Annotated in this window: 39 protein-coding genes and 1 pseudogene (1 of these 40 running past the window's edge); 25 read left to right on the forward strand and 15 right to left on the reverse strand. The window is 69.0% G+C overall.

All coding sequences use genetic code 11. The features are described 5' to 3' along the window. Positions 1-213 (reverse strand): helix-turn-helix domain-containing protein (locus ACSVC7_RS25810; RefSeq protein WP_483508810.1); only part of this gene is annotated, 213 nt, incomplete at its 3' end. A gap of 473 nt (positions 214-686) precedes the next feature. Here ACSVC7_RS25810 and ACSVC7_RS25815 point away from each other — a divergent pair. After that, positions 687-1193 carry a hypothetical protein gene (locus ACSVC7_RS25815; RefSeq protein ID WP_483508811.1) on the forward strand — a complete coding sequence of 169 codons (507 nt, stop codon included), beginning with the start codon at positions 687-689 and terminating at the stop codon, positions 1191-1193. 171 nt (positions 1194-1364) lie between these two features. Here ACSVC7_RS25815 and ACSVC7_RS25820 read toward each other — a convergent pair whose 3' ends face one another. The 5 genes from ACSVC7_RS25820 to ACSVC7_RS25840 all read right to left on the reverse strand — a co-directional run bounded on the left by ACSVC7_RS25820 (position 1365) and on the right by ACSVC7_RS25840 (position 11521). Further along, the gene (locus tag ACSVC7_RS25820; RefSeq protein WP_483508813.1) at positions 1365-3899 is read right to left on the reverse strand and encodes a GAF domain-containing hybrid sensor histidine kinase/response regulator; all 2535 of its coding nucleotides are present in this window, start codon (positions 3897-3899) and stop codon (positions 1365-1367) included. 362 nt (positions 3900-4261) lie between these two features. Continuing rightward, positions 4262-6022 carry an ABC transporter ATP-binding protein gene (locus tag ACSVC7_RS25825; protein WP_448208059.1) on the reverse strand — a complete coding sequence of 587 codons (1761 nt, stop codon included), beginning with the start codon at positions 6020-6022 and terminating at the stop codon, positions 4262-4264. 59 nt (positions 6023-6081) lie between these two features. Next, entirely contained in the window at positions 6082-7239 is a 1158-nt protein-coding gene (locus ACSVC7_RS25830) for a glycoside hydrolase family 1 protein (RefSeq protein ID WP_448208058.1), read from the reverse strand. Between the two features lie 88 nt (positions 7240-7327). Continuing rightward, positions 7328-9658 (reverse strand): UDP-galactopyranose mutase, encoded by a 2331-nt coding sequence (gene glf / locus ACSVC7_RS25835; RefSeq protein ID WP_448208057.1) that lies wholly within the window; start codon positions 9656-9658, stop codon positions 7328-7330. 936 nt (positions 9659-10594) lie between these two features. Beyond that, entirely contained in the window at positions 10595-11521 is a 927-nt protein-coding gene (locus ACSVC7_RS25840; RefSeq protein WP_448208056.1) for a LysR family transcriptional regulator, read from the reverse strand. A 187-nt stretch (positions 11522-11708) separates the two neighbouring features. On the opposite strand from ACSVC7_RS25840, the gene ACSVC7_RS25845 reads away from it, so the two are divergent. The 5 genes from ACSVC7_RS25845 (at position 11709) to speB (ending at position 16901) form a co-directional block, all read left to right on the forward strand. Further along, positions 11709-12848 carry an ABC transporter substrate-binding protein gene (locus ACSVC7_RS25845; protein ID WP_448208055.1) on the forward strand — a complete coding sequence of 380 codons (1140 nt, stop codon included), beginning with the start codon at positions 11709-11711 and terminating at the stop codon, positions 12846-12848. A 161-nt stretch (positions 12849-13009) separates the two neighbouring features. Further along, the gene (locus ACSVC7_RS25850) at positions 13010-14071 is read left to right on the forward strand and encodes an ABC transporter ATP-binding protein (RefSeq protein WP_448208054.1); all 1062 of its coding nucleotides are present in this window, start codon (positions 13010-13012) and stop codon (positions 14069-14071) included. Then, positions 14068-14922 (forward strand): ABC transporter permease, encoded by an 855-nt coding sequence (locus tag ACSVC7_RS25855; RefSeq protein WP_448208053.1) that lies wholly within the window; start codon positions 14068-14070, stop codon positions 14920-14922. The genes ACSVC7_RS25850 and ACSVC7_RS25855 overlap by 4 nt, the downstream gene beginning before the upstream one ends. Beyond that, positions 14922-15722 (forward strand): ABC transporter permease, encoded by an 801-nt coding sequence (locus ACSVC7_RS25860; protein WP_448208052.1) that lies wholly within the window; start codon positions 14922-14924, stop codon positions 15720-15722. The genes ACSVC7_RS25855 and ACSVC7_RS25860 overlap by 1 nt, the downstream gene beginning before the upstream one ends. Before the next feature lie 156 nt (positions 15723-15878). Then, the gene (speB, locus tag ACSVC7_RS25865; RefSeq protein WP_483508817.1) at positions 15879-16901 is read left to right on the forward strand and encodes an agmatinase; all 1023 of its coding nucleotides are present in this window, start codon (positions 15879-15881) and stop codon (positions 16899-16901) included. 205 nt (positions 16902-17106) lie between these two features. Here speB and ACSVC7_RS25870 read toward each other — a convergent pair whose 3' ends face one another. From ACSVC7_RS25870 to ACSVC7_RS25880, 3 genes are read right to left on the reverse strand one after another with little or no spacing between them, the layout of a single operon-like run. Next, the gene (locus tag ACSVC7_RS25870) at positions 17107-18273 is read right to left on the reverse strand and encodes an osmoprotectant NAGGN system M42 family peptidase (protein ID WP_448208050.1); all 1167 of its coding nucleotides are present in this window, start codon (positions 18271-18273) and stop codon (positions 17107-17109) included. A gap of 29 nt (positions 18274-18302) precedes the next feature. Further along, positions 18303-20051 (reverse strand): N-acetylglutaminylglutamine synthetase, encoded by a 1749-nt coding sequence (gene ngg / locus ACSVC7_RS25875; protein ID WP_448208049.1) that lies wholly within the window; start codon positions 20049-20051, stop codon positions 18303-18305. An 8-nt stretch (positions 20052-20059) separates the two neighbouring features. Then, a complete protein-coding gene (locus tag ACSVC7_RS25880; protein WP_448208048.1) occupies positions 20060-21835 on the reverse strand; it encodes an N-acetylglutaminylglutamine amidotransferase in 1776 nt (591 codons plus the stop codon). 218 nt (positions 21836-22053) lie between these two features. Here ACSVC7_RS25880 and ACSVC7_RS25885 point away from each other — a divergent pair, with 218 nt between their 5' ends. Further along, positions 22054-22551 carry a YciE/YciF ferroxidase family protein gene (locus ACSVC7_RS25885; protein WP_448208047.1) on the forward strand — a complete coding sequence of 166 codons (498 nt, stop codon included), beginning with the start codon at positions 22054-22056 and terminating at the stop codon, positions 22549-22551. Between the two features lie 160 nt (positions 22552-22711). Here ACSVC7_RS25885 and ACSVC7_RS25890 read toward each other — a convergent pair whose 3' ends face one another. The 3 genes from ACSVC7_RS25890 to ACSVC7_RS25900 all read right to left on the reverse strand — a co-directional run bounded on the left by ACSVC7_RS25890 (position 22712) and on the right by ACSVC7_RS25900 (position 25946). Then, the gene (locus ACSVC7_RS25890; RefSeq protein WP_448208046.1) at positions 22712-23473 is read right to left on the reverse strand and encodes a ZIP family metal transporter; all 762 of its coding nucleotides are present in this window, start codon (positions 23471-23473) and stop codon (positions 22712-22714) included. Between the two features lie 77 nt (positions 23474-23550). Next, positions 23551-24429: an efflux RND transporter periplasmic adaptor subunit gene (locus tag ACSVC7_RS25895; RefSeq protein WP_483508827.1), complete on the reverse strand. Its 879-nt coding sequence runs from the start codon at positions 24427-24429 to the stop codon at positions 23551-23553. Beyond that, positions 24339-25946: a TolC family protein gene (locus tag ACSVC7_RS25900; protein WP_448208045.1), complete on the reverse strand. Its 1608-nt coding sequence runs from the start codon at positions 25944-25946 to the stop codon at positions 24339-24341. Before ACSVC7_RS25900 ends, ACSVC7_RS25895 begins: the two co-directional genes overlap by 91 nt. Before the next feature lie 444 nt (positions 25947-26390). On the opposite strand from ACSVC7_RS25900, the pseudogene ACSVC7_RS25905 reads away from it, so the two are divergent. The 10 genes and pseudogenes from ACSVC7_RS25905 to ACSVC7_RS25950 all read left to right on the forward strand — a co-directional run. Next, a pseudogene (locus ACSVC7_RS25905) lies at positions 26391-33887 on the forward strand (DUF4347 domain-containing protein); the annotation flags it as partial. Between the two features lie 55 nt (positions 33888-33942). Next, entirely contained in the window at positions 33943-36861 is a 2919-nt protein-coding gene (locus ACSVC7_RS25910) for a VCBS domain-containing protein (RefSeq protein ID WP_483508820.1), read from the forward strand. 124 nt (positions 36862-36985) lie between these two features. Then, a complete protein-coding gene (locus ACSVC7_RS25915; RefSeq protein WP_448208323.1) occupies positions 36986-38377 on the forward strand; it encodes an efflux RND transporter periplasmic adaptor subunit in 1392 nt (463 codons plus the stop codon). Further along, the gene (locus tag ACSVC7_RS25920; protein WP_448208322.1) at positions 38374-40512 is read left to right on the forward strand and encodes a site-2 protease family protein; all 2139 of its coding nucleotides are present in this window, start codon (positions 38374-38376) and stop codon (positions 40510-40512) included. The genes ACSVC7_RS25915 and ACSVC7_RS25920 overlap by 4 nt, the downstream gene beginning before the upstream one ends. A 120-nt stretch (positions 40513-40632) precedes the next feature. Further along, entirely contained in the window at positions 40633-40809 is a 177-nt protein-coding gene (locus ACSVC7_RS25925; protein WP_448208321.1) for a periplasmic nitrate reductase, NapE protein, read from the forward strand. 7 nt (positions 40810-40816) lie between these two features. After that, positions 40817-41131, forward strand: coding sequence for a chaperone NapD (locus ACSVC7_RS25930; protein ID WP_448208320.1), 315 nt, complete (start codon positions 40817-40819; stop codon positions 41129-41131). A gap of 21 nt (positions 41132-41152) precedes the next feature. Then, positions 41153-43651 (forward strand): nitrate reductase catalytic subunit NapA, encoded by a 2499-nt coding sequence (napA, locus tag ACSVC7_RS25935; protein ID WP_448208319.1) that lies wholly within the window; start codon positions 41153-41155, stop codon positions 43649-43651. 11 nt (positions 43652-43662) lie between these two features. Beyond that, on the forward strand, positions 43663-44136 hold the full coding sequence (locus ACSVC7_RS25940) for a nitrate reductase cytochrome c-type subunit (protein ID WP_448208318.1): 474 nt from the start codon (positions 43663-43665) through the stop codon (positions 44134-44136). Beyond that, entirely contained in the window at positions 44133-44756 is a 624-nt protein-coding gene (locus tag ACSVC7_RS25945; protein WP_448208317.1) for a NapC/NirT family cytochrome c, read from the forward strand. The genes ACSVC7_RS25940 and ACSVC7_RS25945 overlap by 4 nt, the downstream gene beginning before the upstream one ends. A 207-nt stretch (positions 44757-44963) precedes the next feature. Then, complete coding sequence (locus ACSVC7_RS25950) at positions 44964-45788, forward strand: coiled-coil domain-containing protein (RefSeq protein WP_448208316.1); 825 nt, start codon at positions 44964-44966, stop codon at positions 45786-45788. Positions 45789-45862: 74 nt separating this feature from the next. On the opposite strand, the gene ACSVC7_RS25955 is transcribed toward ACSVC7_RS25950, so the two are convergent. Continuing rightward, complete coding sequence (locus tag ACSVC7_RS25955; protein ID WP_448208315.1) at positions 45863-46288, reverse strand: OsmC family protein; 426 nt, start codon at positions 46286-46288, stop codon at positions 45863-45865. A gap of 282 nt (positions 46289-46570) precedes the next feature. On the opposite strand from ACSVC7_RS25955, the gene ACSVC7_RS25960 reads away from it, so the two are divergent. The 7 genes from ACSVC7_RS25960 (at position 46571) to ACSVC7_RS25990 (ending at position 55039) form a co-directional block, all read left to right on the forward strand. Beyond that, positions 46571-46912, forward strand: coding sequence for an acyl carrier protein (locus ACSVC7_RS25960; protein WP_483508823.1), 342 nt, complete (start codon positions 46571-46573; stop codon positions 46910-46912). Further along, a complete protein-coding gene (locus ACSVC7_RS25965) occupies positions 46909-48069 on the forward strand; it encodes an acyl-CoA dehydrogenase family protein (protein ID WP_448208313.1) in 1161 nt (386 codons plus the stop codon). Before ACSVC7_RS25960 ends, ACSVC7_RS25965 begins: the two co-directional genes overlap by 4 nt. A 9-nt stretch (positions 48070-48078) precedes the next feature. Then, the gene (locus ACSVC7_RS25970; RefSeq protein ID WP_448208312.1) at positions 48079-48996 is read left to right on the forward strand and encodes an amino acid--[acyl-carrier-protein] ligase; all 918 of its coding nucleotides are present in this window, start codon (positions 48079-48081) and stop codon (positions 48994-48996) included. 5 nt (positions 48997-49001) lie between these two features. Beyond that, positions 49002-49904, forward strand: a complete 903-nt coding sequence (locus ACSVC7_RS25975) for a DUF1839 family protein (protein WP_448208311.1) — start codon at positions 49002-49004, stop codon at positions 49902-49904. A 210-nt stretch (positions 49905-50114) separates the two neighbouring features. Beyond that, on the forward strand, positions 50115-52523 hold the full coding sequence (locus tag ACSVC7_RS25980) for a glycoside hydrolase family 2 protein (protein ID WP_448208310.1): 2409 nt from the start codon (positions 50115-50117) through the stop codon (positions 52521-52523). Continuing rightward, positions 52520-54337, forward strand: a complete 1818-nt coding sequence (locus tag ACSVC7_RS25985; protein WP_448208309.1) for an alpha/beta fold hydrolase — start codon at positions 52520-52522, stop codon at positions 54335-54337. The genes ACSVC7_RS25980 and ACSVC7_RS25985 overlap by 4 nt, the downstream gene beginning before the upstream one ends. A 192-nt stretch (positions 54338-54529) precedes the next feature. Continuing rightward, a complete protein-coding gene (locus tag ACSVC7_RS25990; RefSeq protein ID WP_448208308.1) occupies positions 54530-55039 on the forward strand; it encodes a GNAT family N-acetyltransferase in 510 nt (169 codons plus the stop codon). 71 nt (positions 55040-55110) lie between these two features. Here the strand turns inward: ACSVC7_RS25990 and ACSVC7_RS25995 are convergent, their stop codons facing one another. Then, positions 55111-55428: a DUF6916 family protein gene (locus ACSVC7_RS25995; protein WP_448208307.1), complete on the reverse strand. Its 318-nt coding sequence runs from the start codon at positions 55426-55428 to the stop codon at positions 55111-55113. A 104-nt stretch (positions 55429-55532) separates the two neighbouring features. Beyond that, complete coding sequence (locus tag ACSVC7_RS26000; protein WP_448208306.1) at positions 55533-56198, reverse strand: phage tail protein; 666 nt, start codon at positions 56196-56198, stop codon at positions 55533-55535. Positions 56199-56932: 734 nt separating this feature from the next. Between ACSVC7_RS26000 and ACSVC7_RS26005 the strand changes: the two genes are divergently transcribed. Further along, on the forward strand, positions 56933-57671 hold part of the coding region annotated (locus ACSVC7_RS26005) for a DUF4347 domain-containing protein (protein WP_483508826.1) (this coding region is incomplete at its 3' end). The annotated region continues 2706 nt past the right edge of the window; 739 of 3445 annotated nt are visible.

The following is a 57671-nucleotide window of genomic DNA, read 5'->3' on the forward strand; positions in this document are numbered from 1 at the left end:
GCCCTGTTCGTTGAACCGCTTGAGCCAGAACCGCACGCATTTGCGGCCCAGCCCCAGGCGGGTGGCGATCTCCGGCGCGCCTAGGCCCTCCTCTACACCATGCAGAACGATCTGGGCGCGCCGAACCAAACCCGCGCCACGGGTGCGGGAACGCGCCAACTGCGTCAAAGCATTCAACTCTTCGGCACTGACGGAACGGGCATGAAGGGTCATGGCAGGCCACCTTTGACGGGGATTTCCCCCCTTCAACCCGCTCGCGCCGCTAAAATTCCCGCAATTTGCCGGATGCACCAGTAAAGCGGATCGCAATCCGCTTTACGGCATAGCGTCCAAACCAGATGGGGACGGGGAGGCCGGGAGGCCCACCGTTTTCCGGAAAATCCGTTCCGCCACTGACGCTGTAGCTTCGCAAGGCAAGCGCGCCATTGAAGGGATGATCGCACAGTGGAGCGCATTTGCGAGTGCTTTCTAAAGAAAGCCTTCGTTATTGCGTCGATGTCGGCAGGCGACCCTAGGCATATTAGAAATTATTCATAAAGAACGTATCGCGGCAGGGCGTTATCAGTTTCGCGAAAGATGAGTGTATATTTGTTAACCCTTCCGTCAAGCGGAGCGGCACCGAGCATTCATCCCAGTCACAACAGAAATCCTGATCGATGAATGCAGAAGGCAGGATGGAGGTCAAAATGTGGCTTCTTACTTCCTCGCTAATGGCCTGTGTGATGGTTTTCCCTCAATCCGCCCTAGCTCAGAATAGCACGGAGAGGATTGGGAATTGGATATACATAACAAACGCAGGCGATAACGCGCATGGCGCAAGGTATGTAGCGGAAAGTGGCGATAAAGCTGGCAATATACTTGCTGTTATGTGTGACAGAAAAGGCTTGAAAACAATTTACGTGAAACTAATGACGCAGGATAAGCTTGCTGATGGTGACGGTGTCGTCATGAGGCCATTTAAATATAGAGTTGATGGGGGTGCGGTTCTGGAACAATATTGGCAGTACGAAAAAAATCACGCGATATCGATTGACTATGGCGGCGCGATGGTGCTGATATCGAATCTTATTAACGCCAGGAATATCCAAGTTCGCTTGATGACCCATCAGCTTCATGCTGTTGATGGGCTTTTTGACCTCGACGGGAGTGAGCAGATCATTCCACGTGTGATCCGCGATTGCTCTGGACCGTAGAACAACACCTCATCAGCGGCCATTGGCCAAGCCCCACTGCAACTGCCACCCCTCAATCGAGGGGATGATGCTTTCTCGCGCTTTGGTAGGCGCTGACCGCCCCATCTTGCGCAAGCGAAATGCCATGGCATTCGCTGAGAACCGGAGGCGGGCGAGGGGGCGTGCACCGCATCATTGGGCGCGTTCAGCCTCCAGGGCGGCGTCGAGGCGGCGGACGAGGTCGTCGATGCGGTAGGGCTTGGACAGGACCTGGATGCCGTCGGCGCGGGCGATGTCCTCGCTGTAGCCGGTCGCCAGGATGACCGGCAGGCCGGGGAAGCGGCGTTGCGCCTCGCGCGCAAGATCGACGCCGCTCATGCTGCCGGGCATCACCACGTCGCTGAACAGCACGTCCACGTCGCCCGCCGCCAGGATCGGCAGAGCCTCGTCCGCGGTGGTCACGCAGGTGACGGCGAAGCCGACATCCTCCAGCGCGGTGCTGACCGTCATGGCGACGATGGGGTCGTCCTCCACCACCAGCACGCGCCCACCTCGGGTGGCGCCCTCGGCCGGGGCGGCAAATCCGGGGGCGAGCGCTGCGGCCGGCACCGCGCGGGAGCGGCGGAGCAGAAGGTTCACCGTCGTGCCCCGGCCCGGCGCGCTGTCGATCCAGGCGGTGCCGCCCGCCTGCCGCGCCAGCCCGTAGACCTGCGCGAGGCCGAGGCCGGTGCCCTTGCCCGTCTCCTTGGTGGTGAAGAAGGGCTCGAAGGCGCGCGCCGCCACGTCGGACGGCATGCCGGAACCGGTGTCGGTGACCGACAGCCGCAGGAAGTCGCCGATGACTCCCCTGGGGTTTCCGGGAGGCAGGGTGACGTTCTCCGCCTCGATGGCGAGGCGCCCGCCGGTGGGCATGGCGTCGCGGGCGTTGACGGCGAGGTTGATGACCGCCAGCTCGAACTGCGTCGGGTCGGCCTCCACCGGCCACAGCCCGGCGCCGAAGCGCGTCTCCAGCCGGATGTCGGCGCGCAGCGCCCGTTCCAGCAGGGCGGACATGCCGAGCAGCCGGTCGCGCACGTCGATGGGCTCCGGCCGCAGGCTGTCGCGCCGGGCGAAGGCCATCAACTGCTGCACCAGCTTGGCGCCGCGCCCCACCGCCTGCTGCCCGGCGTCGAGCAGGGGCTTCACCTTCGGCTCGTCGGTGCGCCGGGCGATCATGGCGAGGCAGCCGCCCATGGCCTGCAGCAGGTTGTTGAAGTCGTGCGCCATCCCGCCGGTGAGCTGGCCCATTGCCTCCATCTTCTGCGCCTGCCGAAGCTGGTCCTCGGCCTGGCGCAGGGCGGAGTCGGCCTCCTTCTGGGCGGAGATGTCGCGCCCGACCGCGTGGATGAAGCGCTCGTCCGGCACCGCGATCCAGGAAATCCAGCGGTAGGAGCCGTCCTTGTGCCGGTAGCGGTTCTCGAACCGCAGCGTGGTCAGGCCGGAGGCGAGGCGGCCGGCCTCCGCCGCCGTGACCTCGCGGTCGTCGGGGTGGACGAGGTCGAGGAAGGAGGTGCCCACCAGCTCCTCCTCCGTCCAGCCCAGCAGGTTGGTCCAGGCGGGGTTCACGGCGGTCATCGTCGCGTCGAAGCGGGCCACCAGCATGACGTCGGTGGACAGGCGCCACATGCGGTCGCGGTCGGCCGTGCGCTCGGCGACGCGCTTCTCCAGCGTGGCGGCGAAGTCGCGCAGGGAGGCCTCGGCGCGGGCGCGCTCGACGGCGGACCAAGTGCGCGCCGCCACCTCCTCGACCAGCTGGACCTCATCGGGGCGCCAGCGGCGCGGGCGCCGGTCGTGGACGTAGAGGGCCGCGACCATCCGCCCGTTCTTCACGAGGCTGGCCGTGACGACGGAGGTGAACTCCAGCGCCGCGAAGGCGGCGAGCCGGTCGGGGGTGTTGGTGCGCGGATCGGCCGCCGCGTCGTCCACCACCAGCGGCTCGCCCCGGCGCAGGGTCGCCAGGATCGCCGGCCCGAAGGCCGCGAGGTCGTGGGTGCCGACATGGCCGGCGACCGTGCCGTCGGTCCAGTTGCGGTCGGTGGTGAAGTAGCGTTCCGTCTCGTCCATCACGCCGTAGCCGACGCGGCTGGCGCCGAGGTGGCGGCCCAGCGCCTCCTCGGCCGCCATCGCGACCTCCAGCGGGTCGGACAGGGTGCGCAGCCGGCTTTCCAGTTCCAGATGGAAGGCGGTACGGTGCTTGGCCTGCACATGCTCCGTGGTTTCCGAAGCCGCGCAGAACATGCCGGCGATGCGCCCCTGGTCGTCCTGCACCGGCGTGTAGGAGAAGGTGAACCACGCCTGCTCCCGGTAGCCGCGCCGCTCCATCGGGATCAGCAGGTCCTCGTGCCAGGACGCCTCGCCGGCCAGCGTGCGGTCGACCAGCGGCTGGATCTGCTCCCAGATGTCGGCCCAGACCGCGGCGAAGGGGCGGCCGAGCGCGCCCGGATGCTTGGCGCCGAAGATGGGCGCGTAGACGTCGTTGTAGAGGAAGGTCAGCTCCGGCCCCCAAGCCACGAACATGGCCTGTTTGGAGGTCAGCATCAGATTGACCAGCGTGCGCAGGCTTTGCGGCCATCCCTCCGGCCGGCCGAGTGGCGTTGCCGACCAGTCGTGGGCGCGCATCCGCGCCCCCATCTCACCACCCCCGGCCAGGAAATCGAGGCTGTCGCGGGCCACGAGCCCACCCATCATCGGGCGGCTCCGGCGTGGCCGGGCGCGGGCGTGGTGCGAAGTCCGTGACGCTGGGTGCTGTGGGTCGAGGTCATTGGCAATAGTCGTAGCGTTCCTGGAATGGCCAGTGTCTTAACACATGCTGGCGCGGAAAATAGTCAACTTAAGGGCAGCCTGCTCGGCTGCCTTTCCTAGCGCTTACGGGTGGTGAGGTGAATGCGTTCCCTCTGTAAGACACTCGTCATCCCCGCGAAGGCGGGGATCCAGGGCCGCGCGGAAACGTCTCGGGATGCCCTGGATCCCCGCCTTCGCGGGGATGACGGTGATCCTATGAATGGATTCCAATCTCCATGTGCGATTGCCCTGCCGGCGGGCGAAGTGGGTTACTCCGCGGCGAAGCCGGCGGTCTGCATTTGCCAGAGGGCGTTGAACTTGCCGCCGCCGCGCCGGCGCAGTTCGGAGGGAGGGCCGTCCTCGGCGATGCGGCCTTCCTCGAACACGACCACGCGGTCGAAGGAGGAGACGGTGGACAGGCGGTGCGCCACGGCGACCACCGTGCGGCCGCGCGCGAGGTCGGCGAGGGCCAGCTGGATTTCACGCTCCGAATGGGTGTCGAGGGCGGAGGTCGCCTCGTCCAGGACCAGGATGGGCGCGTTCTTCAGGAAGGCGCGGGCGATGCCCAGCCGCTGGCGCTGGCCGCCGGACAGGCGCACGCCGCGCTCGCCGCACAGGGTCTGGTAGCCCTGCGGAAGCTGCCGGATGAAGCCGTCGCAGAAGGCGTGGCGCGCGGCCTCGTAGACCTCCTCGTCGGTGGCGTCGGGGCGGCCGTAGCGGATGTTCTCCAGGATGGAGCGGTGGAAGAGCGCGATGTCCTGCGGCACCACGGCGATCTTCGCCCGCAGGTCGTCCTGCGCCATGGCGCCGATCGGCTGGCCGTCGATCAGGATGCTGCCGCGCTGCACATCGTCCAGCCGCTGGATCAGGCTGATGAAGGTGGACTTGCCGGCCCCGGACGGGCCGACCAGACCGACCTTCTGCCCCGCCGGGATGCGCAGGTCCAGGCGGTCGAAGACCTGACGGCCGCCGGGGTAGCGGTAGCTGACGCGGTCGAATTCGATGGCGCCGCCGCCGGGGGTGACGGGGGTGGCGGGCACCGGGTCTTGGACATCATGCGGCTGGGCGATCACCCCCAGGCTCTCCCCGATGGCGCTGAACTGCTGGGTGGCGCCGACCAGCGCCAGGGCGAGGTCGCGGGAGCCGTGCAGGATGCGGAAGGTCAGGGCGCTGACGATCACCACGTCGCCGGTGCTGATCTGCCCGCCGCGCCACAGCAGCAGCGCCCAGAGCAGCATCGTGCCGGCCATGATCCACAGGCAGACGTCGTGGACGACGCGCGTCTTTTCCAGATGCATCCAGCTGCGCCGGTGGGATCCGGCCTCGACGCCGAACTCGCGCTCCAGCCGGTCGCGCTCGCGCTGGCGGGCGGAGAAGGCCTTCACGGTCCAGACGTTCGACACCACGTCCACCAGCTCGCCGTTGGTGCGGGCCGACTGCTGGGCGTAGGCCTGGTGCAGGGAGCGCCCCTTCTGGCCCATGAACACCACCGCCCCGGCCACGACCGCCGCGAACAGGACCAGCGCCAGGGCCATGCCCCAATGGATCGTCAGCAGCACGACCACCGCGCCCAGGAAGTCGGTGAAGGGCGGGACGATGTTCCAGGTCAGGGTGCTGAAGATGGAGGTGGCCGCGTTCGACGTGGCGGAGATGCGGTTGCCGAGCGATCCGGCCAGATGCTCCGAGAAATAGCGCATCGAATGGCCGGTGAGGTGCGAGAACAGGTCCAGCCGCATGTCCACGCCGGTCGCCAGCACCGTGCGGCAGCCGAGCCAGCCGCCCAGCCGCCACAGCACGTTCTCCATCGCGATCAGCCCGAGGAAGAGGGCAAGCGGCGTCCAGATGTCGGCCGACGCGCGGTCCGGGGCGGCCATGGCGTCCACCAGCAGCTTCATGCCGTACTGGACGGCGACGGCGCAGGCGGCGGCGGACACGATGATCGCGAACAATCCGCCGAAGCTCCAGGATCGCAGCCGGACATAACGCATCAGAAAGCCGACCGGGCGGCTCGGGATGGGCCGTTGGGTCATGAGCACAGGGCCTTTATTATTTTGGCAGCAGGGGCGAAGGGGAGGCGTAGCGGGGGTCGTCAGTCGGCGGCTTGCAGGCGCCGCTCGGGGACAGAACCGAAAAGGGCCTGCGCGCGTTCCAACGCATCGGCGAGCGGGCGGTGCAGGCAGCGCCCGCCCTCCTCGTCGCACAGGCCGTAGAGCCCGACCTCGCAATGGCGGTCGTTGGCCCAGCCGGGATAGTCGAGGATGGGATAGAGGCAGATCCCCTCGACCGGGACGCCGTGATTCAAGGCGGCGCGGACCTGGGTGGACACATAGTCGAACCAGGGAACGCGCTCGCCGCCCTCCGCCCCCGTCTCCGCGACGAGGATGGGGCGGCCATAGCGCCGGTGCACCTCCGCCAGGATGTCGGCGAAGGGGCGGTAGCGCGGGTCGGACCGCTCGATGGTCCCGCCGTTCAGAAACCACTGGTTGTCGGAGTAGTAGTTGACCCCGATGATGTCCAGATACTCGGGCTTGCCGCCCAGGCCCGGCCAGACATGGCCGGCGATCATGTCCCAGGCCTCATATTGCGCGAGGCGTGCCTGCTCCGCGGCCTCGGGGCCGGTGCGGCGGTCGGGGCGGGGCAGGATGTTGATGACGGGATCGACCTGGACGATGCGCGCGCGCGGGTCGGCGGCGCGGATGGCGTCGATGGCCGCGATGGAGGCGCGGACGAGCTGGTGCTTCAGCTCGAACCCCCGGCCGCGCGCCAGCGGGTTGAACTTCGCCATATCGCCGCCGGCCCAGGCCCAGTAGGAGATCTCGTTCACCGGGCAATAGAAGGGCACGTCTCCGCCCTCGTCACGGACCAGCGCGGCGACGGCCCCGGCGAAGCGGGCGAAGCGCTCCACGAAGGCCGGGCGCCAGACGTCGATGTCGTCCGGCCAGCCGTAATGGCAGAGATCCCAGATGACCTGCACGCCCGCATCCCGCGCCGCGCGGAGCATCGGCAGGAAGCTCGACCAGTCGTAGACGCCCGGCGCCGTTTCGATCAGGTGCCAGCGCACCCCGTCGCGCACCGTGCGGATGCCATGGGCGGCCATCCGCTCGTAATCGGCCGCGGCGTGCCGGTCGTGGCCGGTCGCCGCGATGAGATCAAGCCGGCGCCCGTCGTGCCGTCGATGGGTCGAACATTCGAACCCGCCGAGCAGAAAGCCATCAAACAGACTCGTGGGCAGCGTCGGAAGATGCATGGATGCTCCTCCTAAGGGAACAGGCCGGCGCCTCCGAGGAAGCCGCCGGCCGCGGGAATGTCAGGATCAGGAGAGGAGGTAGCGGCTATCAGTCCCCGAGTCCGGCGACTTTTTTGGTCACGGCCTCGCGGGCGGCCGGCTCGCGGCCCAGCGCGTGAAGCTCGTGGGCGGCCTTGGTGAGGCCCTGCGATCGCTGCTCTTCCTTGGCGAGGCGGGCGAAGAGCGACAGCGCCTGCGCCACCACCTGGTCCATGTTGTAGTAGCGGTAGGTGCCCAGCCGTCCCAAAAAGATCACATCCGGCGTGGCGTCGGCGAGATCCTGGTAGCGGCGGAACAGCTCCTGGTTCTCGGCGCGCGGGATGGGGTAGTAGGGGTCGCCGGAGGCGGCGGGATACTCGTAGGTGATGCTGGTCTTGGGGTGCGTCTGCCCGGTCAGGTGCTTGTATTCGGTGACGCGGGTGTAGGGCACATCCTCCGACGGTTCGTTGACCACGGCGACGGGCTGGAAATTCTCCTGGTCCACCGTCTCGTGCCGAAAGCGCAGGGAGCGGTAGGGCAGCTTGCCGAAGCGGTGGCCGAAGAACTCGTCGATGGGACCGGTGTAGACGATCCGGTCGTAGCGCACCTCGTCCCGCACGTCGTCGAAGTCGGTGTTCAGCATCACTTTGATGTTTGGGTGGTCCAGCATGGTCTCGAACATCCGGGTGTAGCCGTGCAGCGGCATGGCCTGGAAGCTGTCGTTGAAGTAGCGGTCGTCGTCGTTGGTCCGGGTCGGCACGCGCGAGGTCACGGACTTGTCCAGCTCCGACGGGTCGAGGCCCCATTGCTTGCGGGTGTAGCCGCGGAAGAACTTCTCATACAGCTCCCGCCCGACGCGGCCGACCACCACGTCTTCGGAGGTCCGGGCCTCCGCGATCGATTCCGCGCGGGAGGCCAGGAAATTTTCCACCTGGTCGGGGGTCAGGGTCAGGCCGTACAGCCTGTTGATGGTGGTCAGGTTGATCGGGATCGGAACGAGCAGCCCATCCACCCGCGCCAGCACCCGGTGCTCGTAGGGGCGCCATTTGGTGAAGCGCGACAGATAGTCAACCACCTGCTGCGCGTTGGTGTGGAAGATGTGCGGGCCGTAGCGGTGGATCAGCACGCCGGCGTCGTCGTAATGGTCGTAGGCGTTGCCGGCGATGTGCGGGCGCCGGTCGATCAGCAGGACGCGCTTGTTCAGCCCCGCCGCCAGCCGTTCCGCCAGCACGCTGCCGGCAAAGCCCGCCCCGACGATCAGGTAGTCGAAGCCGCTGCGCCGGCCGGCGGCGCGGCCGTTGCTGTGCCCGCTGTGCGTTTTGGGCACCGGCGCGGTTTCCGATGCGACGAGGTGAATCGGGGCGCGGGCGCGGTTGCGCGTGCGCTCCATCAGCGTCGCCATGCGGCCCCAGGTCTTGTCCCAGGACATGTCGCGCAGCACGAGGTCGGCCGTGGCCTGGAGGCGGGCCGGGCCGGCGGCGTCCCTCAGCGCAGCCTCGATGGCGGCCACGAAGTCCTGCGGTGTGTCGGCGATGCGCACGATGCCGCTGTCGCCGTAGGTCCGCACCACGTCGGTGATGGAGGTGGAGACCACCGGGCGCCCGGCGGCCAGATACTCCGGCGTCTTGGTCGGGCTGATGTAGCGGGTGGATTCGTTGCGCGCGAAGGGCATCAGCGCGACGTCCCAGCCCGCGAGGTAATGCGGCAGGTCGTCGTACACCTTCGGCCCGAGATAATGGATGTTCGGGTGTCGGGGCAGCCGGGCCGGGTCGATCTTCACGACGGGGCCGACCAGCACGAACTGCCAGTCCGGCCGCGCCTGCGCCACAGCGTCCAGCAGTTCCACGTCCAGCCGCTCGTCGATCACGCCGTAGAAGCCGAGGCGCGGGTGCGCGATGGCGGCCTGATCCTCCGGTTCCTCGGTGATGGAGCGGGCGGCGGCGAAGTGGGCCACGTCCACGCTGCTGGGGAAGGCGTGGGCGTTGGTGTGCAGGGAGCGCTTGGCCTCATACAGGCTGACGCCGCCGGTGAAGACGAGGTCGGCGCGCTTCAGCAGTTGCCGCTCGCGCTCCACCAGCTCCGGCGGCGCGCCGTGGAAGGCCGACAGCTCGTCCATGCAGTCGTAGACCACCAGCGAGCCGCGCAGGTGGCCGGAGAAGCCGAGGCTCATCGGCGTGTAGTACCAGAGGATCGGATCGACGACGCCGTCCTCCGCCAGATGCTGGTCGAGCAGCATGCGCTGCGCGGTTTCCGCTTCCGCCTCGCCCATCGCGGCGGGCAGGCGGGGGACCAGGATCAGGACGCCTTCCTCTTCGCGGATGTCGAGCCAGGGTTCCGGCGTGTCGTTGCGGATCGGCTCTTCCAGGAACAGCACGCGATGGTCGCGCGCGAAACGGGACATCAGATGTTGCGGGCGTTGATAAACGAAGCTCCACCGGAGATGCGAGAAGCAGATGATGACCGGTGTGGATTTGTCGGCCTTTTCTAACTTCGAGATGTGCGTGTTCTGGCTGGAATCTTTCCGGTTCTTGCCTATGGCGAACTGAAATTGGCCGGCCCAGCTCATAAGCTCTTCCTTTTGTCAGTGGCACCGTCGCAGATGAATTGAAAATGCGAGTGTTTCATCGCAAGCATCGGTTTGGCTTTGATGCCGGAAGCTTACAACGGTGGTGCCGGTGGCCGGTTCCGTCCAAGAGTTAATACACCCGGAATGTTCCACCATTTTCCGCAGTTAATACTTTTGCGGCGGATAGGCGTGGTATTCCTATGATTTGGTGGACGGTGATGGTGCGGTGCAACGAACTGGATATGTCTTGCGTACGTAAGGGTAAATTCTTTGCTTGTGTTTATTACACCAAAGTGAAAGGCGATTCCCTTTTCATCGGCGTGGCTGGGCTTGGCCTCCTGGGCGCTGACTTTAGCCGTTCGGAGCGGCCTGCCACGGGCAGCCACCCTCCCGTCCCGTCATCCCCGCGAAGGCGCATAGGCGCTGACTTTAGGCGTTTGGTGCGCCCTGCAACGTGCAACCACCCTTCCATCCCGTCATCCCCGCGAAGGCGGGGATCCAGCCTTTTCAGTCACTTATGTGCGAAGCCTTCTGGATCCCCGCCTTCGCGGGGATGACGATGGAAAGGTGGTCGTTCTTAAAGTCAGCGCCTATGCGCGAAGGCGGGGATCCAGCATGAGCCGCGATCAGCGGCGACATGAGTCAAAGATCGACTCATATGACGCCCCGACGGGCGTCTGGATTCCCGCCTTCGCGGGAATGACGATGGAAAGATTGCAGCAGCCCGGTTCACTGACACGGCGGCTTATCTCGGCGGAGAAGCGCATCGGCTCATGACGCGGTGCGGAATTCCGGCGCCGTCATCTCCTCCTTCACGATGCTGACGAACAGCTCCACGACCGGGCTGCGGGACCGGTTGGCGTCGAAGGCGACCTGGAAGGGTGCTTGGTAGGACAGCAGCTTCGGCAGGATCGCGCGCAGCCGCCCGGCCTTCACGTAGGCCTCCGCGAAATGATCCGGCAGATAGCCGAGGTAGCTGCCGGACAGGATCAGGCGGGCCGCGCCCTCGATGTCGCTGACCGTCGCCTTGGGCGTGGTGATGGCGAAGATCTTCAGGTCGCGGGAGCCCCAATAGCTGCGCGACACCAGCCGGTAGCGCCGCACCTCGTCCAGGTCGACGGCCTCCTCCGGCAGGGTGAAGAGGGGGTGGCCGGCGGCGCAGTAGAAGTGGTTCGTCTCCTGGTAGAGGTCCTGGTAGGACAGGCTGGGCACGATGCGCGGGAAGCTGGCGATGGCGACCTGAAGCTGGCCGCCGAGCACGTCGCGCAGCAACTCGTTCGGCGGGCGGACGGCGATGGCCAGCGACACGTCGGGTGCTGCCTCCGTGAAGCGGGCGAAGACGCGCTCCAGCGGGGCGAGCGGGTCGGTCAGGGTGTTGTCCACCAGACCGATGCTGAGCGTGCCGGTCAGCCGCTCCCGCAGGCCGCGCACCCGCGCGCGGAAGCGGTCCAGCGTGTCGAAGACGCGCCGCAGCTCGTCATAGACCGCCTGCCCCTCGCTGGTGAGCTGGAACCCCGACCGGCCGCGCCGGCACAGCCGCACGCCGAGTCGCGCCTCCAGCTCCGCAAAATGCGTCGAAATGGTGGAAAGGGACAGGTTCAGTTCGCCCTGCGCCGCAGTAAAGCCGCCCGCCTCGACGATGGTCATAAACATACGGAGTAGGCGCAGATCGACCGTTTCCAACTGCATCATCGCCATGGCGCCCAAGCTCCCTCAATAGTTTGGCCGGGGTCGGAGGGGGCGGACGCGCCTTACTTCGGTCCCGGTCGAAGTAAGATACAAAACTTCGGGATTTTTCGGGAGGCCGTTGCCACCGTCTAATGGTGGGAGTCCACAAAGTTGGGCGCACGAACAGAACGGCCGTCCGCAGGGAAAGGTATCATCCATGAACGAGACGACGGGTAAGCAGGGAACTCACGCCAACCTTTTGAACGCCAATACTCTTCAGGCGGGTGTCGGGCGCCGCGCCGTGCTGGCCGGGGCCGGCACGCTGGTGGCCGCCGCCGCCATCGGCTTTCCGAACATCGTCCGCGCCCAGTCGAAGACGCTGAAGGTCGGCGTCTACGGCGGCTATTTCAAAGAGTCCTTCGAGAAGCACATCTTCCCCGATTTCAGCAAGGCGACCGGCATCACGGTGGAGCCGGTGGCCGAGCCGACGGGCGAGGCGTGGCTGGTGCAGCTGGAACAGGCGGCCCGCGCGCGGCAGGCGCCGGCGGACGTCTCCATGATGTCGCAGGTCGCCATGCTGAAGGGCATGTCGGCGGACCTCTGGGCGCCCTTCGACATGAGCAAGCTGCCGAACGCCGCGAAGGTCGTGCCGCACCTGATCAACAAGTATCCGGACGGCCGTGTGGCCGGCATCGGGGCGGTGTCCTGGTACATCACGCTGGTGACCAACACCAACGCCTACCCCAAGGCGCCGGACAGCTGGGCGGCGCTGTGGGACCCGGCGAACAAGGACAAGCTGGGCCTGCTGGCGCTGGTCAGCAACAGCTTCCTGCTGGAGGTCACGGCGGCCACCTTCTTCGGCGGCACCAAGCATCTGGACACGGAGGCCGGGCAGCTCGACTGCTTCAAGAAGCTGGCGGAGCTGAAGAACAACGTGAAGCTCTGGTACCGCGACGAGGCGCAGTTCGAGGCGGCGCTGAAGTCCGGCGAGATCCCCATGGGCCAGTACTACCACGACGTGACCGGCCTCGCCGCGGCGGACGGCAACCCGGTGCGCTCCACCTTCCCGAAGGAGGGCGGCATCAACGACAGCGGCAGCTGGGCCGTGTCGCGCGCGTCCAAGGCCGGCGATCTGGCGCATGTCTTCGTCGACTACATGTGCCAGCCGCAGATCCAGGCGCTGCTGTCGCGCAAGGTCGGCACCGCACCCACCATCGACCGCAAGCTGACCGACCTGACGGACAAGGAGTTCGCGGCGGTGTCCTCCGACATCCCGCCGATCATCCCGCGCTACGACCTGTACCAGACCAAGTCCGACTGGCTGAACCAGAAGTGGACCGAGATGATCGTCGGGTAATCGTCAGCCCTTCTCCCCAACATCCCCCTCTCCCCTCCGGGGAGAGGGTCGGGGTGAGGGGGATGACGGGGGACAGGGAGGTTCGGCAATCGCCGGACCCCCTCACCCTAACCCTCTCCCCAGAGGGGAGAGGGAATGATGCCTTCATTTTAGAGCCGCCCATGTCCGCCCTTGTCCTTGACGGTCTTACCAAGCGTTACGGTTCCGTGGTCGCGGTGCACGGCGCCAGTCTGCGCATTCCGCACGGGCAGTTCGTCTGCCTGCTCGGCCCCTCCGGCTGCGGGAAGACGACCTTGCTGCGCATGATCGCGGGGCTGGAGGACCCCTCCGGCGGCCGGCTGCTGATCGACGACAGGGACATCACCGAGGCGCCCGCGCATCTGCGGGAGTTCGGGATGGTGTTCCAGTCGCTGGCCCTGTTCCCGCACCTGACGGCGGGGGAGAACATCGCCTATCCGCTGCGGATCAGGGGCGCCTCGAAGGCCGAGCAGCGCCGGCGCGCGGAGGAATTGCTGGAGCTGGTGCGCCTGCCCGGCGTCGCCGACCGGCCGGTGTCGAAGCTGTCCGGCGGCCAGCGGCAGCGCGTCGCCATCGCCCGCGCGCTGGCGCTGAAGCCGAAGCTGTTCCTGCTGGACGAGCCGTTGTCGGCGCTGGACGCCAAGCTGCGCGAGGCCATGCAGATCGAGTTGAAGCAGCTTCAGCAGCGGCTGGGCATCACCACCATCGTGGTCACCCACGACCAGCGGGAGGCCATGACCATGGCCGACCTCGTGGTGGTCATGTCGCAGGGGCGCATCCATCAGGCGGCCTCGCCCATGGAGGTCTACCGCCAGCCGTCCGACGCCTTCGTCGCCGACTTCATCGGCCTGACCAACCTGCTGGATGGGGAGGTGACGGCGCGGGGCACGGTCGCGGTGCCGGGCGGCGACCTGCATCTGCCGAACCTGCCGCCGTCGGGCCGCGTGCTGCTGTCCGTGCGGCCAGAGGAGGTGATCGTGCATCCCGCCGGCAGCGACGGGCCGAACCGGCTGACCGGAACGCTGGCCTTCATGCGCGACCTGGGCGCCAGCGTGGAGTTCCGCATCGACGTGGCCGGGACGGAGATCATCGCCGTGGCCCGTCCGCAGGACCGGCTGCGGGTGGAGGCGGGCGGGCCGCTGTCGGTGGAGCTGCCGCCGGCGGCCTGCGTCGTGCTGCCGCCGATGGGAGACCGTCCGCAATGATCCGGCGCGCGCCCCGCACCCTGGCCGAGCATTCGCCGATCCTGTTCCCGGCGCTGATGCTGGTCGTCTTCTTCGTGATCCCCTTCAGCCTGATGATCGCGGTCAGCGTCTTCCGGCGCGTGCCGGGCGGTTTCTACGAACCGGACTTCGTGTTCTCCAACTACGAGCGGTTCCTGACCACCTTCTTCGGCGGGGTGATGTCCTTCTCGCTGGGGCTGGCGGCGCTGGTCGCGGCGGTGGCGGTGGGCATCGCCTTCCCCTTCACCTACCGGCTGGTGCGGCTGCCGCGGGTGAACCAGATCCGCTGGCTGGTCTTTCTGCTGTCGATCCTGTCGCTGTCGGAGGTGATCATCGGCTTTGCGTGGAGCACGCTGCTGTCGCGCACCGCCGGCATCACCAACCTGTTCGTCGCGCTGGGCCTGATGAGCGAACCGCAGGCGCTGAGCCCCAGCTTCGGCGCGCTGCTGGCCGGGCTGGTGTATCAGGCCTTCCCCTACACGGTGCTGGTGCTCTACCCCTCGCTGGCGCGGCTCGACCCCTATCTGGTGGAGGCGGCGCGGACGCTCGGCGCCTCGCCGGTGAAGAGCTTCTTCACGGTGGTCGTGCCGGGGCTGCGCAACACCATCGTCGCCACGACGATCATGGTCTTCGTCTTCGCGCTCGGCTCCTACCTGCTGCCGCAACTGCTGGGCAAGCCGCAGCACTGGACGCTGTCGGTGCTGATCACCGATCAGGCGATCTACCAGTCCAACATGCCCTTCGCGGCGGCCATGGCGGTGTTCCTGGTGCTGGTGAGCCTCGCGCTGGTCGGGCTGGCGCTGCTCGCCGGCCGTAAGGAGGAGGCGGCGTGATGCTGATGCGCAAGCTGAACACCGTCGTCGTGTCCCTGATCGCGCTGCTGCTGTCGGCGCCGCTGATCGTGGTGGCCGGCGTCTCCGTCAACGCCAAGAAGGCGCTGACCTTCCCGCCGCAAGGCTTCTCGCTGGCCTGGTACGCGGAGGTGTTCACCGACCCCGGCTGGCGCAACGCGCTGGTGGCGAGCCTGGTGGTGGCGACGCTGTCGGCGGCGCTGGCGGTGCTGATCGCCTTCCCGCTGGCGTGGTTCCTGTGGCGCTGGCGCGCCCCCTGGGCGCGGGCGTTCGAGGTGCTGGGCATGACGCCCTTCATCCTGCCGCCGGTCATCACGGCGCTGGGCTTCCTCAGCTTCTGGGCGGCGGTGGGCGAGTACGGCTCCCCCTGGACGGTGGTGGTCAGCCACGCGGTGTTCTTCGTGACGCTGCCGCTGGTCACGCTGTCGCTGGGCTTCGGCGCCGTGGACCGCTCTTACGTGGAGGCGGCGGCGACCATGGGGGCGGACGACCGGACGGTGCTGCGCACCATCGTGATGCCGCTGGTGCGGCCCTACGTCATCTCCGGCTTCGCCTTTGCGTTCGTGCTGTCGCTGAACGAGTACATCGTCGCCTACATGGTGGTCGGCTTCACGCTGGAAACGCTGCCCATCAAGATCTTCAACGCGCTCCGTTACGGATACACGCCGACAATGGCGGCCGTGACGGTGCTGTTCGTGGCGCTGACCGCGCTGGTGTTCGGGCTGATCGCGTGGTTCGGCGACCTGCCGCGCCTGCTGGGCGCCTGGGCCAAGCACGATTGAGCCGTTGCCGTTGGGTTTCGGCTTTGCCTCAACCCAACCTACGGGGGAGCGCCTTCGTAGCCTTCGTAGGTTGGGTTGAGCAAAGCGAAACCCAACAGAAACGACCCTTTTTTCAAAGAGAATCCGACCATGATCGACCCTCAGAAGCTCAATCATTTGCGTACGAAGTATAGCGGCTCCGGCGGCGACGACTTCCACGATCCGGAGTTCAAGCGGGTGGCCGCACTCCAGTTCTCCGGCGGCAAGCGGGTGCAGCCCTTCGCGGGCGTCTCCACGCTGCTGGACGCGCCCTTCCGGCCGGACGCGCCGGACGCCGCCGACTTCGGCGGGCTGGACATCGCGCTGGTCGGCGTGCCGATGGACCTCGGCGTCACCAACCGGGCGGGCGCCCGCCTCGGGCCGCGCGCCGTGCGTGGCATGGAGCGCATCGGGCCGTACGAGCACGCGCTGCGCATGGTTCCGGCGGCGGCCTGCAAACTGGCCGACGTGGGCGACGTGCCGCTCAGCAGCCGCTTCAGCCTGGAGGCCTGCCACACCGACATCCAGGCCTTCTACAACCGCGTCATGGACGCGGGCGTCGTGCCGCTGTCGGTCGGCGGCGACCATTCCATCACCTACTCGATCCTGAAGGCGCTGGGGCGGGAGCGGCCGGTGGGCCTGATCCACTTCGACGCCCATTGCGACACCGGCGGCCCCTACGAGGGCGCCAAGTTCCACCACGGCGGCCCGTTCCGGCAGGCGGTGCTGGACGGCGTGCTGGACCCGGAGCGCACGGTGCAGATCGGCATCCGCGGCAGCACCGAGTATCTGTGGGAGTTCTCCTACGACAGCGGCATGACCGTGATCCATGCGGAGGACATCCCGGAGCGCGGCATCGCCAGCGTGATCGAGACGGCGCGCAACGTGGTCGGCGACGGGCCGGTCTACATCTCCTTCGACGTGGACTGCCTGGACCCGGTCTTCGCCCCCGGCACCGGCACGCCGGAGGTCGGCGGCCTGACGACGCGGGAGGCGCTGGCCATCCTGCGCGGCCTGAAGGGGCTGGACGTCATCGGCGGCGACGTGGTGGAGGTGGCACCGCAGTACGACGCGACCACCAACACCGCCCACGCTGGCGCGCAGATGCTGTTCGAGATCCTGTGCCTGTCGGTCGGCGCGCTGGCGAACCGGAAGGGGTGAGGTGTGCTGAGCCCCCCTCGCCCATCTCCGATGGGAGAGGGAGGGGCCCGCGAAGCGGGAGGGTGAGGGCAAGGTTTTTCGGGCAGACCTTGCTGCACATAGTCAAGATTCTCGGGGAAACCTTGCCCTCACCCTCCCACCGCTGCGCGGTGGGTCCCTCCCTCTCCCGCCGGAGGCGGGCGAGGGGGATTATCTGGGATTTTCCTTACCCCTCCGGGCCTTCCGCCGGGGCCGTCGGTTGCCAGGGGAAGCCGACCATGGGGCCGAGGCCGAGGCGGTCGCGGGGAACCGTGACGTCGCTCTGCATGTAGAGGGCGATCAGCTCGGCCAGCGAGCGGAGCGCGTCGGTGTGGATGCGCTCGTAGCCGTGGGAGCTGTCGATGCCGAAGCAGACCAGCGCGGTGCGGATGTCGTTGCCGGCCTCGATGGCCGCGGCGCTGTCGCAGCGGTAATAGCGGAAGACGTCGCGCTGGTGGTCGATGCCGTGGTCCTGGCACAGATCCAGCAGCTTGTGCGTCAGGTGGTAGTCGAAGGGGCCGGAGCTGTCGGCCATGGCGACGGTCACGCCGAACTCGCGGCTGTTCTGGCCGGGGGCGGTGGTGCCGTTGTCGATGGTCACCATCTCCGCCACGTCCTGGTGCAGGACGGAGGAGGCGCCCGACCCGACCTCTTCGGAGATGGTCAGCAGCAGGTGGCAGTCCACCGGCAGCAGGGCCTTGCTGTCCAGCACGGCCTTGGCGGCGCCGAACATCACCGCCACGCCGGCCTTGTTGTCGAGGTGGCGGGAGTTGATGAAGCCGTTCGGGTTGAATTCCGGCTGAGGGTCGATGGCCACGAAGTCGCCGACGTTGAAGCCGTGACGGACCAGATCCTCCATGCTGCCGCAGCAGGCGTCCACGCGAAGCTCGACGTTGGTCCAGGCGACCGGCTGGGTGTCGATCTCGGTGTTGAAGGTGTGGCCGGAGGACTTCAGCGGCAGGATGGTGCCGCGGTAGCTGCCCCGGTCGGTGAAGATGGTGCAGCGCGCCCCTTCGGCGAAGCGCGCCGACCATGTGCCGATGGACACCAGCTCCAGCCGGCCGTTGGGCTTCAGCATCTTGACCATGGCGCCCAGCGTGTCGAGATGGGCGACCACGGCGCGGTCGGGGCTCTTCCGGGCGCCGACCAGATCGGCGCGCATGGCGCCCCGGCGGGTCAGTTCGAAGGGGATGCCGAGGCGGCGGAACTCGTCGCCGCAGAAATGCACGATCTGGTCGGTGTAGCCGGTCGGGCTGGGGATGTCGAGCAGGCGGCGCAGGAAGTCGGTGACGTAGTCCATGTCGATGACCGGACGCGCCACACCGTCGGTCCGCGTCAGAAATGCCTGCTCCATGCCCCCTCCTTGAGGTTCGCTCACGCCGTTCAGGATCCAATGGCCGAATATGGGAAAAGGAGATCGAGGAACCGTTCGGCGGTGGGCTGGGGTTCGTGGTTCGCCAGACCCGGCCGCTCGTTCGCCTCGATGAACACATGGTTCGGCCCGAACAGGTCCGGAACCAGCAAATCCAGCCCGACCACGGGAATGTCCAGGGCGCGGGCGGCGTCGATCGAGGCTTCTATCAGCCGGCGGTGGAGCCTGTCTGTGATATCATGGAGTGTTCCACCTGTGTGCAGGTTCGCGGTCTTCCGAACGGCCAGCACCTGTCCTTCGGGTAGAATGGCGTCCATGGAAAAGCCGGCGTCGCGGACGCAACGCTCCGTCTCCGCGTCCATGGGGATGCGGCTTTCGCCTCCGGTGGCGGCGGCGCGGCGGCGGCTCTGCGCCTCGATCAACTGGGCGATGGTCCGGTCGCCGGTGCCGACCACCTCCGCCGGGCGGCGCACGGCGGCGGCGACCACGCGGTAGTCGATGACCAGCACGCGCACGTCGTTGCCGCGCACGAACTGCTCCATCAGCACCGTGTCGCAGACCTTCCTGGCCTTCTCGATGGCCCAGCACAGCGTGTCGGCGTCGCGCACGTCCACGGTGATGCCCTGGCCCTGCTCCCCGCGCGCGGGCTTCACGACGACGCTGCCGTGGCGCTCCAGGAAGGCGACGTTGTCGTCCATGCCGGTGGCGACCATCTGGTCGGGCACGCTGAGGCCCGCCTTGACCAGGGCGCGGCGGGTCACCGACTTGTCGTCGCAGCGGAACAGGGCGACCGCCGAGGTCAGCTCGCTGAGGCTTTCCCGGCACAGGATGCTGCGCCCGCCGAAGCTGAGGCGGAACAGGTTGGCCTCCGCGTCCACCACCTCCACCCCGATGCCGCGCCGCCGCGCCTCGTTGATGATGATCATGGCGTAGGGGTTGAGGCCGGCGTCCACCGCCGGGCCGGCGAACAGCTTCTCGTTGATCGGGTTCTTGGTCTTCAGCGCGAAGACCGGCACCCGCTTGAAGCCCAGCTTTTCATAGAGCGCGATGGCGTTCTGGTTGTCGTGCAGCACCGACAGGTCCATGACGCTGCGCCCGCGCTCCCGGTAATGCTCGGCGAGCGCGCGCACCAGCGCCTCCCCGATGCCGGGATAGGCGGCCTGCGGATCGACGGCGAGGCACCAGAGGGAGGAGCCGTTCTGCGGATCCTTGAAGGCCCGCACATGGTCCACGCCGGTGACGGAGCCGATGACCGCGCCCGTGACGGGATCCGTCGCGATCAGGTGGGTCAGCACGCGGCTGTCGCGCGCCGCCCAGTAGGCTTCCGGATCCGTGGTGACCATGCCGCGCGCGGCGTAGATGCGGTTCACCGCGTCGGCGTCCTCCCGCGCGCGGGGCGCTTCGATGTTGAAGCCGCGCAGCTGCGGGCCGGGCCGGAAGGTGGACAGGCGCAGGCGGTAGGTGTGCGAGGGATCAAGGAACAGCTCCGTCGGGGCCTGGGACAGGGCGACGTGCGGATCCGTCAGGTACAGCGCGATGTCGCGCCGGCCCGTGCGCTCCTCCCGCATCGCCTCGATCAGGCTTTGCACGTCGGGGAAGGTCTGCGCGAAGAGCAGGCGTCCCCAGCCGCAGTCCACCGCCGCCCGCGGCGTCGGCCCCGTGGGCCGCACCTTGCGCTTGCGCGGTGTTTCCGCGCCGTGAAGGGAGGCCAGCAGAAAACGCTCGATACGGTAGGCCGGTCGGATTTGGTTCTGCATCATGCTATGGCTTAAATCCTATGGGTTTGCAGCCAGAACTCCAGCAGGGCGACCTGCCAGAGCTTCGATCCGCGCAACGGCGTGATGTGGGCCTCCGGGTCGCTCAGCAGGCGGTCCAGGTAGGCCGGCTGGAACAGGGCGCGTTCGCGGGCCGCGGGCTGGTTCAGCACGTCGCGCACCAGCTCCAGATAGGGACCGCGCAGGTATTTCAGCGCCGGGACGGGGAAGTAGCCCTTGGGCCGGTCGATCACCTCCGACGGCACGACCTGGCGCGCGGCCTCCTTCAGCACGTATTTGCCGCCGTCGCGCACCTTCAGCGCCGCCGGCACGCGCGCCGCCAGCTCCACCAGATCGTGGTCGAGGAAGGGCACGCGGCCCTCCAGCCCCCAGGCCATGGTCATGTTGTCGACGCGCTTGACCGGGTCGTCGACCAGCATGACGGTGCTGTCCAGCCGCAGGGCCTTGTCCACCGGGCGGTCGGCGCCGGGGCGGGCGAAGTGGGCGGCGACGAAGGTGCTACTGGCGTCCTCACCCGCGAGGAAGCGGGGGTTCAGCGCCTCCGCCATCTCCGCGTGGTCGCGGTCGAAGAAGACTTTGGCGTAGGCCGACACGGGGTCGGTCGCCTCCATCATCGGCGGGTACCAGTGGTAGCCGGCGAAGATCTCGTCCGCCCCCTGGCCGCTCTGCACGACCTTGACGTGCTTGGACACCTCCTGCGACAGCAGGAAGAAGCCGATGGCGTCGTGGCTGACCATCGGCTCGGCCATGGCGCGCACGCAGTCGGCGAGCGCCGGCAGGGCGCGGTTGCTGTCGATGAACAGCTTGTGGTGGTCGGTGCCGAAGCGCTTCGCGATCAGGTCGGAGTATTGGAACTCGTCCCCGCGCTCCTGCCCCACGGTTTCGAAGCCGATGGAGAAGGTTTGCAGGCCGGTCTGCCCGGCCTCCGCCAGCAGCGCCACGATGACGGAGCTGTCCAGCCCGCCCGACAGCAGCACGCCCACCGGCACGTCGGCGACCAGACGGCGCTCCACGGCCTTGCGCAGGGTGGCGAGGACCGCGTCCTGCCAGTCTTTCTCGGAGCGCCGGTCGTCGTCGCCCTGCGGGCCGTAGGTGACGGTCCAGTAGGTTTCCTCCGTGCGGCGGCCGTCCGGTTCCAGCGTCAGGAGGGTGGCGGGCGGCAGCTTGCGCACGCCCTTCAGGATGGTCAGCGGCGCCGGGACGACGGCGTGGAAGCTCATGTAATGATGCAGCGCCACCGGGTCGATGTCGGTGTCCACGTCGCCGCCCGCCAGCAGCGCCGGCAGGGAGGAGGCGAAGCGCAGACGGCCCGGAGTCTCGCTGATGTACAGCGGCTTGATGCCCAGCCGGTCGCGGCCCAGCGTGACGCGGCCGCTGTCGCGCTCCCAGATGGCGAAGGCGAACATGCCGTAGAGCCGTTCCACGAAGCGGCGGCCCCAGGCGTGGTATGCCTTCAGCAAGACCTCCGTATCGCCGTGCGAGAAGAACCGGTAGCCCTTGGCCTCCAGCTCCGCCCGCAGCTCCGGGTAGTTGTAGATGCAGCCGTTGAAGACGATGGCGAGGCCGAGGTCCGGATCGACCATCGGCTGCTGCGAGGCCTGCGACAGGTCGATGATGCTGAGCCGCCGGTGGCCGAAGGCGACGCGCCCGTGGGCGAACAGGCCCTGCCCGTCGGGGCCGCGCTGGGCCAGGGCTTCGGTGACGGCGCCGACCGCGGACGCCGAGGCCAGACGTGAGTCGAAGCGGACTTCGCCGCTGATGCCGCACATGGTGGGACTGGTCTCCGTCTTTTTGGGGACTCGGGCGGAGTCGAGGGAGGGCGAAGAATCAGGTGCCATCCCTCAACAAGCACCGATCTTGATCGTCCCCGACGGGACCGGGGCAACTTGGCCCCGGCTCGGGAAGTTCCTGTCCGGAAGGGGAAGTGGCCGATCCGGCGCCAAGGCCTGTTGAGGGGGGTGCCCGTCAACCCCAATGGGACCTCATCATGTCCGAACAGAAGCTCAAGGAACTCCTCGTCCGTGAATTGCAGGATGCCTACAGCTCCGAAACGCAGATCATGAAGGCGCTGCCCCAGATGGCGCAGGCCGCCTCCTCGTCCGAGCTGAAGCAGGCCTTCCAGACCCATCTTCAGGAAACCCAGGGGCAGGTGAAGCGCCTGGAGCAGATCTTCCAGACGCTGAAGGCCAACCCCGGCGGAAACACCTGCGAAGCGACCCAGGGCCTGATCGAGGAGGCGCAGGAGGTCATGAACGAGGGACTGTCGGCCGAAGTGCTCGACGTCGCCCTGATCATGGCCGCCCAGAAGGTCGAGCATTACGAGATCGCCAGCTACGGCGCGCTGCGCACCCTGGCCGAGACCTGCGGGATGAAGGACGTCGCCCGGCTTCTCGAACAGACGCTTGAGGAGGAAAAGGCGACCGACCAGAAGCTGAACCAGATCGCCGAAGGCGGCGTGAACCAACGCGCGTTCAAGGCGGCGTAAAGGTTTGGACCTTTGAAAAGCCCCTCTCCCTTGAGGGGAGAGGGGTTGGGGTGAGGGTGGAAGCCGGCGAATGCCGGCTAGTCTTCTTCCCGCTCTTTGAGCGGTAACGACCCCTCATCCCAACCCTTCTCCCCCAAGGGGAGAAGGGCTTTTCAATCACTCACCCGCCGAGCTTCGACAGGGCGAAGGCGGCGAGGAAGCCGGCGACGGTGATGAAGCCGGCGTAGTCGTGGGTCGCCTCGAAGGCTTCGGGGATCATGGTGTCGGCGATCATGGCGAGGATGGCGCCGGCCGCCACCGCCTGGGTGGCCGCCACGACGGCGTCGCCCAGCCCGGCGAACAGGACGTAGCCGAGATAGGCGGCGAATCCGGAGATCAGCGCGATGCCGCTCCACAGGCCGAAGATGTAGGCGGCGGAGCGGCCGGCCTTCTTCATGCCGGCCGCACTCGACAGGCCCTCCGGCACGTTGGACAGGAAGACGGCGATCACCGCCACGAAGCTGACCGCCCCGCCTTCGATCAGGCTGACCCCGATGACCACCGATTCCGGGATGCCGTCGAGCAGCGCGCCGATGGCGATGGCGAGCCCGCCGCCCTCGTCCGCCGACGGCTGCTGGCCGCCGGAGCGCTTGCGGTGCTTGGCGCCCCGGCGCGAGACGATGATGTTGGCGATGGTGTAGACCAGGGCGCCGCCCAGGAAGCCGGCGGCCGTGGCCGGGAAGCCGCCGCGCCGGATCGCCTCGTCCATCAGTTCGAAGGACAGGGCGGAGATCAGGACGCCGCTGCCAAAGGCCATGACGCCGGCGATGACGCGTTGCGGGATGTGCGCCAGATAGGCCGCGCCGGCGCCCAGAAGCAGCGCCGAACCGCTGAGAAGGCCCCATAAGCCCGCCTGGATGGATAAGGGAATTGACGGGGGCATTCGTCCTCCGCTGGCCGGGGTTCCTGGTGACAATCACCGGGGCGGGCAACGGTTCCCCCGTTTTCTCGGGTCGGGTCTCAGCGCGGCGGGTCGAAGACGGCGGTGCCGCTCATGCCCGCGATCAGGTCGGGGCCGGGGGTGGTGCCGGGGCTGGCGAGGGTGCCGAAGACCTTGATGGACTGGCTGACCGGGTCGATGCGGGCGCCCAGGCGGACGATCTTCGCGGGGACGCTTTTGCCCGTCTCCTCGATGCGCAGGGCGAAGGGCGTGCCGGGCTTCAGCCAGGACAGCCAGCGGGAGGGCACGATCAGCTCCACCTCCAGCTCGCGGTCGTCGAGGATCTCCAGAATCTCGTGCCCCTCGGCGACATACTGGTCGCGGCGGACCTTCAGCTCCACGACGCGGCCGGGGTAGGGGGCGGCGATGGCGCAGCGCTCCACCAGCGTCTGCATCATGGCGACCTCGGCCTCGGCGGCGGCCTGCTGGGCGGCGGAGGCCTCGACCTCCAGCGCGCTGATGGAGTTCAGCTTGTCCAGCCGGGCGTGCACCTGATGGGTCTTGCGCGCGCCCTGAAGCTGCGCCCGCGCCTTGTCCAGCCGCGCCTTGTGCAGCGAGCAGTCGATGCCGACCAGCCGCTGGCCCGCCGCGAAGCGCTCGCCCTCGCGCACCGGAAGCTCGGCGATGCGGCCGGGGACTTCGGTGGAGAGCACGGTGCTGCGCACCGGGCTGAGCTGGGCGCGGATCTCGCCGCCGGGGGCCTCCGCCGGGGTGGCGGGGCCTTGGGCGTGGGCTTGGGTATGAGCGGCCGCCGTCAGCAGGAGGGTGCTGAGGGCGGCGACTTGCAGGATGCGGGCGGGGCGCAGGGTCAGGACACGGGCTCCTTCGCGGGAACTTCCGCCGTCGGGGCGGCGGGCGCGTCCTCCGGCAGGTCCTTCAGGATGCGGCCGGACTGCCAGTCGGCGAGGACGGCGCCGATCCCGGTGGTCAGGCCCTTCACGTCCTGGCTCTGCACCGTTTCCGGCAGCGGGTCGAGGCCCAGCGCCACATAGACGGTCGAGGTGGCGTTCTGAAGGTCGGCGTAGGCGCGGTCGCGCGCCAGCTCCGCGTTGATGGCGGACGCCTTGGCGCGGATGCGCTCCAGGCCGGATTCGGCGCTGGCGGTGGCCTGCTGCTGCACCTGCTCGTTGATGCGGCGCTCGATGCCCTCCAGCACCTTCGTCTGCTCGTAGCTGGTGCGGGAGCGGCGGAACTGCTGGTAGGCGACGTGCACCTGGGTCAGCGTCGCCATGCTGACGGCGAGGCGGCGGAAGTCGCTCGCCTCCTCCTGCGCCTCGGCCGCGCGGATGGCCGCCGGGCCGCTGGCCAGCGAGACGAGGTTGTAGGCCAGCCGCGTCCCGGCCTCCGCCCAGAAATTGTTCACCAGGAAGGAGTTGCTGTCGTAGTTGTAGCCGCCGGTCAGGCTGATGCCCGGCAGCATGCGCACCATGGCCTTCTTCACCTCGGCGAGGTTGATGCGCTTCTGGTAGCGTTCCTCCTGCACCTCCGGACGGCGCAGCAGGGCCACGGTTTCCATACGCTCCAGCGACATGGGGATTTCCGGCAGGTCCTTGCCGAAGTTGTCCGTCAGTTGCAGCGTGTAGGTCTGGCCGAGCGGCAGGTTCATCAGCGCGGCGAGCTGCGCCTTGGAGATCGCCAGATCCTGCTGCACCGTCTCAAGCTGGCGGATGATCTCCAGCAGCGCCTTCTGGTAGCGCAGGCTGTCCAGCGGCGGGCGCAGCCGCTCGTTCTCCACCGTCTGGGCGTCGCGCAGCGCCTTGCGCGCCTCCTCCAGCACGGGGGCGATGCGGCTTTCCATCCGCTCCGCCGTGGCGGCCTGCCAGTAGGTGGCGCGCACCTGCTGGACGATGGAGTTGATGATGCGCCGCCGCCGCTCGCCCGCGATCAGAACGCGGTCGGCCTGCTGGTGCGCCTGGAAGTAGCTGACGCCGAAATCCAGGATGTTCCAGGTCAGCGTCAGGTCGGCGGTGGCCCGGTTGCGGTCCTGGCTCATCGACGGTTCCAGCGAGCGCGTGCCGGTCGTGGCGCTGCGGCTGACGGTCAGATAGTCCTTGTCGCGCGTGGTGAAGCCGGCGTTGGCCGCCAGCTTCGGCAGCATGTCGTAGGTGGTCAGCGAGAGCTGGCGCGCCTGCACCGCCTCCTCCAGCATCGCCTGCCGGTAGTCCAGGTTGTACTTGATGGCGCGGGCGATGGCCTCGGGCAGCGAGATGGGAGCGGCGACCGGCTCCTGATCCGTGAAGAGGCGGGCGCGGTCGGATTCCATCTGGGCGCGGCGCTCGTCCAGCGTCAGCGGCTCCGGCGTGACGGCGCAGGCCGACAGGGCCAAGCCCAGCGCCAGAAGGGCACCCGCCTGAGCGCCGAAGCGCTTCGCTCCATCACCCCGCCACGCACGCCGCCCCATCGTCATAGCCGCCATAGCCGATATCTCGCATTCGATTTGCTTTCTATCTATCGCTATGTCACATTCAAGTATCCAGTGCAAGACTGTCAGTAGGGACAAATTTTTAGTTGGTAAATGAAAGGTAAATGATCCGTCATGTGCAACGTCGTGGCGATCAATGAAAGCATTCTTGCGAATTTGTGCGCGGTTGTAGAGCGGGGCTTGAAGATAAAATTTCCGCGAGAGTCGTACATTTCGCAAAGGTTGTGAAAGCTACAGTTAAGAGCTCGGAAAGAGCTTGGCTTCTGAAGGGTTGTGCTCGCTCCAGATGTGGGCGGGACGGATGAAAATCAGCCCGGAAACGCGGGCAGGGCAGGGGATCGGGGCATGGGGATCATGAAGCGGACGGGTGCTCGGCGCGGCGCGAAGACCGGCACGCCGGTGGTGATGGACAACGCCACGGCAATGGCGCCCACGGCAATGGCGCCCACGGCCATCGCGCTGGAGCCGCGCTTCCTGTTCGATGCCGCCGGCGTGGCGACCGCCGTGGAGGTGGCGCACGCCGACGATCACGCCGTGGCGACGGCGGCGCCCGACGCGCACGCGGTCGACCAGCAACTCCTCGCCGGCCTCGCCGCCCAGCCGCCCGCGGCGGAGGCTCCCGCTGCCGCTCAGCCTGCAACGGCCCAAGCGGCGCCGGCCCCGGCACCGCACGAGGTCGTCTTCGTGGACGGGGCGGTGCCGCAGTATGACAAGCTGCTCCAGGGCCTGCCGCCGACGACCCAGGTCGTGGTGCTCGACGGTAGCCGCGACGGGCTGGCCCAGATCGCCGACGCGCTGAAGGGCCAGCAGGGCGTCACCGCCGTGCACATCCTGTCGCACGGCGCGGAGGGGCAGATCACGCTGGGCAACGCCGCGATCACCAGCGACACCCTGTCCAGCCACGCCGCCGAGCTGGACAGCATCAAGGCCTCGCTCGCCCCCGGCGCCGACATCCTGGTCTACGGCTGCGACGTGGCGAAGGGCGAGGACGGCATCGCCTTCGTCAACCGCCTCGCCGCCACCACCGGGGCCGACGTGGCCGCGTCGGTGGACTCCACCGGCAGCGCCGCGCGCGGCGGCAACTGGGTGCTGGAGGCGCACACCGGCACCATCGAGTCCTCCGTCGCCGTCAGCGCGGAAGGGCAGGCCGAATTCCAGGGCGTGCTGACCAACATCCTGCCGGGGGCCACCGGCTGGACCCCGGTGATGCAGGGCACGGTCTTCGACCCGAACAACGACACCCAGGCCAAGGCCGCCGACACCGACCTGATCGGCGACGCGAACCACGCGGTGCTCTACAGCGCCTACGACGACAACGGCACGCCGAACAACACGGCCGACGACAGCCTGGCCTTCCGCATCCGCATCGACAACCCGACCAGCTCCAGCTATTTCGGCGGCGTGGCGGTGGTCGGCATGGACGCCAACCAGGACGGCCGCATCGACCTGTTCCTGGCGGTGGACGGTCGCAACAACGGGCAGGCCGTCCGCATCTTCGATCCGGGCACGGACCTGAACAACTCGCCCAACACCACCTCCACCAATTCCCTGCCGGTGGGCTGGCTGGCGAACAACGGCGTCTATTCCTTCACCGCCTCCAACTACTCGGTCGTCGCGGTCAGCGCCGCGACCGATCCGCAGTGGAGCGGCGTTTCGGACCTCGGCGGCGACGGCAAGACGGACGTCTTCGTCAGCTTCAAGATCCCCATGGCCGACATCGCCAAGGTGCTGGCGACGCCCTCCGTCACCGACCGCAACGGGGTGGTCGGACCGCGCGGCACCACCGGCATCGCCGGCTTCACCAAGGACACCACCGTCTCCTACGTGCTGATGACGGAGACGCAGCCGGGGCCGCTGAACGGCGATCTGGGCGGCGTCGGCAGCAGCTACGACAAGAACGCGACCTTCGCGCAGCTGGGCGCCATCACCCAGCCGATGACGCCCTCCAACCCGCTGTCGCCGGCCAAGTCGGTCAGCGTCGACGCGCAGATCGGCGACGGCAACCTGTCGCTGACGGAGGACACCGCCGTCACCCTGCACGGAAGCGTGTCGACCAACGTGAGCGCGGGCGACTGGGTGAAGGTCACGGTCGCCGGCCCGGCGTCCGGCGGGACGGTCAGCCCCTTCTACGTCCAGGTGGACAACACCGGGCACTGGACCGTGAATTCGGCCAACCTGCGCGCGCTCGGCGACGGGACGCTGACCGTCACGGCGGAGCTGTGGACCACCGGCGATTCCAGCGGGTCGAAGGTGACCGGCTCGACCATCGGCACCGGCAACGTGCTGCACGACAAGACGCCGCCGGTGGTCGCGGTCGATCCGGTGCTGACCGCCGGTCGCCCGACCATCACCGGCACCACCGACCTGCCGGCGGGCTCCACCATCGCCGTCCAGATCGACCCCAACGGCGACGGCGTGCTGACCGACGCGGTGACCTACACGGCCACGGTCAAGGCGGGCGGGAGCTGGAGCGTGGACACCGCGACTCTGGCGCCGACCTCCGGCACGCTCGGCACCGCCGGGCTGACGCGCACCGCCACCGTGACGGCCACGGGAACCGACGCCGCCGGCAACAGCACCCCCTTCACCGCCATCACCAAGCCCACGGTGGACGCGCTGTCCACCATCAGCACGACCCCGACGATCACCGGCACCTGGGGCGGAAGCAATGGGGGAACGGACGCGCTGTCCGTCACGGTCGGTGGCGTGGACCTGACGAGCGCTTTGGTCATCAGCGGCAAGACATGGTCGCTGGCCGTGCCCAACGGCAGCGCCCTGACCGCCGGCCAGCAGTACGAAGTGGTCGCCAAGACGACCCGCACCGGCGTGGGCGTCGCCACCGACGTCACGGCGAACGAAGTGGCCGTCCTGACCGGCAACAGCGTCGGCATCGGCAGCAGCGCCGCGCAGTCGATCACCAAGCCGACGATCAGCGGCACGACGACGCTGGCCCAGGGCTCGGTCCTCACCCTGCGGCTGGATCCGAACAACGACGGCAACCTGTCCGACGCGGTGACCTACGCGGTCATCGTCGGCGCGAACGGGGCCTGGACGCTGGACACGGCGACCGCCACGCCCATCGCGGGCGCCCTGCCGACCGACGGGCTGAACGGCGCGGTCGGCGTGCTGGTCAAGGGGACCGACCCCAACGGCCAGACGGTCAGCGCCACGCAGGACATGACGATCACCGTGAAGGCGGTGACGATCTCCACCATCGGCGGAGCGATCGGCGGGACGGGGCTGGCCGGGGACTACATCCTCAACGGGACGGAGGACGCCTCCGTCACCATGACGGGCACGTCCAGGAACCTCGCCAACCAACCCATCACGGTCACGGTGACCGACGGCACCACGACGAAGACGGCCAGCGGCACCGTGGCGTCGGACGGCACCTGGACAGTCACCTTCTCCAGCACGCAGGCGCTGAGCGGTCTTAAAGACGGCACCCTGACCGTCACCGCGCAGTCCTCCACGGCCAGCGCGACCACGGTGCTGACCCACGACAAGACGCCGCCTATCATCAAGATCAACGCCCCGACGCAGTTCAGCAACGCCAGTTCGGACCAAATTCTCTCCGGCGCGGCGGATCTTCCCGATGGCAGCGTGATCAACCTGACCCTTGTGTCCGGCACCACCACGGTCAACAAGACCGCCACGGTGACCAACGGCGCATGGTCGGTGACGGGTCTGGGCCTGCCGTCCGGCGCCGTGACGATCACGGCGTCGAGCACCGCCACCGATGTGGCCGGCAACGCCCCGGCGAACGCGACGGCGTCCTCCACCGTTGCGTCCAACGCCAGCTTCAAGCAGCCGGCCGTGACGATCAACACGATCGCCGGCGACAACATCATCACGACGCCAGAGGCCGCCGGGCCGATCACCATCGGCGGAACCTGGGACAGTGGCAAGAACAGCACGACCTCCGGCAAGGTGACGGTGACGATCGCCGGCCTGTCGACCACGGGCCAAGCCCTTACCATCACCAGGTCGAACCTGGACGCCACGTCGACAAACGGCTGGTCGACCACTTTGTCCAGCGGCGAGGTGCAAGGCTTCCAGAACGGAACGCTGACGGTGACGGTCAGCACAACGACAAACAGCGCGACGGCCGAGGCCGTGGCGCTGCCCGTCCTGGCTTTGTCCAACGGCGTCGGCCAGTCGGTCAGCATCACCAGCCCCATCGGGGACGGCAACCTGTCCAAGGCCGAGGGGCAGTCGGTGGTCATCACCGGCACGGCCAGCAACGCCATCAACCAGGTGGTGGCCGTCACCGTGTCGGACGGGACGCACAGCGTCACCGGCAACGCGACCGTGGCGGCCAGCGGCAAGTGGTTCACCAGCGGGCTGAACCTGTCCACGCTGAACGATGGGCCGCTGACCGTCACGGCGGCGCTGGGCAGCCAGCAGGCCACCGCCTCGGTCCTGTACGACAAGACGCCGCCGGTGTTCGCGGTCACCTCGGCCGCGTCGGTGGGCAACAGCCGGCCGACCATCGGGGGCACCGTCACCGGCCTGTCCTCCGGCGCGGTGCTGACCGTCACGGTCGATCCCAACCGGGACGGCAACACGATCAGCTACCTCGCGGTGGTCGGCGCCAACGGTGGCTGGAGCGTCAACACCGCAACGGCGACGCCCTCCAGCGGCACGCTGCCGGACACCGGCATCCCCGCCGGGGCGTCGATCACCGTGTCCGGCACGGATGCGGCGGGCAACACGACGACGGCCAACGCCGCCGCCGTCACCGCGATCAGCGATGACAACGGCACCTCGCCCAGCGACTTCCGCACCAACGACGCCACGCTGGTCTTCACCGGGACCGCGGCGGCCAACGCGACGGTGCTGGTCACCCTGACCAACTCCGGCACGTCGCAGCAGGTCTTCCAGACCTCCGTCCAGGCCAGCGCCCAGGGCGTGTGGACGGTGGACCGCAGCGCCGCGGCGGCGCTGGGCGGCGGCACCTACGGCCTGACGGCGGCCGCGACCGACACGGGCGGCAACACGGCGACCGCGACGCAGACCGTCATCATCGACACGACGGCCCCGGCGGTCGCCATCACCGGCATGACCAACGACACGGGCACGCCCGGCGACTTCATCACCAGCGACACCCGGCCCACCTTCTCCGGCACGGCGGAGCCCGGCAGCCGCGTGACGGTCACGCTGACCGACGCCGCCTCCGCCCAGGTCTTCAGGGTCGTCGTGGTGGCCGACGGCAGTGGCAACTGGAGCGTCGACCGCACCGCCGCGAGCGCGCTGACGGCCGGGACCTACACGCTGACGGCTGCGGCGATGGATGCCGCCGGCAACACGGCGACGGCCAGCAAGGCCGTGACCATCGACGACGTGGCGCCGCTGATCGCCTTCACCTCCGGCACCAGGACGCCGGCGGCGAAGCCGGTGATCACCGGCACGACGGACCTGCCGCAGAACGCGGTGGTGACCATCACGGTGGACCCGGACAACGACCCGACCACCGCCAACGACGTCACCTACCAGACCACGGTCGGGGCCGGCGGCTTCTGGAGCATCAACACGGCCACGGCCGGGGCCACCCCGTCCGGCGGCTTCAGCGGCACGGTGAAGGTGACGGCGAGCGGCACCGACGCGGCGGGCAACACGGTCACGACCACCCAGCCGCTGACCATCGATCCGGCCGCCCCGGTCGTCGCCATCACCGCCATTTCCGGGACCGCCGACGGCATCATCTCCCTGGCGGAGGACCGGACGGTCGTCATCTCCGGCACCGTGACCAACGTGCCGGACGGCACCCGGGTGACGGTGACCATCTCCGACCGCATCGCCAACACCATCACCGACACGGCCACCGTGACGGGCGGCGTGTGGACCTTCTCCGTGCCGGACATCCGGCGGTTCAACGACGGGGAGATCACGGTCAGCGCGGTCTACGAGCAGAGCGGCACGCCCTTCGTGGACACGGCGCGCTTCGTCCACGACAAGACGCCGCCCAGCGCCGTCCTGTCCGCGGCCGGCAGCACCATCACCGGCCCGGTCACCGTGACCGCCGCCTTCAACGAGACGGTCACCGGGCTGACCGCGTCGGACTTCGCCACCTCCAACGGGGCGACGGTCACGAACCTCGCCTCCAGCGACGGCGGCAAGACCTGGACCTTCACGCTGACGCCGACGGTCGCCGGCTCCACCGCCGTCTGGCTGCCGGCGAACACCGCGCAGGACATCGCCGGCAACGCGAACCTGCTGTCCAACGTCCTGCCCTTCACCAACTCCACCGGGCCGGCGGACACCGTGGCGCCGACCGTGGTCAGCATCCTGCGCGCGGCCAACGCGGCGCAGCGGACCAACGCCGACAGCCTGACCTTCCGCGTGACCTTCAGCGAGGCCGTGCAGGGCGTCGATGCCGGCGACTTCGTGGTGACGCTGAACGGCCAGACGGTCGGCGCGGGGGCGACCGTTGCGGTCAGCGCGGTGAGCGGCGTCCCCGGCGCCTTCGACGTGACGGTCGGCGGAACCGCCATCGCCAGCAGCAACGGCGACGTGGCGCTCGGGCTCGTGTCCGCCAACCACGGCATCACCGACACGGCGACCGCGCACAACGCGCTGACCAACGTGACCCCCGCCGTCGCAGAGAATTACACGCTGGACAACCGCGCGCCGCTGCTCGCCGCCACGGGCGGGGCGGTCGTCAACGGCAGCGTGCTGGTGCTGACCTACGACGAGACTCTGGGCGCCGTCTCCCCGGCCATCGCGGACTACGCCATCGCCACCAGCGCCGCCGGCAGCCCGCTGTCGGTCAAGGGCGTCGCCGTCAACACGGTGAACAACACGGTCACGCTCCAGCTCAACCGGGCGGTGGCGAGCACCGAGACGGTCACCCTGTCCTACACCGCCACGAACAAGGTGCAGGACGCCGTGGGCAACCCGGCGGCCACCTTCAACGCCACCGTGACCAACGCCACGCCGGCCGTCGACACGACGGCGCCGGTCATCGACTTCGCCCCGACGGACGCCCAGACGCTCAACCGCACGGTTACCAGCGGGCAGGGCGCCGCCGTCAGCCTGGACGACGACAGCCTGCCGGCGACGCTGACCGAGGCATCGGACCGGGTCAGCGTCATCCGGATCGCCGTGGGCGGCCTTCTGGACGGAGCGAATGAGACGCTGCTGGTCGGCAGCACGTCGGTGAAGGCGGACGGATCCAATGCGGCGGGGCTGACCGACGTGGCCGTGGGCACCGTGCGCGTCATGATCGGCTATGCGAACGGCGTGTTCACGATCCAGAAGTCCGACTGGACCGCGATGACCGCCGCCGAGGCGCAGACGGTCATCCGGACCCTGCAATACCAGAACACCGCCACCACGCCGGCCACCGGCGACCGGACCTTCGCCTTCACGGCGGTGGATCAGGCCGGCAACAGCACGGCGACGGCGGCGACCGTGACGGTGAGCGTCACCAACACCGTGGCGAACCGCGCCCCGGCGCTGACCGGCACCAAGTCGACTCTGACCGGCGGCACGGAGGACACGGCCTACACGATCCGGGCGGCCGACCTGCTTCAGGGCTATACGGACGCGGACAGCGACACCCTGTCGGTGTCCGGCCTGACGGCGAACAATGGGACGCTGCGGAACAACAACGACGGCACCTGGACCTTCACGCCGACGGCCGATTACAACGGGTCCGTCTCGCTGGCCTACTCGGTGGTGGACGGCAAGGGTGGTTCCGTCAGCGCGACGCAGAGCTTCACGCTCGCCCCGGTGAACGATCCCGCGACGATCACCGGCGGTGCCACCGGCACGGTGACCGAAGACGGCACGCTGACCACCGGCGGCACGCTGGCGGTGGCGGACGTGGACAGCGGCGAGGCCAAGTTCCGGACCCCGGCGTCGCTGGCCGGCACCTACGGCACCTTCGCCTTCAACGCCGACACCGGCGTGTGGGGCTACACGCTGGCCAACAGCCAGGCCAANCGACACGCTGTCGGTTTCCAATCTGACCGCCACCAACGGCACGTTGCGGAACAACGGCGACGGCACCTGGACCTTCACGCCGGCGGCCGACTACAACGGGTCCGTCTCGCTGGCCTACTCGGTGGTGGACGGCCAAGGCGGCACCGTCAACGCGACGCAGAGCGTCACGCTCGCTCCGGTGAACGACCCCGCGACGATCTCCGGCGGTGCCACCGGCACCGTGACCGAAGACGGCACGCTGACCACCGGCGGCACGCTGGCGGTGGCGGACGTGGACAGCGGCGAGGCCAAGTTCCGCACGCCTGCGTCGCTGGCCGGCACCTACGGCACCTTCGCCTTCAACGCCGACACCGGCGTGTGGGGTTACACGCTGACCAACAGCCAAGCCAACGTGCAGGCGCTCAAGGCCGGCGAACAGGTGACCGACAAGTTGACCGTCACCTCGCTCGACGGCACGGCCAGCCGCGACATCGTCGTGACCGTCACCGGCGCCAACGACGCGCCCGTGCTGACCGGCACCAAGGCGACGCTGACCGGCGGGACCGAGGACACGGCCTACACGATCCGGGCAGCCGACCTGCTTCAGGGCTATACGGACGCGGACAGCGACACCCTGTCGGTGTCCGGCCTGACCGTGACGAACGGGACGCTGACCGACAACGGCGACGGCACCTGGACCTTCACGCCGGCCAGGGACTTCTTCGGCACGGTCAGCCTGTCCTACCGCGTCACGGACGGGCAGGGCGGGTCGGTTCCGGCCACGCAGAGCTTCGCCGTCGCGGCGGTGAACGATGCCCCGGTGCCCGGCAGCATCGCAAACGTCACCAGGAGCGAGGACGACGCGGCCTTCAGCCAGAACCTGCTGGCCGGGGCCACAGACGTGGAGGGCGACGCCCTGTCGGTGCGGAACCTGACGGTCACCGCGGTCGATCAGGGCAACGCCGCCGTCACCCTGCCGACGGGCGCCTACACGCTGTCCGGCTCGACGCTGACCATCGACCCGGCCGTGTTCGACAGCCTGCCCGCCGGCCAGTCGGTGACGATGACGGTGGCCTATGAGGTCTCCGACGGCGTTGCGGCCACGCCCGCGCGCTACACCGTCACCATCCAGGGCGCCAACGACGCCGCGGTGATCGGCAGCCCGGCGAACAACGCGGTGGTCGAGGACGTGTCGGTCGATGCCGACGGCAAGCTGACCGCCACCGGCACGCTGGCGATCAGCGACCCCGACCGGAACGAGGCGTCGTTCCGGACGACGGTCGTCGCGGCGAACGGAAACCTGGGCAGCCTGACGCTGAAGGCGGACGGCAGCTACCGCTACGCGGTGGACAACGCGGCCGTGCAGCATCTCGGCGTGGGCCAGACGAAGACCGAGCGCTTCACGGTCACCGCGCTGGACGGCACGGCCAAGGAGATCGCCTTCACCATCACCGGGGCCAACGACGCGCCGGCCTTCACCAGCGCGCCGGCCGCCCAGACCTACACCGACACCTCGACGACGGACCGCTTCGCCGCCTTCACCGGCACGCTGACGGCGGGCGACCGGGACGGCGAGGCGGTGAGCTTCGGGATCCAGGGCGGCACGGGGCAGGGCAATGTGGTCACAAAGGCCGGTGCCTACGGCACCCTGACCGTGAACACCGCCACCGGAGCCTTCACCTTCACGCCGGACAGCGCCGCCATCGACGCGCTGTCCGGCGGCGCCCGCCCGCAGGACGCCTTCACGGTGACCGCCGCCGACGGGAAGGGCGGCACGGCAACGCAGGCGCTGACCATCACCCTGGTGGGTGCGGACGAGGCGCCGACCGTCACGACCCAGCCGGCGACCACCACCACGACGCCCACGCCCACGCCCACGACCACGACAACCACGACGCCCACCCCGACCCCGGCGGCCACGCCGGTCGTGGAGCCGGCGGTCACGGTGGCGCCGGTGGTTGCTCCGGTCGTGACTCCGCCGGCCCCGGCGCCGGTCGAGCCGGCACCGGCTGCCTCCACCGTGACCGCGCCAGCCGCCACGACCACGACGACGCCCGTGCTGCTCTCGGCGGTGGAGACCGCGAAGTCTCCGACGGCGGTGGCGAGCGCGGCGGAGCCAGCGCCGACGCCGATCTCCCAGGCGGTCTTCGCCCTGGCGCCGAGCGCGCCGTCCTACGCGGTTCCCGCCGCCTACACCACGACCGCGGACACGGCGGCGCGGAGCACGACGGCGACCGTCGCGCCCCAGGCGGCGGCCAGCCGCGACGCGGCCACGGCGCCGTCCGCCAGCCCGGCCCTCGCGCCGAGCGCGTCTTTCCGGGGCGTCGGCACCCTGCCTCCGCAGGTGACGGTGGTTTCGGGCGCCGACGATGGCAGCACGGCGAGCCTCATCACGGTCGGTTCGGTCGGCGACCGGGTGGTCACGCCCGGCGAGCCGAACCTGATCTCCGTGCCGGCGGGGACGTTCCAGACCTCCAACCCCAACGCGCGCATCTCGCTCCAGGCGACCCTGTCCGACGGCTCCCCGCTGCCGGCCTGGCTGAAGTTCGACACGGCGAACGGCACCTTCAACGGCAACCCGCCGTCGGAGATGAAGGCGACCTTCAACATCAAGGTCATCGCCCGCGACGACCAGGGCGCGCAGGCGACGACCGAGTTCCGCGTCAACATCGGCAACAACGCCTCCGACAAAGCGGCGGCGGAGCCGGCGCCGAGGCCGGCCAACGGCGCCAACGCGCCCGCGGACAACCGGGCTCCGGCGAACGACGCGCCCGCCAACGATGCGCCCGCCAACGACGGGGCCCCCGCGCCGGAGGCTCAGCCGGACGTCCCCGGCCGCCGCGCCGGGCTGGAACCGGAACCCGCCAAGGCGCCGGTCGGCAAGCTCGCCTTCAGCCGGCAGGTGGGCGCCTCCGCCCCGAGCGGCCTGCTGGCCGAGAGCGAGGCGCTGCTGCGGAACATCCAGATGCTGCTCGCCGGATGATGGGGAGGGCGGCTTTCGTCCCAAAATGGTCTCCGGACGTGGGCGGGACCGTTAGCGGCCTGTTCAGCGGTCGCGCCCTATGTCCTGCGTCCTCAGGGATCGGGAAGAGGCAGGTGTCCGTCGCATGACGAGCTTGGACATACAGGGCGCGGCGATCAACGCGGATCTCGGCCGCCAGATCGTCGCGCTGACCGGGCTGCTGCAACTGGAACGGCGCGCCCGCCGCGCCGCGACGGTGGAGGAGTTCGGCTTCCTGGCGGTCAACGAGACGCTGGGGCTGGTCCGCTACCGGCAGGCCGCGCTGTGGCGGTGTGACGGAGCCGGCGGTGGGCGTCTGGTGGCGCTGTCCGGCGTGCCGATGCTCGACCGGCGCGCGCCCTTCGCCGTGTGGCTGGAGCGCGTGCTGGCGCAGGTGAACGGGGCAGGGGAGGGAGACGGCGGCGGTCCCCGACGCTTCGATGCCCTGTCGCTGCCGCCGTCGCTCAGCCGGGATTGGGCGGAGTGGCTGCCGGCGAACGCGGTCTGGGTGCCGCTGTTCGGGCTTGGGCAGGCGCCGGTCGGCGCGCTGGTGCTGGCGCGGGAGGAGGCCTGGACCGATCCGGAACTGCACCTGCTGGGTTACATCGCCGACGCCTACGGGCACGCCTGGGACGCGCTGGCGGGCGGGACGCGGTCCTGGTGGTCCGGTTTCGCGCGGCGCCGGGCGCGGGGCGCGGCGGCGGTGCTTGCGGTCGCGGCGGTGGCGGGGGTGCTGGCCTTCCCGGTGCACCAGTCGGCGCTGGCCCCGGCGGAGGTGATCGCCCGCAACCCGACCGTCGTCCGCGCGCCCATCGACGGGGTGGTGGACCGGTTCGAGGTGCAGCCGAACGAGGCGGTGCGCGAGGGGCAGGTGCTTCTGGTGCTCGACCGCGTGCGGCTGCAGAACCGCCTGGAGGTGGCCCGCAAGGCCTATGAGGTGGCGGAGGCCGAGCACCGGCAGGCCGCCCAGCAGGCCCTGTTCGACCCGAAGAGCAAGGCCAACCTCGCCGTGCTGAAGGGCCGCATGGAACAGCAGGCGGCGGAGGTCGCCTACACCGAAAGCCTGCTGGCGCGCGTGGAAATCCGCGCGCCGCGCGCCGGTGTGGCGGTGTTCGACGATGTGAACGACTGGATCGGCCGCCCCGTGAAGATCGGGGAGCGCATCCTGACCGTCGCCGACCCGCAGGATACGGAACTGGAGGTCCGCCTGCCGGTCGCCGAGGCCATCGCGCTGGAGCCGGGTGCGGACTTGCGGCTGTTCCTGAACGTCGATCCGCAGAATCCCGTGCCGGCGCGGCTGACCTACGCCGGCTATCAGGCGGAGCCGACGCCCGACGGCGTGCTGGCCTACCGGCTGAAGGCCGGCTTCGAGGAGGGCTTGCCAACCCCGCGCATCGGGCTGAAGGGGACGGCGAAGCTGTACGGGCGCGACGGGCGGGTGATCGAGCTGCTGCTGCGCCGGCCGCTCGCGGGGCTTCGCCAGCGGCTCGGCCTATGAGTACGGCGGCATCGGCGGCGGCTTCGGTGGAGTTGCGCCTGCCGCCGCTGCGGGAGGAGCTGAGCCTCCACCCCGGACCGCGCGCGCCGGGCGGGGCGCCGACCTGGACGCTGCACGACCCCTCCGGCAACCGCTTCTTCCGAATCGGCTGGGCGGAGCTGGAGATGCTGGCGCGCTGGCATCTGGGCACCACCGACGCCATCGCGGCGGCGGTGTCGGCGGAAACCACGCTGGCCGCGCGCCCGTCGCAGGTCGAGATCTTCGCGCGATTCCTGTGGAGCCACGGCCTGTTGCAGGCCTTCGGGGACGGGGCGCTCGGCCGGTTGAAGACGCAGGCGAAGGCGGCGCGCCCGCCCTTCCTGACGTGGCTGCTGCACACCTACCTGTCCTTCCGCGTGCCGCTGGTGCGGCCCGACCGATTCCTGCGCGCGACGATGCCGCTGGCCGCGCTGCTCTACACGCCGGCCTTTCTGGTTCTGACGATCCTCGCCGGACTGACCGGCGGGGCGCTGGTGCTGCGGCAGTGGGACGCCTTCCTCGGCACCTTTCCGCATTTCTTCACGCTGGAGGGGGCCGCACTCGCCGGGCTGGTGCTGGGCGGGGCGAAGCTGGCGCACGAGCTGGGCCACGCCTACACGGCCCGCCGATACGGCTGCCGGGTGCCCTCCATGGGCATCGTGTTCCTGGTTCTGTGGCCGGTGCCCTACACCGACGTGACCGACGCCTGGAAGCTGGTGTCGCGGCGCCAGCGGCTCGCCATCGGGGCGGCGGGCATGGCGACGGAGCTGATCCTGGCGGCCTACGCCACGCTGGCCTGGAGCTTCCTGCCGGACGGGCCGGCGCGCAGCGTGGCCTTCCTGCTCGCCAGCTCGACGTGGCTGCTGACGCTGGCGGTGAACCTGAACCCGCTGATGCGCTTCGACGGCTATTTCCTGCTGTCCGACGCGCTGGACGTGCCGAACCTCCAGGACCGCGCCTTCGCGCTGGCCCGCTGGCGGCTGCGGGAGGCGCTGTTCGGCTTCGGCGACCCTCTGCCGGAGGTCCTGCCGACGCGCAAGCGCCGGATCATGCTGGCCTACGCCTACGCCACCTGGGTCTACCGGTTCTTCCTGTTCCTGGGCATCGCGCTGCTGGTCTACCACCTGTTCTTCAAGCTGCTGGGGCTGTTCCTGATGATGGTCGAGATCGGCTGGTTCATCCTGCGCCCCATCCAGAACGAGCTGAAGGCCTGGGTCCAGGGCCGTGCCAAGTTCCGCCCGAACCGCCGGCTGGCGGCGACCCTGGGCGCGGCGCTGCTGGGCGTCGGGCTGCTGCTGGTGCCCTGGCGCGGGACGGTCAGCGCCCCGGCGGTGCTTCGCGCCGAGCAGCAGGCCCCCATCTTCGTGCCGCGCGGCGCCCAGCTGGCCGAGGTGCGGGTGTCGGCGGGCATGGCGGTTGAAGCGGGGGCGGTGCTATTCCGCTTCGACTCGCCCGACCTGCTGCACGACCGCGATCAGGCGGAGCGCAAGGCCGAGGTCGCCCGCTGGCGCACGGAGGTGCAGAGCCTCGACCGCAACCTGCTGGAGCGCACCCAGGCAAGCTGGCGCGAGCTGGAAGCCGCCCAGGCGGAAGCGCGCGGTCTGGCGCAGGAGGCGGAGAAGCTGACGGTCGCCGCCCCCTTCGCGGGGGTGATCGTCGATCCCGCCGACCCGCTGTCGCCCGGCGAATGGCTGCCGGAGGGGATGCGGCTCGCCACGCTGGTGGAGCCGCGCTCGGCCCTGATCGAAGCCTATGTGCCGGAGGAGGACTTGGCGCGCGTGCCGGTGGGGGCTCCGGGGGCCTTCCTGGCCGACGCGGGGGAGGACACTTGGGTCCCCGCCCGCGTGGTCGCCATTGCCGCGACAAGCAGTCGCACTCTAACGGAACCGGCGGTCGCCTCCACCTACGGCGGCACGGTGCCGACGCGGATGGGGCGAAATGAGACTTTGGTGCCAGAGACCCCGGTCTACCGCGTTCTGCTGCGTCCAGAGGGCGGCGCCCCAGCGCCCGCGCGGGTTTCACGCGGAATCGTGCGGATGGACGGAGCCGCCGAAAGCGTTCTGGCACGGTTGTGGCGCATCGCGCTTGGCGTCCTTCTGCGCGAAAGTGGCTGGTGAGGGACAAATCCCGGCGCCAACCGAAGGCTTGACCTAAGTCAATTCGGTCTTGGCACGAAAGTATGAAGCTCGGGCGTGACGAAACCGGCCCTTTGGGGCCGTCCATCCCATGGGAACGCCATGAACGCCCCGTTCGCCCGCTCCGCCAACGACACCGCTCCGTCCCGACGCTTCGAAGGGATGATGTTCCTGGCCCTGTCCGTGCTGATCTGGCCGTTCCTCGCCATCGGCGTGGTCGGGGCCTACGGCTTGGCCGTGTGGATGTATCAGGTCTTCTCGCACACGCCGGGGATGTGAGGCGGTCATGGCCCAACCCCTCAAGCCCCAAGTCCGTAAGCCGGAAATCCACATCTCCAGCCTCGTCATCCAGCACGCGCCGGACCGCACGGCCGCGCTGAAGGACGCCGTTCTGGCGCTGGCCGGCATGGACTGGCACGCGGCGGAGAACGGCAAGGCCGTCGTCACGGTGGTGACCGCGACGGAGGCCGAGGTTCTGGACCGCATCGAGGCGATCAACGCCATGGCCGGCGTGCACACCACGACGCTCGTCTACCACCACTACGAAGACGCGGACCAGTGCGCCGGGCCGATGGCCGCGCCCGTCCCGTCCAAGCACTAACGCCCGCAGGAGGCACCTTCCATGTCCTTGACCCGCCGTGATTATCTGAAGGCTCAAGCCGCTGTGACCGCGGCGGCGGCGGCCGGCGTCAGCCTGCCCGCCCAGGCCGGCGTCCTGCCCGCCGGCGACGACGTGAAGCTGAAATGGTCAAAGGCGCCCTGCCGCTTCTGCGGCACCGGCTGCGGCGTGATGGTGGGCGTGAAGGACGGGCGGATCGTCGCCACCCACGGCGACGTGAAGGCGGAGGTGAACCGCGGCCTGAACTGCGTGAAGGGCTATTTCCTGTCCAAGATCATGTACGGGCAGGACCGCCTGACGCAGCCGATGCTGCGCATGAAGGACGGCAAGTTCCACAAGGAGGGCGAGTTCACGCCCATCACCTGGGACCAGGCCTTCGACATCATGGCCGAGAAGTGGAAGGAGACCCTGAAGAAGAAGGGTCCGACCGCCGTCGGCATGTTCGGTTCCGGCCAGTGGACGATCTTCGAAGGCTACGCGGCCTCCAAGTTCATGAAGGCGGGCCTGCGCTCCAACAACCTGGACCCGAACGCGCGCCACTGCATGGCGTCGGCGGTGGTCGGCTTCATGCGCACCTTCGGCATGGACGAGCCGATGGGCTGCTACGACGACATGGAGCAGGCGGACGCCTTCGTGCTCTGGGGCTCCAACATGGCGGAGATGCACCCCATCCTGTGGACCCGCATCACCGACCGTCGCCTGAGCAACCCGGCCACCAAGGTCGCCGTGCTGTCCACCTACGAGCACCGCAGCTTCGATCTGGCCGACATCGGCATGGTGTTCACGCCGGGTTCGGATCTGGCGATCCTGAACTACATCGCGAACCACATCATCAAGACCGGCCGGGTGAACAAGGAGTTCGTGGAGAAGCACTGCAACTTCAAGCGCGGCCGCGACGACATCGGCTATGGCCTGCGCCCGGAACACCCGCTGGAGCAGAAGGCCAAGAACGTCGCCAAGGCCAACGAGTCCGACCCGATCAGCTTCGAGGAGTTCGCGAAGTTCGTCGAGCCCTACACGCTGGACAAGGCGCACGAGCTGTCGGGCGTGCCGAAGAACCGGCTGGAGGCGCTGGCGGAGCTGTACGCCGACCCGAAGGTCAAGGTCATGTCGCTGTGGACCATGGGCTTCAACCAGCACGTCCGCGGCGTCTGGGCGAACAACCTCGTCTACAACATCCACCTGCTGACCGGGAAGATCAGCCAGCCGGGCTGCGGCCCCTTCTCGCTGACCGGGCAGCCGTCGGCCTGCGGCACGGCGCGCGAGGTCGGCACCTTCTCCCACCGCCTGCCCGCCGACATGGTGGTGACCAACCCGGAACACCGCAAGCACGCCGAGGAAATCTGGAAGCTGCCGGAAGGCACGATCCCGGACAAGGTCGGCTATCACGCCGTGCAGCAGGACCGGATGCTGAAGGACGGGAAGCTCAACGCCTATTGGGTCCAGTGCAACAACAACATGCAGACGGCCCCGAACACGGCGAACGAGACCTATCTGGGCTACCGGAACCCGGAGAACTTCATCGTCGTGTCGGACGCCTACCCGACGGTGACGGCGCAGGCCGCCGACCTGATCCTGCCGACCGCCATGTGGGTGGAGAAGGAAGGCGGCTACGGCAACGCGGAGCGGCGCACGCAGATCTGGCACCAGCTGGTCGATGCGCCGGGCGAGGCGCGGTCGGACCTCTGGCAGATCATGGAATTCTCCAAGCGCTTCAAGATCGAGGAGGTGTGGCCGGAAGAGCTGATCGCCAAGAAGCCCGAGGTGCGCGGCAAGACGCTGTTCGACGTGCTGTACTGCAACGGGAACGTCAACGCCTTCCCGCTGTCGGACTGCGATGCGGCCTATGAGAACCGCGAGTCCCAGTATTTCGGCTTCTACGTCCAGAAGGGCCTTTTCGAGGAATACGCCGCCTTCGGCCGCGGCCACGGCCACGATCTGGCGCCGTTCGACATGTACCACCAGGAGCGCGGCCTGCGCTGGCCGGTGGTGAACGGCAAGGAAACGAAGTGGCGCTACCGCGAAGGCTTCGACCCCTACGTCAAGCCGGGCGAGGGCGTGAAGTTCTACGGCAACAAGGACGGCAAGGCGAACGTCTTCGCGCTGCCCTACGAGCCGCCGGCGGAGATGCCGGACGCCGAATTCCCCTTCTGGCTGTCCACCGGGCGCGTGATCGAGCACTGGCACTCCGGCTCCATGACGCTGCGCGTGCCGGAACTGCGCAAGGCCTTCCCGAACGCGGTCGTCTTCATGCATCCCGACGACGCCAAGGACCTGAACGTCCGGCGCGGGCAGGAGGTGCGCGTGATGTCCCGGCGCGGCGAGGTGCGCGTGCGGGTCGAGACGCGGGGCCGCAACAAGCCGCCGCGGGGCCTCGTCTTCGTGCCCTTCTTCGACCACACGGTGCTCATCAACAAGGTGACGCTGGACGCCACCGACCCCCTCAGCAAGCAGACCGACTTCAAGAAGTGCGCGGTCAAGATCGTCCCCGTCGTCGCGTGAGGAACCCGACCATGAAGACCCGTTTCACGTTCGCTGTCCTCGCGTTTACCGCCGCCATGCCCGTGCTGGCCTCCGGCGTGTTCGCCGCCGATGCGATGAAGGTCCCGTCGGGGCCGCACCCCATCACGCTCGACACCCAGGCCGAGCCGATGGGCAAGGAGGTGACCGACGACGTCAAGCGCGTGCGCAACTACGCCGACCAGCCGCCGCTGATCCCGCACGCGATCCGCGATTACCAGATCGACCTGAACATCAACAAGTGCCTGACCTGCCACGACCGCAAGAACACCGAGGGCTCGCAGGCCCCGATGATCTCGGTCACGCATTTTCAGGACCGTGACGGGCAGACGCTGGGCGCGGTCAGCCCGCGCCGCTACTTCTGCATCCAGTGCCACGTCCCGCAGACCGACGCCAAGCCGATCGTCGGCAACAGCTTCCGCGACATCGACAGCGTGCTGGTGAACGGGAAGGAAGGCGCCAAATGATCTCCTGCCTTCTGAACCTAGCGGGGCGCTGCTGGCGCGTCTTCTCGCGGCCCAGCATCCATTTCAGCCTGGGCTTCCTGACGCTGGGCGGCTTCCTGGCCGGCGTGATGTTCTGGGGCGGCTTCAACACCGCCCTGGAGGTCACCAACAAGGAGGCCTTCTGCATCTCCTGCCACGAGATGAGGAACAACCCGTACGAGGAGCTGAAGCAGACCATCCACTTCACCAACCGCTCCGGCGTGCGGGCGACCTGCCCGGACTGCCACGTCCCGCACGACTGGACGCACAAGATCGGGCGCAAGATCCAGGCCTCCAAGGAGGTCTGGGGCAAGATCTTCGGCACCATCGACACGCGGGAGAAGTTCCTGGACAAGCGCCTGGAACTGGCAACGCACGAGTGGGACCGGCTGAAGGCCAACAACTCCCTGGAATGCCGCAACTGCCACAGCGCGGAATCCATGGACATCACCCGCCAGAACCCGCGCGCGGTCAAGATGCACGAAACCTACCTGTTCACGGGCGAGCGGACCTGCATCGACTGCCACAAGGGCATCGCCCACCGCCTGCCGGACATGCACGACGTCCCGCCCGGCTGGACCGGCACGGTGTCCGCCAAGTAAGCCGGCAAGCAACCTGCTGATCGCGCGAAAGCCCCCGTTCCGGTCCGGGACGGGGGCTTTTCCGTTTGCGGGCCTTCGCGCTGTTCCCCCGCTAAACTGTTCCTGCTAGAAAGGTTCCTGTGCGCGCAGCGCGCGAGGGGCTAGGCTGGCCGCGCCGGGGCCGCCTTTGGGGCCGCCTTGGGAGCTGACTTTGCAGGGGACGCCGCGATGACCGAGATGATTCCGATCTCCGATGGCGAGGAAACGTCGCGTCGTCCGGTGGCGTCGGCCGTGCCCCCGCCCTCGGTCTCCCGCAGCCGCGCCAAGACCCCGTCCACCGGCACGACCCAGCTTCTGAAGGTCTATGGGGAGCAGGTCGCCACCCTCAACGAACAGCTTGCCAAGGCCGAGGCCGCGGCGGAGAGCGAGCGGGCCGAGCGGCTGCGCCTCGCCGCCGAGCACACCGCCGACCGCGAGCGCTGGCGTGAGGCCATCGAGCAGGCCGAGGCCGCCCGCGCGGCGGAGGTCGAGCGCCTTCACGGCGGCCACGAGACCGAACGCCAGCGCATCAACGAGCTTGTCGAGCGCCTGATCGCCGAGACGGCGGAGCGCGAGCGGGAGCTGACCGGCGCCGTCCAGGACGCCGAGGCGCGGCTGTCCCAGGCCACCGCCGACATCGCCGCCCTGCGCGCCGCCCACGCCGTCGCCCTGGACCGCCTGCAGGCCGACCGCGAGGCCGAGCGCAAGCGGATCGGCGACCTCGTCGCGCAGCTCATCGCCGACACCGAGGCGCGCGAGCAGACCTTCAACGAGCGTCTGGACGAGGCCCACCACCAGCGCGATGCGGCCCAGTCCGACGCCGCCCGCGAGCGGCAGCGCGCCCAGGAGTTTGAAAAGCGCGTGGAGCGCCTGTCCGGCACGCTGGACGGCCTGCGCCGCGACCGGGAGGCGGAAGTCGCCACCTATGAGGCGATGCGCGACCAGTGCCGCCTCATGGCCTCCGAACTGGAGCGCCTGCGCCGCCCCTGGTGGCGGCGGATGTTCCGGCGCTGAACGTCGCGCCGCTTCAGGTTGGGGCAAACCCGCCTCGCCCATCGGAAATGGGCGAGGGGGCATTTTGCAGCAAGTTACACCAGACGCGCGTTCAGTGAGATTTCGGTGCCGGCGAGGGCCTTGGACACCGGGCAGTTCTTCTTCGCGCCCTCCGCCTGCTGCTGGAAGGTGGCCGCGTCGATGCCGGGGATTTCGGCTTCGCAGTCCAGCTCGATCCGGGTGATGGCGAAGCCCTCGCCGACCTTGTCGAGATGCACGCGCGCGGTGGTGTGGACGCGGGTCGGCGTGTGCCCGGCCTTCGACAGGCCGGCCGACAGCGCCATGGAGAAGCATCCCGCGTGCGCGGCCGCGATCAGCTCCTCGGGGTTGGTGCCCTGGCCGTTCTCGAAGCGCGAGGGAAAGGAATAGGCCCCCTCGAAGGCGCCGCTGCCCAGCCGCATGGTGCCCGACCCCTGCACGAGGTTTCCGCGCCATTCCGCATCCGATTGCCGCACAGCCATGGTCGTCTCCTGTTGATGGTTTTCTGGCGGGCAGAAAACTAGGACCAGCGTCTGATCCGACAATCGTCCTGTTTCCATCGAGGGGTAATAGGCCCGCTGAAAGAAAGTAAAAAGCTCCCCGCAAGTATTAAACACGCTGTATCGCGGCCAATCCAAAAAAGACCAACGACAAACGAAAATTCAAAGTAAGTTAAAGGCCGACAGATCACGAAACGCACTGACCGTATCACAGGTTGTCTGCGCTTTACGGTCATAACGCGAGATGAGCGTTCAAGGAGGGGCATGGCGATGCGCCAGATGGAATGGCAATCGGCTGACGGTGATGCGTTGCAGGCGGCTGCGGCAAACGGCGGGCAGGGCGCCCCGTCCGTGACGGCCGACGATATTCGCGAACTGCTGCAGGACAGCGGCTGGCTGACCGTGGACACGGCCACCCTGTCGGACGAGGACGATCTCTACGCCGCCGGCCTGACCTCGCACGGGTCGGTGAACCTGATGCTGGCGCTGGAGGAGCGCTTCGGGGTCGAGTTCCCCGAACAGCTCCTGCGCCGCCGCACCTTCGAGAGCATCGCGGCCATCCGCGACGCGGTCGCCGGGCTCCTCGACGGGACGGCCGGCGCATGACCGCCCCCTTTCAACAAGCGGCCCAGGCCGCCGCGGAGGTTGCCGGGCGGCACGCCGCCTCCGTGGACCGCGACGCGCGCTTTCCGGCGGAGTCCTTCGCCGCCCTGAAGGATGTCCGGCTGCTCGGCGCCATGATCCCGCGCGATTTCGGCGGGGCCGGGGCCAGCCTGACCGACATGGCCGGCGTTACCCACGCGCTGGCGCAGCAATGCCCCTCCACCGGGCTGATCTTCGCCATGCACCAGATCCAGGTCGCCTGTCTGGTGCGGCACGGCCAGGGCAGCGCGTGGCACCGCGACCTGATGGCGCGCCTGACGGAGGAGCAGATGCTGCTCGCCTCGGCGACCACGGAGGCCGGCATCGGCGGCGACGTGCGGTCCAGCTCCTGTTCGGTCGAGGGGGCCGGGGACGGCTTCCAGCTCGAAAAGCAGGCGACCGTCATCTCCTACGGCGCGGAGGCCGACGCCATCCTGGTGACGGCGCGCCGCGCAGCGGACTCGCCCGCCTCCGATCAGGTCATCATTCCGTTGCTGAAGAACCAGCTTCAGCTCGACGCCATCGGCGACTGGGACACGCTGGGCATGCGCGGCACCCGCAGCGTCGGCTACCGCCTGCGCGGCGAGGGCGTGCGGGCGCAGATCATGCCGCTGCCCTACGCGGACATTTCCGCCCAGACCATGCTGCCGGTCACCCACATCCTGTGGAGCAGCGCGTGGCTGGGCATCGCCACCGACGCGGTGGCGCGGGCCAGCGCCTTCATCCGGTCGGAAGCGCGCAAGCGCCCCGGCACCCAGCCCCCCGGCGCGCGCCGTCTGGCCGAGGTGACGGCGAAGCTTCAGACCATGCGCGGCATGGTGCGCGGCGCCATCGCCCAGTTCGAGGACGCGTCGGACAGCCCCGACCGCCTGACCTCGATGGGCTTTACGGTCTCCATGAACACGCTGAAGATCACGGCGGCGGAGATGGTGGTGCGCATCGTCGAGCAGGCGATGCTGGTCGCCGGCCTGTCCGCCTACCGGAACGACACCCCCTACAGCATGGGCCGCCACCTGCGCGACGCCCATTCGGCGCCTTTGATGATCAGCAACGACCGCGTCCTGGGCAACACGGCGAACCTGCTGCTGGCGCACAAGGACAACGGCTCACTCTTTGGGTGACACATGGATATGCACGCAACGAATTCGTATGCGGAATACCGGGACGCGCTGATCGCGGCGGGGCTTCTCATCCCCACGGGGGTGGACGGGCTGTATGGCCGCAGCGGAGTCTTCGAGGACGTGGTGGAGCGGTTCAACGCCCTGATCTCCGCCTATGGCGGGAACGACGGGGCCGAGGTGATGCGCTTCCCGCCGGGCCTCGCCCGCCAGCACTTCGAGCGCAGCGAGTATCTGAAAAGCTTCCCGCAGCTCGCCGGCACGATCCACAGCTTCAAGGGCGACGACCGCGCCCACCACACGCTGCTGCGCCGGCTGGAGGAGGGCGAGGACTGGACCGACGGCCAGATGGCCACCAACGTGGTCATGACGCCGGCCGCCTGCTACCCGATCTACCCCACGGTGGCGGATCGCGGCGCGCTGCCCAAGGACGGGGCGCTGGTGGACGTCTATTCCTACTGCTTCCGCCATGAGCCGTCGCTCGACCCGGCGCGCATGCAGCTGTTCCGGATGCGCGAGTACGTGCGCGTCGGCACGCCGGAGCAGGTCATGACCTTCCGCCAGACATGGCTGGAGCGCGGCCGGTCGCTGATGGAATCGCTCAGCGTGCCGCTCGACATCGACCTTGCCAACGACCCGTTCTTCGGGCGGACCGGGCAGATGCTGGCGGCCAACCAGCGCGACCAGGGGCTGAAGTTCGAGCTTCTGATCCCGATCACGTCGACGGAGAAGCCGACCGCCTGCCTCAGCTTCAACTACCACCAGGACCATTTCGGCCTGCTGTGGGACATCCGTACCGCGGACGGCGAGGTCGCGCACACCGCCTGCGTCGGCTTCGGCATGGAGCGCGTGGCGCTGGCGCTGTTCCGCCACCACGGCTTCGACGTGAAGGCGTGGCCGACCGCCGTCCGCAAGACGCTGTGGGGGTGATCGGCATGCCGCATCCGCTGCACGCGCCGGACCGCGCCTGGGTCGAGACCAACTGCTACACCGACCTGTGGATCGAACTGCTCCACGCCCTGGGTCTGGAGCCGCTGGCCTCGCTGCCCTTCACCGTGGCGCAGGACTTCGAGGGCGACCAGTTCACCTTCTTCAAGGTCCCGCCGGAGGATCTGCGGATCCTCTACGGGCTGGAGGTGCAGGAACTCGCCATCTACGACACGGTGACGGCGCACACGGCCGTGCAGCTGCGGCGCGGGCGGCCCGTGCTGGTGGAGGTGGACGGGTTCCACCTCCCCGACACGCGCGGCACCTCGTACAAGACGCTGCACGTCAAGACGACCATCGCCATCCTGGGCCTGGACGAAGGGGCGAGGAAGCTCGACTACATCCACAACGCCGGCCGCTTCACGCTGGAGGGGGAGGATTACGACGGCGTCTTCGCCCCGCACACCCTCTTCCCCTATGTGGAGTTCGTGAAGCGCACGGGGGCGGCCCTGGAGGGGGCGGCCCTGCGGGAAGCCTCGCTCGGCCTGCTGCGCCACCATCTGCGCCGCCGCCCGCGGGAGAACCCCGTCACCGCCTACCGCAGCGCCCTGCCGGAGCATCTGGAGGCGCTGGCGGCGCGGCCCATGGACTATTTCCACCTCTACGCCTTCAACATGCTGCGCCAGCTCGGCGCCAACTTCGAACTGCTGGGGAGCTATGTTCGCTGGATCGAGGGGCCGGCGGAGGCGGCGGAGGCCTGCGACACCATCGCGGGCTCGGCCAAGGCCCTGCAATTCCAGTTCGCCCGCGCGGTGAGCCGGCGGAAGTTCGGCGACTATTCGGCGCCGCTGGAGACCATGGAGCGCGCCTACGACACCGCCATCGGCGCGCTGGCCCGGCGTTTCGGGTGACGGGGGATGGCCAGAGTCGTCGCCGTCACCGGCCGAACCGTGACGCCCCTCGGCGAGGGGTGGGAGATGTGCGTGACCGGGGCGGGGGAGTTCGCCGGCCCCCTCCCTAACCCTCCCCCGCTCTCGGCGGACCGAAGGTCCGCCTGCCGCGTCAGCGCAAACCAAAGGTTTGCGCGAGAGCCGATGGCGGGAGAGGGAACTGCTGCCTTCTTGCCCTCCACCGCTGAAAGCGGGGGAGGGAGGGACCCGCGAAGCGGGGGGGAGCGGGCAACTGGCTGGCTTTCCGCCCCCGTCCCCGGCACCGCCGCGCAGGCGCTGCGCGCCGCCGGGCGCTTCTCCATCCACCGGCCGCCCCCGCTTCACGACCAGGACGTCTGGTATCGCACGCGGCTGACCGGCGAGGGGCCGCGCACGCTGCGCTTCCACGGCCTCGCCACCATCGCGGAGGTCTGGCTCGACGGGGAGCGCATCCTGGCCTCCGACAGCATGTTCCAGGCCCATGAGGTCCCCGTCACCCTGCGCGGCGAGCACACGCTCCACATCGCCTTCCGCGCCTTGAACCCCATCCTGAAAGCCCAGCGCGGCCGGGGGCGCTGGCGGGTGCGGCTGGCCGAGCCCGCCGGGCTGCGCGCGGTGCGGACGACGCTGCTCGGCCACATGGACGGCTGGTGCCCGCCGGTCCCGGCGGTCGGCCCCTGGCGTCCCATCGAGCTGGTCGAGGAGAGCGGCCCCCTGCGCGTGCTGGCCGCCGACCTGCGCGCCACGCTCGACGGGGCGGACGGCCTGCTGACGCTCGACCTTTCCGTGGACTGGAGCGGCCCATCGCGCCCGCCGGCCTTTCTGGAGGTCGGGGAGGTCCGCGCCCCCCTGGCCTGGACCGGGCCGGACCGCCTGCAAGGCCGGGTCCGCGTGCCCGACGTGGAGCCCTGGTGGCCGCACACCCACGGCACCCCGGCGCTTCATTCCGTGCGCGCGGGCATCGGCGACGCGCGCATCGACCTTGGCCGCACCGGCTTCCGCAGCATCGTGCAGGACGATCCCGAGGGGCTCGCCCTGCGCATCAACGGCGAGCGGGTCTTCTGCCGGGGCGCCTGCTGGAGCAGCCCCGACATCGTCGGCCTGCCCGGCACGCGGGAGGCCTACGAGCCCTGGCTGCGCCTCGCCCGCGACGGCGGCATGAACATGCTGCGCGTGCCCGGCATCACGGCCTACGAGTCCGACGCCTTCTTCGATTTGTGCGACGAGCTGGGGATCCTGGTCTGGCAGGACTTCATGTTCGCCAACTTCGACTACCCGACCGACGAGACGTTCCTGGGCAAGGTGGCGCTGGAGGCCGCGCAGCTTCTCGACCGCACGCAGGCATCGCCGTCGCTGGCCGTGCTCTGCGGCGGCAGCGAGGCGGAGCAGCAGGCGGCCATGCTCGGCCTGCCGCGCGCCGCCTGGGGCCAGCCGGTCTTCGAAAGCGCCCTGAGGAACGAGGCGGCGCGCCGGCGGCCCGACGTGGCCTATGTCACCAATTCCCCCAGCGGCGGGCCGCTGCCCTTCGCGGCGAACGCGGGCGTCACGCACTATTACGGCGTGGGCGCCTACATGAAGCCGCTGGAGGACGCCCGCCGGGCCGAGGTGCGCTTCGCCTCCGAATGCCTGGCCTTCTCCAACGTGCCGGAGCCGCGCGCGCTGGCCGGGGTGCCGGCGCTGCACGACCCGCGCTGGAAGGCGCGCGTGCCGCGCGACCGCGGCGCGTCCTGGGATTTCGAGGACGTGCGGGAGCATTACCTGCGCGCGCTCTGCGGCGTCGACCCGCCGACCCTGCGCTACGAGGACCCGGACCGCTACCTGCGGCTGTCGCGCGCGGTGACCGGCATGGTCATGGAGGCGACTTTCGCGGAGTGGCGGCGGGCCGGTTCCACCTGCTGGGGCGGGCTGGTTTTCATGTATCAGGACCTTCTGCCGGGGGCGGGCTGGGGCGTGGTGGACGCCGACGGCGTTCCGAAGGCGGCGTGGCACGCGCTGCGCCGCGCCTTCCGGCCCGTGCAGGTGCTGCTGACCGACGAGGGCGTCAACGGGCTGGCCGTGCATCTCATCAACGAGACGCCGCGCGCCATCGAGGCCACGCTGACGCTGCACTGCCTGCGCGACGGCGAGACGGCGGTGATGCGGGCGGAGCGGCCGGTGGCCCTGCCGCCGCGCAGCGTCCAGGCGATGCCAGCGAGCGCGCTGTTCGACCGCTTCTTCGACCTGACCTACAGCTACCGCTTCGGCCCGCCGGGCCACGACGCGACGGTGGCGGCGCTGACGGATACCGCGAGCGGCGCGCGGCTGGCCGAAGCCTTCCATTTCCCATCCTTCCGTCCTCACGAGCGCGCCGACCTCGGCCTGTCCGCCGAGGTGGCCCGGACGGAGGAGGGCTGGGCGCTGACCCTGCGCAGCCGCCGCCTCGCCCGGTTCGTGCAGATCGAGGACGACTCGTACCGGGCGGAGGAGGACTGGTTCCATCTGGCACCGGGGGTGGAGCGGACGGTGCGCCTGATCGCGCGATCCCGAAAGGGGGGCGTGCCGGATGGCGAGGTTCATGCGTTGAATGGGGCGAACCCAGTGCGTTTCCGGGGGTATGAATGAGGCCTGTGGTGTTCGATGGCTGCTTTGGCTGGCTGCACCCGGCCGCCGGACGGCGCGGCGTGGTGCTGTGCGGCCCCTACGGCAACGAGGCGCTGACCATGCACCGGGCGTGGCGCGGCTTCGCCCGGCGGCTGGCCGAAGGCGGGCTGCCGACCCTGCGCTTCGACTATCCTGGCGCCGGCGATTCCGCGGGGGACGAGGACGAGCCCGCCCGCCTGCGCGCCTGGATCGACGGCATCCACGCCGCCGTCGCGTATCTGCGCGCCGCCACGGGGGTGGAGGAGGTGGCGCTGGTCGGCCTGCGGCTGGGCGCCCTGCTGGCGGCTAAGGCGGCGGCGGAAAGCGAGGGCGGGGTGAGCCGGCTGGCCCTGCTGGCCCCGTACCCGTCGGGCCGCGCCTTCGTGCAGGAGTTGCGCGCCGTCGCCATGCTGGCCGTGCAGCCGGAGGGTGCACCGCCCGCCGTCACGCCCGAGCGGGTGGACAGCTCCGGCTTCCGCCTGACGCAGGAGGCCATGGAGTCCCTGCGCGGGCTCGACCTGCTGACGCTGGCGGAAGCGCCGGCCCGGAGCGTGCTGCTGGTGGACCGTCCCGACGCGCGCGGAACCGTCCGGCTGGCCGAGCGGCTGCGCGGCCTGGGCGCCGAGGTGACGGAGGAGCCCTTCCCCGACTTCGCCCACCTCATGAGCAGCGTGCAGCGGGCCAGCGACCCCTGCGCCACCCTGGATCGCGTGGCCGGGTGGCTGGGCGCTGCGGAGCCGGTGGCCGCCGCCCCCGAGCCCGAGGCCGTGCCCCCGCGCCTGGAGCTGCCCGGCGCGGTGGAGCGCCCGCTGCGCTTCGGCCCGACCGGCGGGCTGTTCGGCATCCTGTGCGAGCCGCCGTCGCCCGACGCGGGGCGGGAGCGGCCGGCCGTGCTGCTGCTGAACAGCGGGGCGACGCACCATGTCGGGTCCGGCCGCATGTCGGTCCTGCTGGCGCGCCATCTGGCGGAGCGCGGCGTGGCCTCGCTGCGCTTCGATCTCGGCGGGCTGGGCGACAGCGTGTCGACGCCCGGCCGCAAGGACGGGCTGATCTACTGCCGGGACTCCGTGGACGACGCCCGCGCGGCGCTCGACGCGCTGGAGGCGCAGGGCCACCGGACCGCCGTGGTGATCGGGCTGTGCGCCGGGGCGGCGGTGGCGCTGCACACGGCGCTGGCGGACACGCGGGTGGTCGGGCAGTCGCTGGTCAATCCGGGCCGCTTCTTCCTGGGCGACGGCGACACGGCGGAGGCGGTGATCAACCAGGCCATGAAGCCCACCGCCGCCTATCTGCCCCGGCTGGCGGAGCCGGAGACCTGGCGCGCCATCCTGCGCAACGACGGCAAGGCCGCGCGCGTCCTGCGCGGTCTGTCGGAGCGCGCGGCGCGGCGCCTGCGCATCCGGGCCGAGCGCCTGCGCGCCACCCTGACCGGCGGCGGCGACGACCCGGAGGACGTGGTGCACTGGTTCCAACGGCTGTCCGACCGAGGCGTCTGCACGCTGCTGGTGCACAGCGAGGGCGACGTGACGCTGGGCGAGTTGGAAACCCACGCCGGGCCGGACGGGGCGGCGCTGCGGGCCATGCCCAACATGCGCATGGAGCGCATCGCCGGCGCCGACCACAGCCTGATGCTGCGCTCCGCCCGCGAGCGGTTCGCCCGTCTGCTCGACCAGCACCTGGACGCCATAGAGGCCGGCGGCGACGCCCGCCCCATCCCCGCGCGCGGCCACGCAGCCGTTGCCCGCACGCCCGACGTCGTCGAACGCATCACATTTGGAGACCACGTTCCAGAATAGGGATTTCCGTCATCCCCGCGAAGGCGCTACGGAATGTGTGCACCCCGTAGCGCCTTCGCGGGGACGACGATGTTCCTGGAAACGCGGCATTGTCGCCAAAGGCGATTTCCCCGTGCCGTGGAGACGCTTGCAACCCGCACACCCTTTATAATAAGGGTTGAGCCGCCTTTTTCAGCCGGCGGGAGTTGTGCGATGTCCGGGTTCGTGGAGCAGTTGCGGTTTCCGCGCGGATTGTCCGCGCGCCTTCCCCGGCCGGAGGACGAGGACTTCCTGAGGAATCTGTTCATAACGGCGCGCCCGTGGCTCGCCATGGCCTCGACGGACCAGAACTTCCTGCGCATCCTCTATCAGCAGCAGATCGACGCCACGCTGGCCGGGTTGAAGGCGTCCTTTCCGGATTTCACCGACGTCGTGATCGAAAGGAACGGAGAGCGGGTCGGCCGCATGATCGTGGCGCTGGGCGAAGAGAGCTGGCGTCTGGTCGAAATCGCCGTCGTGCCGGAACTGCGCGGCAAGGGCATCGGGGCGAAGGCGTTCCGCGCCCTGCAAGAGGCCGTCGCGCGCGCCGGGGTTTACCTCACCGGATCGGTGCTGATGACGGAGGTGCGCAACCTCGTCCTCTACCAGCGCCTCGGCTGCGTCTTCGTGGCGGAGCGGCCGCCGGTCATCGAGATGGAATGGCGCCCGCCGGGCCGGGAATGAGCGCCAGCGGGGATCCAGGACCGCCCGGAGACATGTCGGGACGGCCAGAATCCCCGCCTTCGGATAACCGATCAGCCGAAGCTCACCTGATAGTACAGGGCTTCGTCCTTGTTCGCATCCAGCGGCGGCAGCAGGGTGCGGACCAGGACGTCCTCCAGGCAGCCGATGGCCGCGTGCTCCAGCTTGTACGTGCCCTGGGGCAGGGCCGGCTCCGTGGGGCCGCGGAACACCATGTTGAAGGGGACGCGGATGGCGTCCGGCATCGCGCCCTTCGGGTTTTCGGTGATCTTGGTGAGGACGAATTCGACGGTGTTGCCCTGGGCGTCGGTCACGCGCCAGGTCTGGTCCAGGGTCGGCGCCACGTTGGCGGTGGAGATCGTTTCGAGCATGCCTGCCGTTCCGTTTTGCGTGGAAGAAGGGAAATGGTCTGCGGCCGGCCCCCCGAATGGGGGAAGACCGGCCGCAAAACCCGGACGGGACCGCGGAGACCGTCTTACGGACGGGTCGGGTAGACGCCCTCGATGCAGATGAAGAAGTTCATGGTCATCGACGGCTGAATGGTGCTGACCGAGACCGGGACGTTCACCGGCACGGTCACCGGCTGGCCGAGGCCGGTGTTGCCGACGGCGACGGTGCCGGCAACGCTGCCGCCCGACGAGGAGACACCGCCCAGCGCCACCGTGCCGCCGGTGCCGCTCGGGGCGAAGGCGGGGTACAGGACCGGGTCGCGCGAACCATCGTTGGGGATGGCGATGTAGTTGCCGGCCGCCGGGGTGGCGTTGGGGCCGGCCGCCGCGATGGCGTTGACCGAGACGGTCGGCGCGGTGAAGGAGGTCTGCGCGAAGTTGGCGGGGTGGTTGTGCGCCGGCAGGTTGTTGGTGGTCAGCGTGAACTGGCCCGCGCCCGTGGCGGTCTGCGTGGCGGTGGCGGAACCGCTCTTCAGGCCGATCTGGCCCACGCTCGCCGAGCCCATCGGGACGCGGTTGCGCAGGTCGGGCAGGTTGAAGGTGGTGCTGCCGTTACCGCCGAACGTGGTGCCGAGCAGCGAGTACAGCGCCTGGTTCTGGGCAATCGCAAGCTGCGAACCGTCGCAGAGCGCCCAGCCCTGCGGCGCGAACTGGATCGCCCACAGCGTGATCTGGCCCAAATAGAAATCCATGGAGTCTACTCCCTAGTCGCAATGGTCGTCGGGATGCCGTTGCCTGTTCGCCCCGGACGGAGAGCATCCCGATCCCCCGCGCCGACCTTCACCCAGCGATCCGATCGCCGTCGGCCACCGAAAGTGCGAACGGCGGCATCATGCCAAAGAAATAGTGCGGAGAGAAAGCATTACTCGCATCGGAGAATACCCGATCGGCGCAGTCATATACGAGAAAGGGTCTGGATGTTCGGTTTTGCATACTTTTGTAGGAAGCTGGATGGTGGGTGACGGACCATCGGGACGGGCGAATGTTCGACCCCAGGTTGGGGTAGCGGCGAAATAACCCAGGCAACGAGCGACCATCAATTTCGGCCGGCATTGTGTGCACACTGAAAAGGTGTACGCGTGTGTGCCGCTGGCCCCGGCGCTGCGATCCGTCCGCCCCGGCATGCCGGCGCAGCCCGATCACCTGAGCGGATGCATACACCAATATGCGCATCGCTCGAGATTCATCGAATTGCGACAAAATCCAATGAAACGGTACGCAGTGTTACCGCGACTCTACCGCGAATCGCGCCGAGTTTCGGCTTTGAAACATCGGCATTCTTGCCCCCAAAGGATTCGAATCATCCTTGTGTATCTTGATTACTCTCGCCATTCGGTGGTAGAGAATCCAGACAACTACCCAAAGGCGATAAACCGTGCGGGCGGATGGTCCGTGCGATTGTTCACTGAACGCGGAAGGGCGGAACATGGGCCATATCGGAACGTCGAAGAATCGGGGCAAGGGCGCGCGGACCACCAAGGCTGCCGGCCGTACGGGTTCGCCGATGTTCGCCATGGCGCTGGAGCCGCGCTTCATGTTCGACGCGGCCGGTGCCGCGACGGCGGCGGAGACGGCGCATCACGACGACGCGGCGGCGCCGACCGCCGACGCGGGCGCGCACAAAACCACCGACGCCAACGACGCGCTGGTCAAGGCGGCGGCCGAAACCGCGCCCCCCGCCGCGGCCCCGGCCCCGGCGGCTGCCGCGGCGGCACCCGTGTCCGAGCCCGTCGAACTCCGCCCGGCCAGCCCCGACCTGAACGAAGGCCGGAAGGAAGTGGTGTTCGTCGAATCGAACGTCCCCGACCTCCAGACCCTCGTGAACGACACCCGCGCGGGGGTGGAGGTCGTTCTGCTGGACGCCTCGAAGGACGGGCTCGCCCAGATCGCCCAATGGGCGGAAACCCATTCCGGCTATGATTCGATCCACGTCGTGTCGCACGGCGCGGAAGGCGAAGTGTTCCTGGGCACCCTGACCCTGGACCAGACCACGGCGGCGGCCCGGTCGGCGGACCTCGCCACCGTCGGGCGGGCGCTGACCGCCGACGGCGACCTGTTGCTGTATGGCTGCTATGTCGGCAACGGCGGGCGTGGCACCGCCTTGCTGGACACGGTCGCGGCGCTGACCGGCGCGGACGTGGCGGGATCGGTCGATGCGACCGGCG

The organism is Azospirillum mesophilum, from assembly GCF_053470405.2.

Excerpts from the sequence above, each read along its gene's own strand:
- ACSVC7_RS25815 (WP_483508811.1), top strand. The coding sequence starts at position 687 with ATGTGGCTTCTTACTTCCTCGCTAATGGCCTGTGTGATGGTTTTCCCT.
- ACSVC7_RS25820 (WP_483508813.1), bottom strand. The coding sequence starts at position 3,899 with ATGATGGGTGGGCTCGTGGCCCGCGACAGCCTCGATTTCCTGGCCGGG.
- ACSVC7_RS25825 (WP_448208059.1), bottom strand. The coding sequence starts at position 6,022 with ATGACCCAACGGCCCATCCCGAGCCGCCCGGTCGGCTTTCTGATGCGT.
- ACSVC7_RS25830 (WP_448208058.1), bottom strand. The coding sequence starts at position 7,239 with ATGCATCTTCCGACGCTGCCCACGAGTCTGTTTGATGGCTTTCTGCTC.
- glf (WP_448208057.1), bottom strand. The coding sequence starts at position 9,658 with ATGTCCCGTTTCGCGCGCGACCATCGCGTGCTGTTCCTGGAAGAGCCG.
- ACSVC7_RS25840 (WP_448208056.1), bottom strand. The coding sequence starts at position 11,521 with ATGGCGATGATGCAGTTGGAAACGGTCGATCTGCGCCTACTCCGTATG.
- ACSVC7_RS25845 (WP_448208055.1), top strand. The coding sequence starts at position 11,709 with ATGAACGAGACGACGGGTAAGCAGGGAACTCACGCCAACCTTTTGAAC.
- ACSVC7_RS25850 (WP_448208054.1), top strand. The coding sequence starts at position 13,010 with ATGTCCGCCCTTGTCCTTGACGGTCTTACCAAGCGTTACGGTTCCGTG.
- ACSVC7_RS25855 (WP_448208053.1), top strand. The coding sequence starts at position 14,068 with ATGATCCGGCGCGCGCCCCGCACCCTGGCCGAGCATTCGCCGATCCTG.
- ACSVC7_RS25860 (WP_448208052.1), top strand. The coding sequence starts at position 14,922 with ATGCTGATGCGCAAGCTGAACACCGTCGTCGTGTCCCTGATCGCGCTG.
- ACSVC7_RS25870 (WP_448208050.1), bottom strand. The coding sequence starts at position 18,273 with ATGGAGCAGGCATTTCTGACGCGGACCGACGGTGTGGCGCGTCCGGTC.
- ngg (WP_448208049.1), bottom strand. The coding sequence starts at position 20,051 with ATGATGCAGAACCAAATCCGACCGGCCTACCGTATCGAGCGTTTTCTG.
- ACSVC7_RS25880 (WP_448208048.1), bottom strand. The coding sequence starts at position 21,835 with ATGTGCGGCATCAGCGGCGAAGTCCGCTTCGACTCACGTCTGGCCTCG.
- ACSVC7_RS25885 (WP_448208047.1), top strand. The coding sequence starts at position 22,054 with ATGTCCGAACAGAAGCTCAAGGAACTCCTCGTCCGTGAATTGCAGGAT.
- ACSVC7_RS25890 (WP_448208046.1), bottom strand. The coding sequence starts at position 23,473 with ATGCCCCCGTCAATTCCCTTATCCATCCAGGCGGGCTTATGGGGCCTT.
- ACSVC7_RS25900 (WP_448208045.1), bottom strand. The coding sequence starts at position 25,946 with ATGGCGGCTATGACGATGGGGCGGCGTGCGTGGCGGGGTGATGGAGCG.
- ACSVC7_RS25915 (WP_448208323.1), top strand. The coding sequence starts at position 36,986 with ATGACGAGCTTGGACATACAGGGCGCGGCGATCAACGCGGATCTCGGC.
- ACSVC7_RS25920 (WP_448208322.1), top strand. The coding sequence starts at position 38,374 with ATGAGTACGGCGGCATCGGCGGCGGCTTCGGTGGAGTTGCGCCTGCCG.
- ACSVC7_RS25925 (WP_448208321.1), top strand. The coding sequence starts at position 40,633 with ATGAACGCCCCGTTCGCCCGCTCCGCCAACGACACCGCTCCGTCCCGA.
- ACSVC7_RS25930 (WP_448208320.1), top strand. The coding sequence starts at position 40,817 with ATGGCCCAACCCCTCAAGCCCCAAGTCCGTAAGCCGGAAATCCACATC.
- napA (WP_448208319.1), top strand. The coding sequence starts at position 41,153 with ATGTCCTTGACCCGCCGTGATTATCTGAAGGCTCAAGCCGCTGTGACC.
- ACSVC7_RS25940 (WP_448208318.1), top strand. The coding sequence starts at position 43,663 with ATGAAGACCCGTTTCACGTTCGCTGTCCTCGCGTTTACCGCCGCCATG.
- ACSVC7_RS25945 (WP_448208317.1), top strand. The coding sequence starts at position 44,133 with ATGATCTCCTGCCTTCTGAACCTAGCGGGGCGCTGCTGGCGCGTCTTC.
- ACSVC7_RS25950 (WP_448208316.1), top strand. The coding sequence starts at position 44,964 with ATGACCGAGATGATTCCGATCTCCGATGGCGAGGAAACGTCGCGTCGT.
- ACSVC7_RS25955 (WP_448208315.1), bottom strand. The coding sequence starts at position 46,288 with ATGGCTGTGCGGCAATCGGATGCGGAATGGCGCGGAAACCTCGTGCAG.
- ACSVC7_RS25960 (WP_483508823.1), top strand. The coding sequence starts at position 46,571 with ATGGCGATGCGCCAGATGGAATGGCAATCGGCTGACGGTGATGCGTTG.
- ACSVC7_RS25965 (WP_448208313.1), top strand. The coding sequence starts at position 46,909 with ATGACCGCCCCCTTTCAACAAGCGGCCCAGGCCGCCGCGGAGGTTGCC.
- ACSVC7_RS25970 (WP_448208312.1), top strand. The coding sequence starts at position 48,079 with ATGCACGCAACGAATTCGTATGCGGAATACCGGGACGCGCTGATCGCG.
- ACSVC7_RS25975 (WP_448208311.1), top strand. The coding sequence starts at position 49,002 with ATGCCGCATCCGCTGCACGCGCCGGACCGCGCCTGGGTCGAGACCAAC.
- ACSVC7_RS25985 (WP_448208309.1), top strand. The coding sequence starts at position 52,520 with ATGAGGCCTGTGGTGTTCGATGGCTGCTTTGGCTGGCTGCACCCGGCC.
- ACSVC7_RS25990 (WP_448208308.1), top strand. The coding sequence starts at position 54,530 with ATGTCCGGGTTCGTGGAGCAGTTGCGGTTTCCGCGCGGATTGTCCGCG.
- ACSVC7_RS25995 (WP_448208307.1), bottom strand. The coding sequence starts at position 55,428 with ATGCTCGAAACGATCTCCACCGCCAACGTGGCGCCGACCCTGGACCAG.
- ACSVC7_RS26000 (WP_448208306.1), bottom strand. The coding sequence starts at position 56,198 with ATGGATTTCTATTTGGGCCAGATCACGCTGTGGGCGATCCAGTTCGCG.